A 57,671-nucleotide genomic window follows, 5' to 3' on the forward strand; every position below is an offset into this window, starting at 1 on the left:
GGTGCCGTCCTCCACCAGGACATCGGTGATCACGACGCTCGCTCCCGCCGCGACGCAGCGGCGGGCCGTCGCGGCCCCCATGCCCCTGGCGCCGCCGGTGATGAGCACTACCTTGCCGTCAAGCATGCGTGGCTCCTTCGCGGTAGGTGAACTGAATCACGCACCGGCGGCAACAATCAAGAGCTTGCTTGGTAGTGCGGAGCCCGCATGGCTACTCGCGGAGTCCGTGCCGCTACGCGAGGCCCGCCTGAGGAGCCCGCGTCGCTACGTGGAGCATGTTCGGAGAGCCTGCTCGGCCACGCACCCGCCCCGCGCTCGCACTATCCTCTAGGAAACGGCCGATCAGCAGGAGGTGGCGAGGGCGATGATGGAGGTCATTCTCATCATCCTGGCGATCCTGGCCTTCCTCGGCCTGGTGGCCGGCGTCGGCATCTACTTCCTGGTCAAGCTGGGCCAGAAGGCGGCGATCAAGGCCAAGCAGGCGGCGACCCAGCTGACCACGCACGTCAACGCCATGGGCGCCGGCGACGCAGGGGAGGTCGAACGCCTCCGTCTCGACCTGCGCCGTGAGGTCTCGATCACCCGCCAGGCCGTCGAACAGGCCCAACGCCAGGGCTGGGGCCTCGGCGACCTCCCCCGGCTCCTGGCCGACCTGTCCGCGCAGGCCGACGTACATGACGGGCAACTCGCCATGTACGCCCAGCAACGCCGCGCCTCGCCGTACGTCGACCACGTCACGCTCGATCGCCTACGCGAGCACCAGGCAAAGCTGACCGCCATGTGCGCCCGCATCCGCGCCGACCTCCTCGGCGACCAGCTTCAGCACGCCTCGGCCGGAATCGACGACCTCCACTCCCGCACGGAGCTGGAGATCGAGGCCCGCCGCCGTCCCCCGGACCCGCTCGACGAGATCGACGAGCTCTATCGCAAGAGCACTCAGGAACGCCGAGACCTCACCTGACGGTTACCTGACGTGGCATAATGGCTTCGTTAAGTGAGCTTCTTTGAGGAGACGTGTGATGACCGCGGCATTTCCTGAGTGGTTCTATCCCGGCCCTCCCGGCGGATGGACCGCCGACATGCTCGATCACCTTCCCCCCGACGCGCCCAAGCACGTCGAGCTGATCGATGGGTCACTCATCTTGATGTCGCCACAGGCGGGCTTCCACATGCTCGCCGTCAACTTGCTCATCGACCGCACCCTCGGGATTAAAACCCCTCCCGGTCTCATGACCGCCCGTGAGATGACCATAACTCTGGGCATGCGGCAGCGGCCGGAACCGGATGTTCTCGTGGTCAACAGTTCCGCGTTCGCCAGCCGAGTCACCTCCTTCGCTCCCGACGACGTCCATCTGGTCGTTGAAGTGGTCTCCACAGAGTCGAGGGAAAGAGATAGGACCACCAAGCCAATCAAGTACTCGGACGCGGGCATCAAGCACTTCTGGCGGGTGGAGGAAGAAGAAGAACTGGTTCCCGTCGTCTACACGTTCGAGCTCGAGCCAACGGTCCGCGCCTATGTGCCCACCGGCATCCATCGCAAGCGTCTACAGGCCGACATCGGTTTCCCCGTGGACATCGACCTCGATCTGGGCAAGTTCATCAGCTGACGTCGCGCCCCCAGACTCGGTGGATGAACGCGTCATACTCCTCCGCGCTGGCACCGTTGTTGAGCATGGCGCGTGCCGCCTGTGCCTGCCGCGTCGTGGGCAGCCGCCCTTCGAGCAGGATCGGCAGCGAGAGCCGCCGCGCCAGCAGTTCAACGGCCGAGATCCCATAGGGCCTGCGCACCACGGCCACGTTGACGCGCAACGCGTGCTCGTTCCCAGGCGCGACTCCCGGCCGATCGATCTCGATCGCGACATAACGGAAGCCATTGGCCACGTCACACGGCCCACACCCGGCCGGGCCCCGGCTCAGCCGACCACCGCATTCGGGGCAGGTGAGGCGGTCGTAGGCCGCATCGACCACCCGCCATGGGTGCCTGTCGGGCTCGTCGACCACCATCTCGGCGATGGCCCGCTCGTCCGGCTGCTCGGCCGTACCGAACTCCTGCTCCAGGAACGCCCGCCAACCCTCCTCGACGATCAGGTCCACCAGCCGGGCGCATCGAACACACTCCGACGCCCCGGCCGGTTCCCAATGGAAGCACTCCTCGCATCGTCGCACTCCAGCACCATACGAGCGACGGCGAACGGCCTCACCTGATTATTCAGTCATGGCCCGAGAGCCTGCCGGAGCGAAGGACGGCAGGGCATGTGGTGAGTGATGCGGCTGCTGTGCGGCTGCTGTGCGGCAGATCCGCCTGTGTGACGACGCGTGTAGCTGCCAGCGCCTTACCGAATGGCAGGACTGCCCATGATGGTCCCGCCAGGCTCCGGCCGCCTGATCTCGACTGATGTGAGGGTCCCGCCGCCGGACGGCTCCGATCAGCGGGTCGGCGTCAGGTCCCACAGATGGACGGCGCTGTCCGACCTCGAAGTGACGGCGGCCGGCGTGCCCGCGACCTCGGTGGCCGACTCGAGGGAGTGGCCGGTGAGCGGCTCGCCGATCTGCTCTCCGCGCGCCAGGTCCCACACGAGGGTCTCGCGGTCGCCCCCGTCAGGGCGATTGCGCGGCCGCCCACGGTCGTGGTGACCACGCGCTCGATGTCGCCGGTGTGCCCGGTCAGCGGCGCCCCGATCGGCTCCTGGGCCGCGAGGTCCCAGGCGCGCAGGCGGGGGCCGTCGGCGGCCAGTACCACTGTGCGGCCCGCCACCTCGGTGATCGCGATGCCGCCGACGGGAGACTCCAGCCCCGGCAAGTCCGCGCCGAGCTGCTCGCCGCTCAGAACGTCCCAGGCCTGGAGGAACGGGTCATCCCCGCCGGTCACGGCGACAGGGTGGCCGTCGACCACGGCGGCGGCCATCTCCCCGTTGTAGGCGCCCTGCCGCTCGATCACCTTCACACCGGTGGTCAGCTCCCAGGCCAGCAGCAGGCCCGTCTCGCAGCTACTGACAGCGAGGAGGCCGCGCTCGGACCGGACGGTCGTGAGCGAGCAGACCGCGAGCACGTGACCGATCATGACCGAGCCGATCCGCCGCCCGGTACGCAGGTCCCAGGCCCGCACGATCCCGCCGCTGACGTCGTCGCCGTCCTCGTAGCGGAAGTCGAACCGGCCACCGCCGGTGACGACCACGGGCCGCCCGTCGACCTCCGCCACGGCCACGCGTGTGGCGATGAGGGAGGGCTCGGTGACGAGCCTTCTCCGCTCGTCCTCAGGATCGTCGTCGTCCCAGTGCCCGTTCTCGATATACCAGTTGTCATCGGGCCCGGCCGCGTCGAGGTCCAGCGGGCGGCTGACGCATCTGCCGCCTCGGAGATCACACGTCCACAGCACCCCCTCCTCATCGACGCTGACCGTGACGGGGGAGCCGTCCAGTTCGATCACCGGCGTACCGGAATAGGTGGCACGGCCATGCGAATGGCCCACATAACCGCGCATCATGCGCTCATCGGACATACACCGAACCCTAATGATCTGCACTGACGAGACCCCCAGATAACATCGTTCAGCAGACGGGCGGCCGCAATGATGGCCTGGGTCCGCCGGCGCGCCGACGCGATCTCACCCCTCGCCTAGGGCGCGTTTTAGAACGCTGTCGCGTTGATCGCGCCACGCCGGGATGATCTCGGTGTGGCGCGTGGGGATCTCACCGATGAACAGTGGGCTGTGTTGAACTTCTGCTACCGGTATCGACGGCGGGGCGGCCAGCAGCCTCACGACGGCGCTGGACTTTCCCGTAGGGCTGTCACAGCGCGGACCTATGCTCGTCGCCATGTCGCTATCCGCCACCCCCGCATCCCTGTCCTATGCCGACGCCGACGCCCGTCTGAGCGGCGCGTTGTCCGCCGCGTTCGAGAGTGAAGGAGAGTCGTCCGACTATGACAGCGTGCTGTTCTTCGACGGCGATCTCGCGGTCGACGGGGACTTCCTGGACGCCGTCAATGCCCTGCGAAGCGGGGACGACGAGGACGACGTCGAGCTGATCGTGATCACCGGCAATCTGACGGTCAACGGCCCGATCGCGCTCTATGAGGACCAGCCCGGACTCTACGTCGGCGGTCGCACCGAGGCCGAGACCCTGGAGGCCGGCGACTGCGAGATCTACATCCACGACGGCGCCTTCACGCACCTCGTCTACGGCTATTACAACCACGGCTGGCTACGGACCGGGACCGTCGAGACCCCTTGGGTGATCGACTTCGAACACGCCATGGACGTGGACGCCGTCGGCGGGCGCTGGGTGGACAACTTCGGCGACGCCAAGGACGCCGACTACGCCAAGCCGGGCATCATCGAGGCGTTCGTGCCCGAGGTCGTCGACGCGGAGGACCGCTGTCTGGACATCGATGCGTTCCTGGACCGGCTGCGGGCCGGGCTGCCGGTCCTGCGGCCCGGAGCCCGGACGGCGGCCGAGTCGGCCGACGCCGACGTGTCCCGGTCCCGGGCCGACCGGGTGGAAAACCTCGACCTGACCGGTCGCAACCTCAAGGAGTTTCCCGCCGAGGTGCTCCAGATGCCGTGGCTTCGTACCCTGATCCTGGACGGCAACCCGATCGGCGAGCTGCCCGAGGCGCTCGGGACGCTCACCCGGCTGGAGCACCTGTCGGTGCGCAACTGCGAGCTGACCGCCCTGCCGGAATCGATCGGCGACCTGGCCGCGCTCCGGGTGCTGTGCGTCGCCAGCAACCGGGACACGGACCGGGACACGGTCGAGTTCACCCTGCCGGCCGCCATCGGCCGGCTCACCGCCCTGGAGGAACTCGACATCTCCTACCTGTCCGTCTCCGTCGACACGGAGTCGGAGTCGGAGTGGAACCTGCCGGAGGTGACGCGGTTCGTCCTGCCGGACGCCTTCGGCGACCTGGTCGCGCTGCGCAAGCTGGTCGCCGACGGGACCGACGTCGTGTTCCCCGACTCCGCGCACGGGCTGGCCGCCGTCGAGGAGGTGTCCATAACCGGCGGGAGCCACTACTTCCTGCGGACCTTCCCCGAGGCCGTCACTACCTTCCCGAACCTGCGCCGGCTCGACCTGAGCGGCAACTACTTCGACACCGTCCCCGACAGCCTGCTGCGGTTGACCCGCCTCGAAGAGCTCGACCTCGGCGACAGCCTCGGTCTGCTGCGCGACCCGCTGCCCGACCTCGGCCGCCTGCCCGCGCTGCGGGTCCTCGGCTTCGGCGGACACAGCCGCCGCGCTAGCACGCCCCTGCCGTCGCATGATTTCCTGCGGGAGCTGTTCGCCATGGAGCTGCCCGGACTGGAGGAGCTCCGGATCAGCCAGTGGCAGCGGAACACCAAGCGCCTCAAGCTCAAGCCCGAGCACTTCGCCGGGATCGGGACGTTTCGTCGACTGCGGATCGTCGACCTGAGGTTCAATCAGCTCAACGACCTGCCGGCGGATTTCGACACGCTCCCCGATCTGGCGGTGGCCAACTTGTACGGCAACCTGTTCCCAGAGGCGGTCCGCGACCGGATCACCGCCGCACACCCGACCGCCCAGATCGACTTCGAGTAGGCGTTCGAGGTCGGCGTGGCCGGCATGACAGTGGAGCCGGTCACCGGGGATCACAGCCACTCACCAATCGCCGCGATCTGTACGGTGGCCAAGTAGCGGACGGCGAGCTTGTCGTATCGGGTGGCCACGGCCCGGTGCCGCTTGAGCCGGTTGATCCCGCACTCCACGGCGTGCCGCAGCTTGTAGTCCTCCCGGTCGAATACCGGCGGTCGACCGCCGGCGCTGCCGCGGCGTTTCCGCCCGGCAATCTGGTCGCGGCGCTCCGGGATCGTGGCCCGGATGCCCCGACGTCGCAGGTAGACGCGGTTGGCCTTCGAGCAGTACGCCTTGTCGGCCCGCACCCGATCCGGGCGGCAGCGGGGACGGCCAGCACCCAGGCGGGGCACCCGAATCGCCTCCAACACGGGCACGAACTGTGGACTGTCGCCCCGCTGCCCAGCGGTGACGACCAGGGACAACAGGCGCTGTCCGTGTTCGCAGGCCAGATGAATCTTGCTGGTCAGGCCGCCGCGGGAGCGGCCCAGGCCGTGGTCGGCCGGTTCGATGTCCACCCCGCCCGGCGGCTCCTTCTGGGCTGCGCCGTCGCGGCGGGCGCCGGCGGCGTGCTGATGGGCCCGGCTGATCGTGGAGTCCACCGACACGTCCCAGATAATCCGCCCGGCAGCATCGGCCCTGGTCTGCAGCTTGATGAGCAGCATGGCCCACACGCTCGCTGTGACCGGGCGAGATGTGCGGCAGGATCTCATCCGGCACGTCTCGATCCTGGTACCGCAGCTCCAGCACCGCTCTGGTGGGTCGGCGTGCGGGAGGAGGCCGAAAATTCAGTTGCCGTGGCCAGGCCCCGCTCGGCATACTCAGCCAGGCTGACCACAGCGCGTTACGCAACCGTGTAATCAGTGCATTTCACAGCGCGTATCGCAGCCTGTGCATGGAGGGCGAAGGGAGGTTGAGACCGTGATGACGACTGTTCGCGTGCCGTTTTCCGCGTCCTCTGACCTCCCCACCGGGATCTCGCCAAGCTGATCGCTGCGCCGGTGGGCCTCATTTCTGGAGAAATCCCGCCGTGCCTAAGCACTCCTCGCCCCGCCGCCGGGGCAAGTACGCCCTCGACGCCGACGATCTCGAATGGCTCGACAGCGCCCCCATCGACGACGGACCACCCACTGGCGACCGCTGGTCGACCTGGGATCAGAGCACGCCCACCGAGCGCGGCCCGAAGCCGCACCCGGACTGGCTCATCACCGAGCTCGCCGCCGTGGACACCGAGCTGGGCATCCTCAAAACCGGCAAGGAAGCCGACGTCCACCTGCTCTCCCGCGGTGTGCCGGACACCGACCGCGTCTGCCTGCTGGCCGCCAAGCGCTACCGCTCAGCGGAGCACCGGTTGTTCCACCGGGACGCCGGCTACCTGGAAGGCCGCAGCACCCGCGAAAGCCGCATGAATCGGGCCATGGCCAACCGGACCGCCTTCGGCAAACAGCTCATCGCCGGCCAGTGGGCCGCGGCCGAATTCGGCGCTTTGTGTCGCTTGACCGAACTCGGCCTGCCAGTCCCCTATCCGGTCCAGATCGTCGGCACCGAGATCCTCCAAGAGTTTGTCGGTACCCCGGACGGCTACGCGGCACCCCGTCTCGCCAACGTCTCGGATGATCTGGACGATCTATGGGCGCAGCTGGTGGAGGCGCTGGTGGTCCTGGCCAGAGAGGGTCTGGCCCACGGCGACCTGTCGGCGTACAACCTGCTGGTCCACGAAGGCAGGCTGGTCATCATCGACCTTCCCCAGATCGTCGACGTGATCTCCCACCCCACGGGCCCGCACTTCCTCGACCGGGACGCCCGCAACGTGGCCACCTGGTTCGCCTCGAAGGGCGTCGCGTCGGCAGACCCCGACGCCCTCTCCGTCCTGCTCCAGTCGGAGGCCGGGATGCTCTGACGCCCGCCAAAAGGCGAGGGCCGGAGACGGCAGCGTAGCGACGCTAAAGAGATGCTACAGAAAGATCAGCGGACGAGGCGTCGCCGGCAAATGATCGCGTCAGCAAGCGTCATGTATGCCCAGCGAATGTCGTAACGGACCGTCCAGCGGATACGCAGGCGACCAGGCTCGGCCCGATTATGGGCCGCCCTTGAGCGCCCGGACGCGGGAGCTGTCGATCACGCTTGGGACCAGTCGAGCTGGACTCTGACGGATCGGGAGCCAAGCACTTGCACTACCACTTCGCCCGGTAACAAGCACGTGTCCACCAGAACCGCTACCAGGCGAGATATGCCCTCACCGTTTGATCGCTCCGGTCGCAGAGGCGAGCAACACCTTTACCATTTGGGGCTTTGGTCACGAGGACGGAGACATTCGGCGGTTGCCGAAAAAGTGGAACATATGACTATATGATCTAGTCGCTTGGGATGCTGAGCGATCAGCATGCCGAAGAGCCGAGAGGGAGGTGCTTCATGACCCGCAAGGACACCGTCTGGGATTGATCCAAGATGAGCTGACAGCGGCCGGCACACAGCCTTCGGCGGTGAGCCGGCCCTCTTCATGAGCGCATTGCGGAGAATGGATGAGGCGTCCAGCGACGGATGAGGAACGGCCGGCGGGCTATCGGGATCTGTTCGTTCTGGTGGAGTACCGTGCAGTCTTCACCGCGAGCGTGCTCTCCTGGATCGGGGACTATCTGTGCAAGGCCGCGGTAGCGCTGCTGGTCTTCGATCGCACCGGCTCGGTGCTGGCCTCGGCAGCGGCCTTCGCCGTGGGGTATCTGCCATGGCTCACCGCAGGGCCCTTACTCGCGGCAGTGGCCGAACGGTATCCCTCGCGCTCAGTGATGATCTTCTGCGATCTGGTCAGAGCGGCGCTCATCGGGCTGATCGCGATCCCCGGCGTGCCTGTGGCGGTCCTGCTGGTGCTGCTGTTCGCCAGTGGGTTGTTCGCCCCACCGTTCGAGGCCGCCCGTTCCTCTCAGCTCCCGCACATCCTGACCGGCGACCTGTACCCGCTCGGCATCGCCTTCAACAACGCCATCTTCCACCTGGCCCAGGTCTTCGGGTACGCCTCCGGCGGAATGATCGCCGGCTACAACCCGCATGCCGCGCTACTGCTGAACGCCGGTACCTTCGTCGGCTCGGCGTTCCTGCTGCGCCGTTACGTCAAGCTCCGGCCGGCGACACTCGGGGCCACCCACCGCCCTGGCCTGTGGCGGGAGACTGGACAAGGGTACGCCGTCGTCTTCGGCGACCCAGTGATGCGGGCCATCGCGCTCATAACCTTCGCAACGGTCACCTTCGTCATCGTTCCGGAGGGCCTGGCGGCGGCCTGGGCGTCCGAAATCGACGGCGGCGGCGCGGCACAGGGGTTCATCATGGCCGCGAACCCTCTTGGTGTCGCCATCGGCGGCCTGATACTGACCCGGCTGCTGCGCTCGCGTACCAAGACCCGGCTGATCCGCCCCCTAGCGGTCCTGGCCCCCCTCACGCTGGTCCCCGCGCTGCTCGACCCGCCGCTCGCCGGCGTACTGCTCCTGGCCGCCGCTTCCGGCGTGGTCATGTCGCTGCTGCTGCCCGCCGCTCAGGCGCTGTTCAAGAGCGTGCTTCCCACCGAATACCGGGCCCGGGCGTTCGGCGTCATGAACAGCGGCATCCAGATCGCCCAGGGCACCGCGATCCTGGCCACCGGCGCCCTCAGCGAACGCTTTTCCACCTCTACTGTCATCGGGGCATGGTGTGGCGCCGGGGTTGTCCTGATGATCTTCGTCACATTCCGGCCGCTCGTGCGCCCCGAACCATCGGCTCCTTCACCCGATCCAGCAGAGAGAACACGATGAACGCTCCCACCGTCCGCGCCCTCGGCGACGTCGCAGATGAGGCCGGCGACAAGGCAACGGAAGAAGGCCAGCAGGCAGAACGGACGGCATTTGGTCCCCGTAAGGGGGACGCGATCGGGGACATGCTGCGCGATGCCTACCAGGCATCGCTGGAGTCGGCTGCCACCCCGGTCTTCCATATCGCGGAACGCAGCGACGGGCTGGTGAAGCCCGTGCCCGTCGAACCATGGATCGCCCCGGTCGACCAATGGCCGGACAGTGAGCGCCAAGCGCTGGACTTGCTCAAGGGCAGAGTTCTGGACGTCGGCGCCGGCGGAGGACGGGCCGCACGCGCGTTGCTCGATCGGGGCCACGCCGTTACAGCGATCGACATCTCACCGGGCGCGCTCGAAGTGTGCCGGCGGCAAGGGGTACGTTCCGCCGTTCTTGGCACGGTCCACGAGCATGCCGCGACGGGAGAGCGATACGACAGCTTCCTGCTCCTGGGCGCCAACCTCGGTTTGCTGGAGAGCCGGGAAAGGGCGCCGGAATTCCTGCGGGCGCTAGCAGCGATGGCCGCGCCCGGCGCCATCATCGTCGGCCAAGCCCGGAACCTGACGGACTCCGCCGATCCTCTGCACCTGCCCTACAACGAACAGAACCTACGGGCGGGCCGCATAGCCGGACATCGCACCATGCGGGTCCGCTACCGCGACGTCGCGACGCCCTGGTTCGACTACCTCAGCCTGGCACCACGCGAACTCGCCGAACTCGCCAACGGAACCGGCTGGGAACTCGCCGACATCGTCTCCTTCGAGAGCTCAACGGCCGTATACCTCGCGACCCTCCGCCAACGGAAATGACCGGGCGACGGAAGCACGAGCGTTGACCCCTGACAGCCCGCGCCTACCCCGGTGCGCCGGACCAGACGGCTGAACTTGTCATGGTCGTCGTACAGGCACTCGAGTCGCTTGCGGGGCCGCCCTACTCGGCCCCGCGCTGGCGGGATCGCTTGGATCAGGGACACGACCCTAGATCATTTAGTTGGGCCCCTATAACCCACTTTCCGGCCCCTGTCACAGCGGCCGGTAAGCCCGCTCTCCGGCCGCTGTGACAGCTGCGGCCGTGGGCTCGGGGCCGGAGCGGTGGAGAGTATGTGCAGGTCTCGATGGTGGTGCCGCCAAGGAAGCTCGCTCCGGCCAGCTGGCCCGGCGAAGCGTGCTTGGGAAGGCGTCCGAGCGCAGCGAGGCCCCTCAGGGGGCGGGCGTCAGCCCGCCTGGGAGGACGTCCGGAGCGAAGCGGAGGCCCATTGTGGGCGGGCGGGCATCAGACGGCCAACCACCGAATCGGGTGGGGAGAAAGAACGCCCGCAGCGAAGCGGACGCCCTTTCTCCGGTCGGCTACTGGACGCCTGCCTCCCGCATGTCGCGCAGCTCCCGCTTGAGCTCCTTGATCTCGTCGCGCAGTCGGGCGGCCACCTCGAACTGCAGGTCGGCCGCCGACTGGTGCATCTGCTCGGTCAGCGACTCGATCAACGACTCCATCTGTGCCCGGGGCATCTCCCCCGCGATGGTCTTGGCGTGCTGCCCGGCCTGGCGGGCGGCGAACCCGGGCACGGGTGCCTTGCCGCGCGACTGCTGGCGGCCGCCGCCGAGGAGGCGGTCGGTGTCGGCGTCCTCGCGCTGCAGCGAGTCGAGGATGTCGGCGATCTTCTTGCGGAGTGGCTGCGGGTCGATGCCGTTGGCCTGGTTGTAGGCGATCTGCTTGGCCCGCCGCCGGTTGGTCTCGTCGATGGCCCGCTCCATCGACGGGGTGACCTTGTCGGCGTACATGTGGACCTGTCCTGAGACGTTTCGGGCGGCCCGGCCGATGGTCTGGATCAGGGAGGTCTCCGAGCGGAGGAAGCCTTCCTTGTCGGCGTCGAGGATGGCCACCAGCGACACCTCGGGCAGGTCGAGGCCCTCGCGCAGGAGGTTGATGCCGACCAGCACGTCGTATTCGCCGGAGCGGAGCTCGCGCAGCAGCTCGATGCGGCGCAGCGTGTCGACCTCGCTGTGCAGGTAGCGGACCCGGATGCCCAGCTCGAGCAGGTAGTCGGTGAGGTCTTCCGACATCTTCTTGGTCAGCGTGGTGACCAGGACCCGCTCGTCGCGGTCGGCGCGCTCGCGGATCTCGTGGACCAGGTCGTCGATCTGCCCCTTGGTGGGCTTGACGATCACTTCGGGGTCGACCAGCCCGGTCGGCCGGATGACCTGCTCGACCACGTCGCCCTTGACCCGGCCCAGCTCGTAGGAGCCGGGCGTGGCCGACAGGTAGACGGTCTGGCCGATGCGCTCCAGGAACTCCTCCCACTTCAGCGGCCGGTTGTCGAGCGCCGACGGCAGGCGGAAGCCGTGGTCGACCAGGGTGCGCTTGCGGGAGGCGTCGCCCTCGTACATGGCGCCGATCTGCGGCACGGTCTGGTGGGACTCGTCGAGGACCAGCAGGAAGTCTTCCGGGAAGTAGTCGAGCAGCGTGTTGGGCGCGCTGCCCGCCTCGCGGCCGTCCATGTGGCGCGAGTAGTTTTCGATGCCCGAGCAGGTGCCGATCTGGCGCATCATCTCGATGTCGTAGGTGGTGCGCATGCGCAGCCGCTGCGCCTCCAGCAGTTTGCCCTGCCGCTCCAGCTCCGACAGCCGCTCGGCCAGCTCCGCCTCGATGCCGTTGACGGCCATCGCCATCCGCGCCTCGCCGGCGACGTAGTGGGAGGCGGGGAAGATGTAGAGCTCCTCGTCCTCGGTGATGACCTCGCCGGTCAGCGGGTGCATGGTGGACAGCTTCTCGATCTCGTCGCCGAACATCTCGATGCGTACGGCCAGCTCTTCGTACTTCGGGATGATCTCGATCGTGTCGCCGCGCACCCGGAAGGTGCCCCGCGTGAAGGCGAGGTCGTTGCGGGTGTACTGCATGTCGACCAGGCGGCGCAGCAGCTGGTCGCGGTCGACGTCCATGCCGACCCGGAGCCTGGCCATGCGGTCGACGTATTCCTGCGGCGTGCCCAGGCCGTAGATGCAGGACACGGAGGCCACCACGATCGTGTCGCGGCGGGTCAGCAGCGAGTTGGTCGCCGAGTGGCGCAACCGCTCGACCTCGTCGTTGATCGAGGAGTCCTTCTCGATGTACGTGTCGCTCTGCGGGACATACGCCTCAGGCTGGTAGTAATCGTAGTAAGAGACGAAATATTCAACCGCGTTGTTGGGCAGCATCTCCCGCAGCTCGTTGGCGAACTGCGCGGCGAGTGTCTTGTTGGGCTGCATGACCAGCGCGGGCCGCTGCAGCCGCTCGATCAGCCAGGCGATCGAGGCCGTCTTGCCGGTGCCCGTGGCGCCCAGCAGGACGTTGTCCTTCTCCCCGGCCTTGACGCGGCGCTCCAGCTCGGCGATGGCCGTCGGCTGGTCGCCGGAGGGAGTCATCTCGGTGACGACCTCGAAGGGCGCCACCTTCCGCTGCAAATCAGTGACCGGTCGCATGATGCCACTGTAGGCGGCGCCACTGACAGAAACCGTCACCTGGTCAGGGGGGCCCTTCAGAAGGCTGCGGGTGACACCGCGTTCGGCGCGCAGCGACGCGATGCGGTTGGGGACGATCTCACTCATCGCCGCCGTCTTCTCAGCCGATGCGCTGCCGTGTTCGGTCACGGCGCAGGCACTGTACGTGAAAACGCTTCCTCACTATGGTGATCCCCTAATGAGGGGAATCATTGCGATATTTGCGGTCCTGCTGTTGACGGGGTGTCCGACGGAGGAGCCGAAGGACTGGCTGCTCAAGGATCCGAGCCGCTGGCCACTGGCCGCGTTGCTGGGTTCGGCATCCAGGTCGGGGATACCGGACGGGGCGGAGAGGGTGCTGGCACGGATCCAGGTCGCGAAGTACGACCTGGTCCCCTGGATCCACAGCAAGGGCGTGTGCGGGCTCGCCGATCAGGGGTCCTCCGGCTACACCTTCAACATGAGCCAAGACCTGACGAAGTCCGAGGGGAACGTCACCACAACGGAGGAGGGTTTCGCGGGGCCCAAGGAACTCATGACCGGAAGCAACATGGAGAGCAGCGTGACGCTGTGGTGCTCCCCCACCCGGATGTTCGTCATCGTCGAGGCCAAGGACCTCGGAAAGGTGCGGATTTACGGGAACGCGGCGGCCAAGACGACCAAAGGGAAGCTGACGGTCGTGGTGGGCACGCCGGAGGCGGTCAAGCAGTCACTCCCCGACGCGACCATGATCGGTCGCTAGCCCCGTTTCCGCATGTGAGCGCCAAGCACCTCACCCTGGAGCAGCTCCACCTTGCAAGCGAACCGAAAGCGACACCCGATACGGTCGAATCCGCCCGTAGCGGAAGAGGAAGGTGCAATGTCACGACCCAGAGAGGCGTTGATCCAGGCAGGTCAGGGCATAGCCCAGGCGGTCGTACAAGGCGGTGATGTCCGTCAAGCCGTCGGCCAGGCGGTGGACCAGGCGGGCCAGCTGGCCGGTCAGGTCCAGGTTCAGGGCTTCGCGCTGAACCCGTACGACTTCGCGGCGGCCCGTGACGGCGGCGTGTCGGTGGGCACGCTGATCGAGGCCCGGTCCGCGTCGCTGAACGAGGCCGGCGAGATCATCAACCGCAGCTTCGCCGAGAACGGCATGCACGTGATCTCGCCGGTGGTGATCCCCAAGGGGACCACCGCGAAGGTGGTCGTGCCGCTGGGCATCCTGGTGGTGCTCGGCCTGATCGGCGCGCTCGGCAACGTCATCCCCCGAACCGATGTGTTCTTCGGCCCGCACTACTGGATCGTCCTGGTCCTGGCGGCCGCCTTCCTGTGGTGGCGCCGCAGCGTGGTGATGGTGCCCGAGGGCTGCAAGGCGCTGATCACCAAGTTCGGCAAGCTGGTGCAGATCGCCGACCCCGGCCGGGTGACGCTGTTCAACCCGTGGAAGCGGGTCAGCTACATCGTCAACACCACCCGTGAATACCCGTTCAACGCCCCCATCAGCGAGGCCCCCACGCAACAGGGCGTCAAGGCGAGCGTCGACCTGTTCCTGCAGTTCAGGATCGAGAACCCGGCGGAGTTCATCTTCGTGCTCGGCTCGGTCAGCGGCTTCCAGTCCAAGCTGCAGAACGCCATCAGCGAGGTCACGCGCTCCCTCATCTACGCCCAGCGGGCCGAGGACATCTACGACCTCGTGGGCGAGAGCACGCTGGGCATGCTGGACAACCTCAACCAGCAGTTCCTGCCCGCCGTACGCCTCACCGACGTGAACATCACGCACGCCGAGCCGTCCAGCCAGGAGTACCGGATGGACCTGGCCGCCCCCGAGATGGTGCGCGTCGCCAAGGAGGCCTACACCTACGAGTACGAGCTGCAGCTGCGCAAGGAGCAGAACGAGGGCGACCTGATCAAGGAGCTGGCCGGACTGCAGGAGACGCTGAGCGCGATCCAGGCGGAGATCGCCGGCTACCAGGCGCGCATGGACACGGCGCTGGAGCGGGCCTCCCACCAGGCCAAGGCGCAGGCCAGGCAGCGCCTGGTCGAGGCGGAGTCCTCCGCCAACGCCAACTCGGCGCTGCTGGAGGCGCAGGCGCTCGACATCAGGGCGCTCAGCGCGGCCGAGGCGCCGGAGATCCTCGACTACCGCTTCCAGCAGGACCTGCTGGACAAGCTGGAGTCGGTCGCGACCCGGCTGCCGCAGGTGGTGCAGGTGGGCGAGCACACTGACATCGACTTCCTGGCGCTGGCCCAGCAACTGGTCGGCGGCAAGGGGGCGGCGCTGTTCTCGGCCGAGGACATGGCCGCGATCCGGGGCCGGCTGGCCGAGATCGGCGAGCGCGTGGCGGGCAGGGAGGCGGAGATCACCGCACTGCTCAAGAAGGTCGCCGAAGAGGTGAGCGAGGCGCCCGAGCCCGCGCTCGCCGCCACGCTGCCGACCATCGAGGGTGAGGTCCGATGAGCCGCGAGTTCTCGAAGATCAAGGAGTCGCTGGCCTCCTGGTCCGACATCCGCCAGCTGCTGCGCGGCGGTGAGCAGGGCCAGCTCGTGCCGGTCGTGATCCCCAAGGACAGGCGCGGCTTCGCCTGGATGGCTCTGGTCTTCATCGCCGTCTACTTCGCCGGGATGGCGGTGATGGGCAACCTCGTCGTGACGGCCTCGCTGGGCGCGTTGTTCTTCCTCGCCGTCGCGCTGGTGTGGATGTGGCGCCGGGCGATCATCGAGATCGAGGAGGGCACCACCGGCGTACGCAGCCGCTGGGGCGCCATCACCGGCACGCTCCCGCCGGGCCGCCACTACCTGTGGCTGCCGTGGGACCGGGTGGACGCGGTCGTCGACACCTCCACCGAGATCCCGTACTCGGCGCCGATCGTGGCCTGCCCGACGGCGGAGAACGTACCGCTGAAGTCGATCGAGTTCTTCCTCAAGTTCCGCATCGTGGACCCGGTCGCGTTCGTCCGCACGATCGGCGCGGGCAACTTCGACCTGGTGTTGTCGAGCGCCGTACAGGACGCGATCAGGCAGCGCAGCCGCAAGGTCAACACCGAGCGCGCGTACGACCTGCGCGGCTCCGACGTAGGCGACATGCAGGAGGCGCTCAACCGCCAGCTCGGCCGCTACGGGGTGCGCATCACCGGCGCGAACATCCCCGACGTGCAGCTGCCCGACCAGTACCAGCAGCACCTGGCCACCCGCGAGAAGGTGGCCAAGGAGCTGTCGGCCTACGAGCGCGAGTGGGAGCTGACCCGCAAGCGCCGCATCGACACCCTGCTCATGGAGATCGAGCGCTCCAAGAAGACCCGCGACGCCCGCGTGGTCGAGGTCAAGGCCGCGCACAACACCGCGCGCAAGGACGTGGCGCGCATGCTGGAAGAGCAGGAGACGGAGGCCCAGCGGGTGCGCTGGGAGATCGAGGCGCGCGGCCGCGCCGAGCTGACCGCGGCCGAGAACGAGGCCAAGGCCCTGCGCAGGCTGGCCGACTCCTACCGCGACAACCGGGCCGTGCTGCAGTACGAGCTGGCCCGCAGGCGCCTGGACGTGGGTGCCAAACTGGCGGAGAACGCCCCGCAACCCCTGGTGGTCCGCACCCAGCAGGGATCCGGCGACTCCGCGCTGTCGACCTTGCTCCTGGCCCAGTTGCTCCCCCGCTTCTCGGGCCATCACAACGGAGAGACCCCCGGGTCATAGGAGAACCCCATGGTGTTCCGCAAACTGATGGCCGCGTTCGGCGCGGGCGTCGAAGTAGACACGGTCCTGGCCGGCAGCGGTGTACGGCCCGGTGAGACGTTACGCGGAGTGGTGAACTTCCGCGGCGGCGGCGCCGACTACAAGGTCGAGGGCATCTACCTCGACCTGACCGCGGTGGTCGAGGTGGAGCGTGGCGACGAGGAGTACAAGACCACCTACGGCTTCCTTCGCCAGCAGGTCGCCGGGACCTTCCAGCTCAGCGCCGGCGCGCAGCACAGCCAGCCGTTCGAGATCGTCATCCCCTGGGAGACGCCGATCAGCGCCATCGGCGGTCATCCGCTGCACGGCATGCGGCTGGGCGTGCAGACGGAGCTGGCGCTGGCCGGCGCGATGGACAAGGGCGACCTCGACCCGCTGTTCGTCAACCCGCTGCCCGCGCAGGAGCACGTCATCGCCGCGCTCGACCGCCTGGGTTTCGGCTTCAAGAAGGCCGACCTCGAACGCGGCACGCTGCGCGGCTCGACGATGCCGTTCTTCCAGGAGATCGAGTACTACGCGGGCGGGGAGTGGCGGCGGCACTTCAACGAGCTGGAGCTGACGTTCATCGCCGGGCCGCGGCAGATGGACGTCATCCTGGAGGCCGACAAGCGCGGCGGCTTCCTGACCTCCAGCCACGACGCCTACAACCGGTTCACGGTCCGCTACGACGACCCGAGCGGGGCCGACCAGGCGCTCCGGCACGCTCTGGAGCAGATGGCGCGCCGGCGCGGCTGGCTCTAGGCCACGTAGCGGCCGACAGCCACCTCCGGACGCCGGGCGGCGTGGAGCGACAGCTCACGCCGCCCGGCGTCGGCGTCCTGGAGCCTGGACATCAGTGGCGATGGCTGTGGGTCGTGACCTTGTACATCCGGTCGTACCAGGCCCGGTAGTGCCAGCCGGACCTGGCCCGGTAGTCGTGGCGCCGGTAGACGCCGAAGATCTCCCGCTTGAGCTCCCGCCACCGCTGCGGCACGTTGGGCGCCCAGGTCGTCATCGGGTAGCCACGGTAGGCCACCAGGCGCACCCGCCGATCCGCGGCAGCGGCGGCGGCGAAGCGGGCCGAGGCCACGTGGTCGGGGTGGTCGCACAGGCGGCAGCGCGGCGGCGGGTCGGGGTCCAGGGTGCGGATGACGTTCGCCTGATATCTGGCGTAGACGGCACGCAGCATCGCCACCACGTTCTCCCGGCTCACGCACCGCCGCTCGGCGGGGTCGAAGACGCGTACGCAGCCACGCCCGGCCCACAGCCGGGTCAGCGCGTCACGGCCGCCGTCGGCCCGCGGGTCGCCGCCGTCCGGCAGCCCGGCATAGATCAGGATCACCTTCGGCCGCTCGACCAGGGAGTCCACCTTGACGGGCAGCCCCCCGGCGGTGATCACCGTGCTGCGCCATTCGTCGCGCACCCCCGCCAGGTGGGCGTACGCGGCGCGCAGGCCCTCGACGCGGTCGCGTGCGTACATGTACGGGTCATGATGGTCGTCCAGCCCCGCGGTGCCCTCGCCCGCGGTGAGGTAGACGGTCACGCTCGGCCGCTCCCCCAGCACCCCGCCGTAGAGGTCGGGGCTCATGAACAGCAGATCGTCGTCCGGATGGGCGACGACCTGCACGAACCGTTCCCCCAGGACCAGCTCGTCGGACACCGTGGCGGCGATGGCCGGCGGCACGGGACACACCGTGTAGACGACCAGCGCCATCGCCAAAGAACCCGAGCGCAAGCTCGGTATTAACCCCTTCATCCCCACCCCCCGTCCAGTAAGCGTAAAGATCTCGCGATCTCCACGCCCTACCTTTAAGGGGGATATGTCAGGTCATACTCAGGGAGGAGGCCTGCTCTTTCCGCGCACTTGGCGGGGTCGTTACCATGATTTCGGGAACTGACTGATCGTCGGATGCGGGGCAATGCGATGGCACGGTTCACGGCGGCGCTGAAGCGGATCGCCCCATGGGCGGCGCAGAACGCCGACGGCGCGATCGCACTCGGTCTGGCCATTGTAGTCGGCGTGCTCGGGATCATGCCGGACGGCATCTTCGGCAAGGAAGGCGACAAGGTCCAGGATCAGCTGGTCAGCGCCGCGACCCTGGTGATCCTGGCACTGGTGGCCACCGCGCTGCTGCGCGACCGGGTGCGTCAGGCGCCGTTGGAGGAGACCGTCACCTCCGGCGCGCTCGCCCAGCTGCCCGTGCGGCTGGCCCGGCTCGAGGCGATCGAGGACCTGGTCACCGGCACGCGGCGGGCTCTCGACTCGCTCCAGCTGGTCAGGGTGCTCGGCAGCAGGCAGGAGATCGCGCAGGCGCACGCCGACGCCCGCAAGGACACCACGCGGTGGAGCTTCAAGGGCGGCACCGGCACCTACCTGCGCGCGGTCACGCTGCCCGAGTGCGTGGCGGCGGCCAGGAAGGTCAAGCGCCACCTCACGGTCAGGGTCGAGATCATCGACCCGGCCAACGTCGAGGTGTGCGAGACCTACGCCCACTACCGCCGCTCCCTGTCCGACGCGCCCGACGGCACCGGCGAGACCTGGACGGCCGACCGGGTCAGGAAGGAGTCGTACGCCACGATCCTGGCCGCCTTCTGGCACCGCCAGCGCTACGGGCTGCTCGACATCGGCATCGGCCTGTCCTCCACGATGACGACCTTCCGCTGGGACCTGTCGGCCACCCGCCTGATCATGACGGTCGAGGACCCCAACCGGGCGATGACCGCGCTGGCCGACACCTTCTACTACGAGAACTGCGACACCGAACTGCGGCTCAGCTTCGAGCAGGCCCGGCTGGTGCCGCTGGAGATGTACAAGAAGGTGCCGCTGAGCGACGAGCCCACGGTCGAGGAGGTGCAGGAGCTGTTCACCCGGATCTCGATCCCGCTGCCCAGGTCCTACGACGACCGCGACGTCGTCGACATCGCCCGCAAGGCGCTGCGCGCCAGGAATCCGTACGACGCATGAGCCGTCGCGATATGAGCAGTCGTGATATGAGCAGTCGTGATATGAGCAGTCACGGTGCCTACCAGCAGCTCGCCCAAGGACAGGCGCGGCCGTGGGCGCTGGCGGCACTGTCGGGCACCGGCATCAGGGCCGTACGCCACCCGCTCGGTTTCGTCTGCCTGCCGCTGGAGCGTGACGGCGGCGAGGGGGTATGTCTCCATCTGTGGTCGGCCAGGTTCACGCACGCGCGGAGCACCACGTCGGGCATCCACTGCCACAGCTGGGACCTGCTCAGCCATGTGCTCTATGGGCAGGTGCGCAACGTGCACGCGGTGGTCACCGACGCGGTGCGCGACCCGACCCACCGGGTGTTCGAGGTGGTCAGCGGCGCCGACGGCGACCGCATCACGCCCACCCGCCGGACCGTACGTCAGGAGACAGGGCTGGTGGAGGAGTTCGGCCCCGGCGACACCTACACGCTGGCGGCCGGCCGGTTCCACAGCAGCGTCGTGCCGGCGGGCGGCGAGGCGGCCACGATCGCGCTCGGCCGCGGCCGGCCGGGCAGCCGCGACCTGTCGCTGGGCCCGCTCGGCACCGGCGACCACCATGTGTCCAGGCAACCGCTCGACGACGAGGAGACGGCACTCGCCGTCAGCCTGATAGCCGCCCACCTGAGTTGAGGGGCCCCGAATGGATCTGGATCACGCTCGCGCGGTCGCCGTCACCGCCGCCGAGGCCGCGGGCGAACTACTCGTGTCCGGCACCCGCGGCGTGCTCGGCGCCCGGCCGAAGGGCGGTTCGGGCGACGTCGTCACCGAGCTCGACCTGGCCTCGGAGAAACTGCTGGTCGAGCACATCCTCACCGCCTTCCCTGCGCACTCCGTCATCGCCGAGGAGTCGGGCCTGCTCGGCGCCGCCGACGGTGAGTGGACGTGGCTGATCGACCCGCTCGACGGCACCAACAACGTGGTGATCGGCCTGCCCGCCTACGTCGTCGGCCTGGCCCTGTGCCGCTCGGGACGCCCCATGCTGGGCGTGGTGCACGACCCGGTCTCGGCTCAGACCTGGTCGGCGATCCGCGACCGCGGCGCGATCACGTCCTCCGGGATGCGGCTGGCCCCGCCGCACAACCCCTCGCCGCACGGCCCGCTGCTGGCGTGGACCCAGGGCTACTCGGTGTCCAGGGGCGACGCGACCGTACGGGCCATCAAGTACGCCCTGGAGCTGAGCGCCCGTCGGATGCTGCAGCTGTGGGCCCCGCTGCTGGCCTGGGCGATGCTGGCCAGGGGCGACATCGACGGCATCGTCGGCTACCGGGCCGAGGCGGTGGATCTGCCCGCGGGCGCGCTGCTCGCGCGGGAGGCGGGCATCGAGATCCGGGCGCTCGACGGCGGGCCGTTCGAGGAGGGGATCGACGGCACGCCCGACGACCGCAGCTTCGTCGCCACCCACCCGAGCGCCATGCCCGGCCTCCTCGATGTGCTCCGCGGGAGTGGAGCGGTCAGCCGAACGTGACAAGGGCCCACACGCTGGCGAGCAGGCCGACGATCGCCAGCCCTGTGCCGGTGGCCAGGAAGCGGCGCATCGGTACGGACACGTCGTGACGGCGGCACGACTCGAACCAGAGCAGCGTCGCCAGTGACGCCCACGGCGTGACGACCGGCCCCACGTTGGTGCCGACCAGCAGGGCCAGCAACCGGTCCTGGTCGCTCGACGGGATGACCTCGGCGATGGCCTGGAAGGCGGGCAGGTTGTTGATCAGGTTGGACAGCCCGGCACCCACCGCCGCAGTCCGGTAGGGGTCACCCTCGGCGCCGATCATCCAGCGCATCAGGTCGGCCAGGCCGTAGCGGCTGAGGGTGGGCACCACCAGGAACAGGCCCGTCACGAAGATGAGCAGCTGCCAGGGGATCAGGCTCCAGGTCAGCCGGGCGCGGTCGCGTACCAAGAAGGCCACCACGATGACCAGCGCCGCCACCGAGGCGGCCACGCCGACCTGGACCTTGACCAGCAGCGCGCCGATGAACAGTAAGCAGCCCACGGCCGCGGCGGCGAACAGCACGCGGTCAGCGACCGGCTCCAGCAGCGGCGGCGTGTAGCGCAGATCGCGACGCTGGCCCCGGCGCCAGAAGAAGACCCACAGGAAGGCCATCGTCACGGCGATCGAGACGATCTGCGGCACCCACATCCGCCCGGCGAACTGCTGGGTGTCGAGCGCGATCTTGTTGATGCCGAGCAGGTTCGTCAGGTTGGAGACCGGGAGCAGCAGGCTGGCGGTATTGGCCAGCCAGATCGTGGTCATCGCCAGGGGCAGGGCGGCGATGCGCGCCCTGGGGGCCAGCGCCAGCATGACCGGGGTGAGCAGCACCGCGGTCGTATCGAGATTCAGAAATATCGTAATAAATGAGGCGAAGGCTGTGCACAGGAAGAAGAGCGCGACGTAGTTGCCCCGCCCCAAGACCGCCATCCGCGCCGCGATGGCGTCGAAGACCTGGGCCTCCTTGGTCAGCTCCGCCAGCACGATGATGCCCACCAGGAAGACGAGCAACGGCCCGATCTCATCCAGGCTGTCCACGGCTTCGCGCCACGGCAGCAGCCCGGTCGCCACGAAGACGAGGCCGAGCCCGAGCAGCCCAATCCTGATCCAGTCGAGCACACCAAGACGCACCTGTCGATGATCGCACAACCCTGTTTATGGCCTCACTCCGTGAGGCGGGCTCGGTCGCCCAATGCCGCCGTCTTCCCCCGTCGCTCTGGTCGCTACGCTCCCGGCGCTCCTCCTCCAGACGACGGCGCTCCCTCGCCTGAAAGCACGCCCCCACAGGGGATACTGAGGGAATGGCACGTGACGGCAAGCCGACAGAGATCTTCGTCAGCTACTCCCCCGCCGACACGGCTTGGGCGACCTGGATCGCCTGGGAGTTGGAGGCGGCTGGCTACCGGACCATGATCCAGGCGTGGGACTTCGTGCCCGGCACGAACTTCATCGACTTCATGGACCGCGGCGTCAGCGAGGCGCAGGTGGTGGTGGCCGTGCTCTCGCGCAACTACCTGACCTCGCGCTACGGCCGCATGGAGTGGCAGGCCGCGCTCCGCGCCGACCCCGACAACCCGTCCAACAAGCTGATCACGATCCGGCTCGAGGACGTACGCCTCGAAGGGCTGCTGTCCACGATCACCTGGGTGGACCTGCTCGGCGTCACCGATTCCGGCCAGGCCAGGGCGCTGCTGCTGGGCCGGGTCAGGGAGGCCATGTCGGGCCGGGCCAAGCCGGAGGCGGCGCCCGCCTTCCCGACGGGCGCGGGCCTGCCGCTGCCCGCGCCGACCCTGCCGCCGCCTGGCGAGCGCTCGCGGGCCCGGCGTACCCCGGTGTCGGCGCCGAAGTTCCCGCCGTCGGCCACCGCCGACCACGGCCGCGAGTCGCTGACCGTGCTGCACATCGGCGGCCCCCGGTTCGGCCGGGCGCTGCCCGATCCGGGCGAGCCGTTCACGCCCGAGGACATGCAGGCGCGGATCTGGGCGGATCTCACCGAGATGTACGACAGGGGCATGCCGCGCCCCGATCTCATGGTGGTCACTGGCGACCTGACCGAGTCGGGCAGCCTGGGGCAGTTCGGGCAGGCGACCCGCTTCATCACCGACCTGCGGCTGCTGGTCGGCCTGGAGCCGCACCGGCTGGTGATCGTGCCGGGCCCGCGTGACGTCACCAAGGCCGCGGCCAGCGCCTACTTCCTCACCTGCGAGGCCGACGACGTCTCCCCGCAGCCGCCCTACTGGCCGAAGTGGCGGCATTTCGCGGGCCTGTTCGGCGAGGTGTACCAAGGGCTGGACGATCGGGTGTTCGACGGCGGGCAGCCGTGGACGCTGTTCGAGGTGCCCGACCTGAAGGTGGTCGTCGCCGGGCTCAACTCGACGATGGCCATGAGCCACCTCGAACGCGACGCCTATCCCCTGCTCGGCGAGGGGCAGGCCGCCTGGTTCGCCGAGCGGCTGCGCCCCTACGAGGAGAGCGCCTGGCTGCGGCTCGGCGCGATCGGGCACCCGCCGTCGGCCCTGCGGGACGCGCCGACCTACGACCGGATCCTCGCCCGGCGGCTCAACCTGCTCTTCCAGGGCGCGGGAGAGGCCGGTGAGGCCGCCGTCGCCGCGCCGCGCTCCGGCCATCACCAGGTCGTCGAGATCACCGCCGGCGGCCTGCGCACCTGGCTGCCCGGCGCCGACCGACCCGAGCGCGTCTCCCACAGCTGGCGGGCCGCCCAGGCCACCTTCACCGGAGAGGCCCCTGCCGCCCGCGCCCCCGAACCCGCGCCGGTCGAGCGCGAGCCGGGCCCGGTGGACCTGCTGCTCGATCGGATCACCGAGGTCTGCGAGGCCCGGCACGAGCGGGCCAGGATCCGCCGGTTCACCACCCACCTGGTCGTCACGCATCCCGAGGACGGGTTCGTCCGGCAGACGATGATCGGCGCGCACGTGGGCGAGCTGACCGCTGCCGAAGCCGATGATTTCGTCCGGCGGGCGCACGCCGCCGACCTCGCCGCCGAGCTCGTCTACCAGGGGCCGCCCCCGGCCAGGTCGCTGCGCGACGAGCTCATGCGCAGAGGGGTGCGGCTGCGCAGCTTCACCGAATTCCAGGGCCTGCTGGACCTGTCGGGTTATGTCGCCGAGCAGACGGCCCGGCTCACCAACGACCGCCGCTACCCGCCCAGCCTGTACGTCCCCCAGCGCTACCGCGAGCTCGACCGCCCCGGACACCAGGTCAGAGAGGGCCTGACCGACGAGCTGATGCGGCTGCTGGCCGCCGACCACGGCCGGTTCCTGCTGCTGCTGGGCGATTTCGGCCACGGCAAGACGTTCGCGCTGCGCGAGCTGGCCAGGCGCATCCCCGCCGAGCTGCCGCACCTGACGCCGATCCTGATCGAGCTGCGGGCGCTGGACAAGGCGCACTCCGTGGACGCGCTGGTCGCCGCCCACCTGGCCGGCCACGGGGAGGAGTTCATCGACCTCAAGGCGTTCCGTTACCTGCTGCGGCAGGGGCGGATCGTGCTGCTGTTCGACGGGTTCGACGAGCTGGTCACCCGGCTCACCTATGACCGGGCGGCCGATCACCTGTCGACGTTACTCGCCGCGGCCGAGGACAAGGCGAAGATCGTGGTCGCCAGCCGTACCCAGCACTTCAAGTCGCACTCCCAGGTGCTCACCTCGCTCGGCGAGATGGTCGGCGTGCTGCCGCAGCGGCGGGTGCTCAGCGTCGAGGACTTCACGCACGACCAGATCCGCGCCTACCTGGCCAACCGCTTCGTCGACGGCGACGCGGCGGCGGCGCGCATGTCGCTGATGGAGAGCATCACGGACCTGCTCGACCTGGCCCAGAACCCTCGGATGCTGAGCTTCATCGCCGATCTCGACGCCGACCGCCTCCGTACGGTGGCCGGCGCCCGCCACACGATCAGCCCGGCGCTGCTGTATGAGGAGATCCTCGGCTCGTGGCTGGCCTTCGAGGAGCGGCGGGCCAGGGTGCCGGGGTCGCCGACCCCCCTGACCACCGAGGAGCTGTGGCAGGTCGTGACGGGGCTCGCGCTGCGGCTCTGGGACTCGGGCGAGTCGCTGCTGGGCGTCGACGAGCTGACCGAGTACGCCGAGACGCTGACCGGCCTGGCCGGCGGCCAGCTGTCCGCCGAGCACGCCGCCCACGCGGTGGGCTCAGGGAGCCTGCTGGTACGCACCGAGGAGGGCATGTTCGGATTCATCCACTCCTCGGTCATGGAGTGGCTGATCGCCCGGCACATCGCCGCCACGATCGAGGCGCCGGTGGGGCTGTCGCGCCGGCCGCTGTCGGCGCTGACCGTCGAGTTCCTGTGCGACCTGGCCGACGTACGGGCGTTGCGGGCGTGGGTGGCCGACCCGCCCGCCGACGACGTGTCCCGGGCGAACGCGGTCAAGATCTCGGCGCGGCTGCGTACCCCCGCCAGGGCCGACCTGCGGGGCGCGAACCTCAAGGGCGAGGACCTGTCGGCCAGGGACCTGCAGGAGGTCGACCTGACCGGGGCCGACCTGACCGACGCCACGCTCGTCGGCACGAACCTGTCCCGAGCCGTCCTGCGCGACGCCAAACTGGCCGGGGCCCGGCTCGACGGCGCCAAGCTCGCGGGCGCCGACCTGACCGGGGCCGACCTGTCGGGCGCGCGGCTGGCCCACACGGACCTGAGCGACGTCTCCGCCGAGGGCGCCCGGTGGCACCGGGCCACGCTGATCAACGTGACGGGCACGCTGCCGGACCTGCCGGGCGCCTCCGTGGTGCCGGGCCAGCCGGTGGAGATCCAGCTCGCGCCCGCCGCGATCGGCGTGCCGTACGGCTATCACTTCCAGACCAGCCGGCTCCCGGAGCCCATCGCGTACACCCCCGACGGGTCCACGCTCGCGGTCGGCCACGAGGACGGCGGCGTGCTGCTGTGCGTGGCCGGCGCGCCCGTGCGGACGCTGCAGGGGCACGCGGGCCGCGTGTACGCGGTCTCGTTCGCCGGGACTCTGCTGGCCACCGGCGCGAGCGACGGCCTGGTCGTGCTCTGGGACGCCCTCACCGGCGCGCACCTGCGCGAGCTGCGCGGCCACGCCGACGGGGTCTGGCCGGTACGCCTCAGCCCGTCGGGCGAGCTGGTCGCGGCGGGCGGCGGCGACGGCGTCATCCGTGTCTGGGACACCGCCACCGGCCGGCTCGTCCACGAGCTCGCGGGCCACCAGGCACCCGTCTACACGGTGTCGTTCGGCGACTCGGTGCTGGTCAGCGGCGACTCGGCGGGCGTGGTACGCCTCTGGGACCTGGCGTCCGGGCAGGTGACGGGCACGCTCGACGGCCACCGCGGCTCGGTCTACCGTGCGGTCCACAGCCCGGACCGGTCGCTGCTGGCCACCGGCGACGAGGCGGGGACGGTACGCCTGTGGGACGCGGCCTCCTGGGCCCTGCGGCACGAGCTGAAGGGCCATTCCGGCAGCGTCTACTGCCTGACCTTCACCCCCGACGGCTCCCTGCTGGCCAGCGGCGACACGGCCGGGGCCGTACGACTGTGGGACCCGGCCGGCCAGGCCCACGGCGTCCACACCAGCCACGCCGGGTCCGTCTACCAGGTGCTCTTCTCCCCCGACGGCCGCACGCTGGCCAGCGGCGACTCCAACGGCGTCGTCCGGCTGCAGGAGGTGGGCGGCGGCCGGCGGGTCGAGCTGACCGGGCATCGCAGCTCGGTCTGGCCGTTCGTGTTCCGGCCCGACGGCGAGCAGCTGGCCACCAGCAGCAACGACGGGACGGTACGCCTCTGGGATCCGGTCAGCGGCCAGTGCCAGCGGGTGCTGCGCGGCCACGGCAGGCGGATCTCCTCGGTCAGGTTCAGCGCCGACGGCTCGATGCTGGCCACCAGCGGCAACGACGGCGTCGTCCGCGTCTGGGAGCCGCGCACGGGCCGCCGACTGCGCGAGGTCGCCGGCACCGCCGACCGGCTCATCTCGGCCCTGTTCTCACCTGCCGGGCCGGTCCTGGCCACCTCCAGCAACGACGGCGGCGTACATTTCTGGAACGCCGTCACCGGCGACTACGAGCGCGAGCTCAACGCCGAGACCGACCACGTGTGGGCCGAGGCGTTCAGCCCCGACGGCACGCTGCTGGCCACGGCCAACGACGACGACAGCGTACGCATCTGGTATCGGCCGACCAGCCGCCTGGTGAGCAACCTGGCCGACCACCGGGGCCGCGTCCGCTCGATCGCCTTCAGCCCCGACGGCCGTTACGTGGCCACGGGCTGCGACGACCGGCTCGTACGCATCTGGCACGTCGAGTCCGGCGGCCGGATCGCTACCTTGGAAGGCCATACCGACCGGGTCTACTCGGTCGTGTTCTCGCCCTCGGGCAAGCACCTGGCCAGCGCCGGCAACGACGGGCTCGCCATGCTCTGGGAGCTGCGGCCCGGCCAGCCCTGGCAGCCACGCCTGCGGCACACGCTCGACCGGCACGCGGGGCGGCTGTGGAGCGTCGCGTTCGACGCCACGGGCGAGCGGCTGGCGACCGGCGGCGACGACCTCATGGTGCGGGTCTGGGACACCGCGACGGGGCGGCCGCTGCACACGCTGGCGGGGCACTCGCGGCGGGTGTGGTCGGTGGCGTTCAGCCCCTCGGCGGACCTGCTGGCCAGTGCCGGGGACGACGGGGTGGTGATCCTCTGGGCGGGGACGGAACGACGGGCCACCCTGCTGGGCCTGCCGGAGGGGTGGGCGGCGCTGTCCCCGGACGGCAGGTACAAGATTCAGGGGGAGGTTTCCGGGCAGTTCTGGCACGTCATCGGGATGTCGCGGTTCGAGCTGGGTGAGCTGGACCCGTATCTGCCCGGGGTCCGCCAGGTGCCGCTCGACTCCCCGTTCTGAGTTTTCCTCCCGACCCGCCGGAAACCTGGCCGGCGGGTGTCCGGGCGAAGGCCGTCAGCCGGTCAGCCGCGCCCGGCTCGGGTCAGCAGGTCGTCCCAGACCTGGGCGACCCTGGTCTCCAGGTCGTCCAGGTCGCCCTCGTTGTCGATCACGATGTCGGCGATCGCCAGCCGGTCCTGGCGGGTCGCCTGCGCCGCGATGCGGGCCTTGGCGTCGTGCTCCGGCATGCCCCGGTGCTCGGCCAGGCGGGCGATGCGCACCTCGTCGGCGGCGTCCACGACGATCACCACGTCGTACATCGGCGCCAGCCGGTTCTCCGCGAGCAGCGGCACGTCGTAGACCATGATCGCGTCGTCGGCCGTCCGGCTCTGCAGATCGGCGACCCGCTCCCCCACCAGCGGATGCACGATGCCGTTGAGCGTCGCCAGCTTGTCGGGGTCGGCGAAGACGATGGCGCCCAGCTTCTCCCGGTTGAGTGAGCCGTCAGGGTGGAGCACCTCGTCGCCGAACACGGCCACCACGCGAGCCAGGCCCGGAGTGCCGGGCTCCACCACCTCGCGGGCGATCTTGTCGGCGTCGATCACGACGGCGCCCCGCGCCGCGAGGCGCTTGGAGACCTCGCTCTTGCCCGATCCGATGCCGCCGGTGAGGCCGATTTTCAGCACGCGGAAAGCCTATCCGCGATCGTGGATCAGCGGCGCATGTGGACCAAGGTGAGATGGTCGTCCATGCGCTCCCTGTGGGTCTCGCGGTAGCCCAGGCTGCGGTAGAGGCGCAGGTTGCCGTCGGACAGGTGGCCGGTGAACAGGTCGAAGGCCGTCGCCTCCGGCATCCGCTGGTGCAGCGTCCGCATCAGCGCCCGGCCCAGGCCCTGACGCTGCCGGTCCGGGGCCACCACCAGGCGGCCGACCAGGCAGGTGGTGCCGGCCAGCTGGCCGCGTACGGCTCCCACGATCCGGCCGGCGTCGGTGGCCTTGAGCACGAGGCCGGTCTCGATGACCTTGCGGACCTGCTCCACGGACTCCAGGAGCGGCGGCAGGAAGGGGTCGCCGTACAGCTGGGCCTCGCTCACGTACGCGGCCCGCTGCAGGGTGAGGATCTCACCGGCGTCCTCCGGCAGCGCACGCTCGATTTCCACGCGAGCACCCTACTGCGCCTCACTCCGCACCGCAGCCTCACCCCACGCCCTTGCCGCACCCGCCCGGACCTCCTTCTCGTGCCCCAACCAGAAGCCCCACCCACGCCCCTTGAGAAAGCCAGCTCCTACCGCGCCCCTTCCAGAGCTCCTTCCGGCGTCCCTCCCACTCGCCCTTCCAGGGTTCCGAAGAACGTGCGGATGCTCCGTACCAGCGGCTCGGGCGAGTTCATCGCCACCATGTGACTGTCGCCGTGCTCGCCCGCCCAGTGGACCACCCGATTCCCGCGCTCGGCGATGCGCCGCAGCAGCGGAGAGCCGCCGTGCGACACCCCGCTCGGCACCACGGTCTGGTTGATCGGCATGCCCGCCGCACCCTCGTAGTACGTCCACGACGACGAGCCGCCCGTCGCGGTCAGCCAGTAGAGGCTCGCGTTCGTGAGCACCAGGTCACGGTCGATGGGCTCGGCGGCCTCCTCATCGGGCCAGCCGTCGAACTCCTTGAACCGCTCCACCAGGTAGGCCAGCTGCGCCACCGGCGAGTCGGTGAAGCCGAAGCTCAGCGTCTGCGGCCGCTTGGCGAGGTAGGGGCCGTAGCCGCTGCCTCCGGCGAAGCGCTGGGTCAGGTCCGCGAGCTCGGCCAGCTCCGCCTCGGTGGCGTCGGCGAGCTCTGCCGGGTCGCCGGTGGGGATGCCGAGCCCGGCGGTGATGTGCGAGCCGATCACGTGATCGCTGTCGATGGCCGCCAGTTGCGGGGTGACCAGGGCCCCGGCGTCGTTGCCGTGCGCGCCGTACCGCTCGTACCCGAGCCGTCCCATCAGCTCGGCCCAGGTCCGCGCCACTCGTACGATGCTCCAGGGCCGCTCGTCGGCGGGCTCGGGGAACGGTGAGAAGCCGAAGCCGGGCAGCGAGGGGGCCACCACGTGGAAGGCCGTGGCCGGGTCGAGGCCGTGGGCGCGCGGGTCGGTGAGCGGGCCGATGACGTTCAGGAATTCGGCGACGGTGTTCGGCCAGCTGTGCGTGAGGATCAGCGGCAGCGCGCCGGGTTCCGGGGAGCGTACGTGCATAAAATGCACACTCTGCCCGTCGATGTCCGTGGTGAACTGCGGGAAGGCGTTGAGCTTGGCCTCCTGCGCCCGCCAGTCGAACCCCTCGGCCCAGTACGCGGCCAGCTCACGCAGGTAGCCGACCGGGACGCCCCGGCTCCAGCCGCCGCCGGGCAGTGTCCGCGGCCAGCGGGTACGCGTGAGCCGGTCTTTCAGGTCGTCGAGGTCGGCTTGCGGAATGGTGATGCGGAAGGGTTCGATCATGTGGCAACCCTAGGAAGCATCGCGGAAAGGGACGTTCCGCATTAACCAAAAAGAAAAACCCCGCACCGGATGGTGCGGGGTCTTTCTCTGTCAGCTAGTCAACCAGGTCAGCTCTGGCCGCCCGCGAGCTTCTCGCGCAGAGCCGCGAGAGCCTCGTCGGAGGCGAGGGCGCCGGCCGCCGGAGCGGACGAGCCCGAGCTGCTGGCCGGAGCCGCGGTCTCACCGGTGTAGGACGAGGGAGCGGCTTCGCCCGCCTCGGCCTCCGCCTTGCGAGCCTCTTCGATCTGCTTCTTGTGCGCCTCGAAGCGGGTCTGGGCCTCGGCGTACTGCCGCTCCCACTCCTCGCGCTGCTTGTCGAAGCCCTCGAGCCACTCACCGGTCTCCGAGTCGAAGCCCTCGGGATAGATGTAGTTGCCCTGGTCGTCGTAGGTCGCCGCCATGCCGTAGAGCGTCGGGTCGAACTCGACCTCGGCGCCGCTGACACCCTCGTTGGCCTGCTTCAGCGAGAGGCTGATGCGACGCCGGTCGAGGTCGATGTCGATGATCTTGACGAAGATCTCGTCGCCGACCTGGACGACCTGCTCCGGGATCTCCACGTGGCGCTCGGCCAGCTCGGAGATGTGGACCAGGCCCTCGATGCCCTCCTCGACCCGGACGAACGCGCCGAACGGCACCAGCTTGGTGACGCGACCCGGCACGACCTGGCCGATCTGGTGGGTGCGGGCGAACTGCTGCCACGGGTCTTCCTGAGTGGCCTTGAGCGACAGGGAGACGCGCTCGCGCTCCATGTCGACATCGAGGACCTCGACCGTGACCTCCTGGCCGACCTCGACAACCTCGGAGGGGTGGTCGATGTGCTTCCAGGACAGCTCGGACACGTGGACCAGGCCGTCGACGCCGCCGAGATCCACGAACGCACCGAAGTTGACGATCGAGGAGACGACGCCCTTGCGGACCTGCCCCTTCTGGAGGGTGTTGAGGAACGTCTGGCGAACCTCGGACTGCGTCTGCTCGAGCCAGGCGCGGCGGGACAGGACCACGTTGTTGCGGTTCTTGTCCAGCTCGATGATCTTCGCCTCGAGCTCGCGGCCGACGTACGGCTGCAGGTCGCGGACACGGCGCATCTCGACCAGGGACGCCGGCAGGAAGCCACGGAGGCCGATGTCGAGGATGAGTCCACCCTTGACGACCTCGATGACGGTGCCGGTGACGATGCCGTCCTCGTCCTTGATCTTTTCGATCGTGCCCCAGGCGCGCTCGTACTGAGCGCGCTTCTTGGACAGGATCAGGCGGCCCTCTTTGTCCTCCTTCTGGAGAACGAGGGCTTCGACGTGTTCGCCGACCTCCACGACGTCCGCTGGGTCGACATCGTGCTTGATCGAAAGCTCACGCGAGGGGATGACACCCTCGGTCTTGTAGCCGATATCGAGAAGGACCTCGTCTCGATCGACCTTGACGACGGTGCCCTCGACGATGTCGCCGTCGTTGAAGTACTTGATGGTCTCGTCGATCGCTGCGAGGAAGGCTTCCTCGGACCCGATGTCGTTGACCGCTACCTGCGGGGTGCTCGAGGTGGCCTCAGTGCTGGACGTCATGTGTGGAATTGCTCCGAACGCGGACAGGATGTCGATGTGGCGGACGCGCGGCAGGCCCTCTTCCGCATCAAGCCGAGAAATAACGACATCGACGTGACCGAGCGCGAGCCCGCTCCGTCTGAGGCGCGCGCGAGCCCACAGCGCAGCGATCAGCATATGAGACGTTGAGCGTGGGGTCAATCCAACCGGCCCCGCACTGGTCAGTAAACGATCAGCTGATCTTTCCGCTTCGGGGCGATATTACCCTGAAGACGCTGCGGGATGGAGATCTTCGTGGGATCGCCGTCGGACACGTAGCGCTCGCCTGGGTGCTTGTTCAGCCACTCCAGCCAGTACTGCGAGCACCATTTGCGGCATTCGCCCTTTTTGCCGTTGCTCTGGATGCGCTGGATGGCCACGGGGTCAAATTTTTTCGCAAAGGGCGAAAGCGACGGCTCGGCCCCGGCCAGGAAGACCCCGGCGAAGTCGTAGGACGTGCCGTCCCACTCACCGTGCCGGGCGATCTTCTTCGGGTGCGGCATCGCCCCGAACGGCAGGGCCATGGTGACGGCGGGCCCGGCGCCGAGCTTCTTCAGCAGCCGTTCGAGCCGGACGATCTGCTCCTTGACCTTCTTCTTCCGCATGGCGGCCAGATTGGGGTGGGACCAGGTGTGGTTGGCCACCTCGAACCCGTGCTCGACCAGCCACCGCACGGCCGCCGCCTGCTGGTCGGGCTGCCGCAGCCCGAACGGGTAGTGGTTGATCCACAGCGTGGCGACCGGGCGGAACTCGGGATAGCGCCGGGCCACGTCGAGGAGCACCCCGACCGCGGTGTCCGGCGCGGGGTTGCCGCTCGCGTCGAGCCTGAAGTGACTCTCGTGCCCGTCGTCGAAGGTCAGCACCACGGGGAAGCGGCCGGCGGGCACCCGGATGTCACCGGTGGCGAACTCCTTGGCGGTGATCGGCGCGTAGCCCTGCTTGGCCAGCTTCTCCAGCTCTTTGCGCAGCTGGTCGGGCGTGCGGTCGATGGAGGCGATCCGCTTCTTGAGTATCCGGTGGTACATCAGCACCGGCACCAGCCCGAGCTCGTTGGCCTTGACCTGCTTGGCGAACTCCGGCGTGGACACCACCCCGGGCGGCTCGGCGAACGTCGGCACGGGCTCGGCGGGGGTGGGCTGCGCGGACTGCTCGATCTTGGCCACCGCCGGCGGCCCGGGCACGGACCGGCCGGAGGAGGACTGCAGCATCAGCCCGATGACCGCCACTGACACGACCATGACGTTCGCGAGGGCGATTAACCGGGGGAAGGACGCTGACGATCGCACAAGGCTCCCGTGCCACTCGGGGGAAATTACCCTCAGGGTAGTCCAGAACCCCGTATTGGCCGCCGTTCGCGACCCGCCGGACCACCCTGCTTCACGGTGTGGGACCGCCGCCGCTCAGCGCCGGACGGTCCCACCGGACAAAGATCGACTTGCCCCACCGTACGGGGATAAACGTCCAGTACGACGAGACCGGGCACGCGGCCCCTCACGCTCACCCTCACGAACGCAGGGGCCCGGTCAGCCGGATCGGCCGCGCGAGCCCCCACGCTCGTCGTCACGAGCATCGGGGGCCGGTTCGCCGGGATCGGCCGCGCGGCCCCTCACACTCATCGTCACGAGCGTCAGCGGCCGGTCAGCCGGATCGGCCGCGCGGACCGTCACGAGCGTCGGCGGGCGGTCAGTGGCCCGCGTCCTCCCAGGTGCGGCCTACGCCCACGGAGACCTCCAGCGGGACCCGCAGGTGGTAGGCGGCGTTCATCTGGTCGCACACGAGGGCGCGGAGCCGGTCGAGCTCGCCGGGGGCCACCTCGAACACCAGCTCGTCGTGGACCTGCAGCAGCATCCGCGAGCCCAGCCCTTCCTCCCTCATCGCCTGGGAGACGTTGAGCATGGCCACCTTGATGATGTCGGCCGCCGAGCCTTGGATGGGCGCGTTGAGCGCCATGCGCTCGGCCATCTCGCGGCGCTGCCGGTTGTCGCTGGTCAGGTCGGGCAGGTAACGGCGGCGGCCCATGATGGTCTCGGTGTAGCCGTCGGTGCGCGCCTGCTGGACGATGGCCTGCAGGAAGTCGCGGACGCCGCCGAACTCCTGGAAGTATTCCTCCTTGAGCGCCCGCGCCTCGGCCACCGGGATGTTGAGCTGCCCGGACAGCCCGAAGTCGGACAGCCCGTAGGCGAGGCCGTAGTTCATCGCCTTGATGCGCGCCCGCAGCTCGCCGTCGATCTGCTCGGGCGGCAGGTCGAACACCCGGGCGGCGGTCGCCTGGTGGAAGTCGTGGCCCGACTCGAAGGAGGCGATCAGCGCCTCGTCGCCCGACAGGTGGGCCATGATGCGCAGCTCGATCTGGCTGTAGTCGGCCGTGAGCAGCGTCTCGTAGCCCGCGCCGACCACGAAGCCCTGCCGGATGCGGCGGCCTTCGGAGGTGCGGATCGGGATGTTCTGGAGATTGGGTTTCTCCGACGACAGGCGGCCCGTGGCCGCGATGATCTGGTTGAACGTGGTGTGGATGCGCCCGTCGTCGGAGACCTCCTTGATCAGGCCCTCAACGGTGGTGCGCAGCTTGGTCTGGTCGCGGTGGCGCAGCATGATGACCGGCAGCTCGTGCTCGGTCTGCGTGGCGAGCCAGGCGAGCTGGTCGGCGTCGGTGCTGTAGCCGGTCTTGATCTTCTTCGTCTTGGGCAGGTTGAGCTTGGTGAACAGGATCTCCTGCAGCTGCTTGGGCGAGCCCAGGTTGAACTGCTCGCCGACGGCCGCGTGCGCCTCCTCGACCGCGTGCTTGACCGCGGCGCCGAACTCGGCCTCCAGAGCGGCGAAGTATTCGCTGTCGACGGCGATGCCCGCGCGCTCGATCTCCGCCAGCACGCTCAGCAGCGGGAGCTCCACGTCGGTCAGCAGCTGGGTGCCGCCGCGGCCGGTCAGGAAGGTCTCCAGCGCCTCGGCCAGCTCGCGCACGGCGTGGGCACGCAGCGCCAGGTCCTTGGCGGGGGCGTCCTCGTCGTCGCCGAACAGCGCGGCCTGCCCGCTGGACTCCTCCTCGGCGCGCAGGTCGCGGTTGAGGTAGCGCCGGGCCAGGTCTTCGAGGGCGAAGGTGCGCTGGCCGGGCATCGCCAGGTAGGCCGCCAGGGCCGTGTCGCAGGTCAAGCCCTTGAGGCTCATGCCCTGCGCCCAGAGCGCCAGGATCGGGCCCTTGGCGTCGTGGACGGCCTTGGGCCGGTCGGCGTCGGCCAGCCAGGCCCGCAGCGCGACCTCGTCGGACTCAGTGAGCTTGACCGGGTCGATGAAGGCGGCCGTGCCATCGGGCGAGGCGATCGCGAGGGCGTCGATGCGCCCGGTGCCGCTGCCGTAGGCGCCCTTGAAGGCCAGGCCGGCCCGGCCGGCGGGCAGCGCGGACAGCCAGCCAGCGACCCGGTCGGGGCCGAGGATGATGGTCTCCACCTCGAAGCCCTGGTCGGGCTCCTGCTCGCCGGTGCCGAGCACCTTGAAGACGCGCTCGCGCAGCTCGCCGCGGATCTGCAGGGTGTCGAAGAGCTTGTTGACCTCTTCGCGCTCCCAGACGCCCTGCTTGAGCTCGCCCAGGTCGACCTCCATCGGGACGTCGCGCAGCAGCTCGGTGAGCCGGCGGTTCATCAGCACCTGGGCGACGTGCTCGCGCAGCTTGTCGCCGACCTTGCCCTTGACCTCGTCGACCCGGTCGACCAGCGCGGTCAGCGAGCCGAACTCGCGAACCCATTTGGCGGCGGTCTTCTCGCCGACGCTGGGGATGCTGAGCAGGTTGTCGCTGGGGTCGCCGCGCAGCGCCGCGAAGTCGGGATATTGGACGGGGGTCAGGCCGTATTTCTCCTCGACGGCCGCGGGCGTGAACCTGGTCATGTCGCTGATGCCACGGCGCGTCATCAGGACCGTGACGTGCTCGTCGACCAGCTGGAGCGCGTCGCGATCGCCGGTGACGATCAGCACGTTCATGCCCTCGGCGCTGGCCCGGGTGGCGAGCGTGGCGATGAGGTCGTCGGCCTCGAACCCGGCCTTGGACAAGTGCGGGACGCGCAGCGTGTCGAGGAGCTCGTAGATGAGCTGCATCTGACCCCGGAAGTCTTCGGGGGTCTCGCTCCTGTTGGCCTTGTAGTCGGCGTACTCCTCGTGCCGGAACGTCGGCTCCGACCGGTCGAACGCGACGGCCACGTGCGACGGCTGCTCGTCGCGCAGGATGTTGGTCAGCATCGAGGTGAACCCGTAGACCGCCTCGGTGTGCTGACCGTCGGTGGTCATGAGGTTGGCGTCCTTGAGCGCGTAGAACGCGCGATAGGCCAGGGAATGCCCGTCGAGCAGCAACAGGCACGGGCGGCTGGGGGTCACTTCACTCTTCGGCACACAAGCAGCCTAGTCTCCATCTCCGACAGAAAACCTGAGCTCGGAAGACTGGAGGACTCCCCTTGACGCGGATCGACCCGGTGGATTTCCAGACGTTGAACGCCGTCCACGAAGGCACGCTCCCCGACCGGATGGGCATCGAGTTCGTCGAGGCCAGCGCGGAGCGGGTCGTGGGCCGGATGCCGGTCGCGGGCAACACCCAGCCGTACGGCCTGCTGCACGGCGGCGCGTCCGTCGTGCTCGCCGAGACGCTGGGCTCGACCGGCGCGGCCATCCACGCCGGCGCGGACCGCATCGCCGTCGGCATCGAGATCAACGCCACCCACCACCGCTCGGCCACCTCCGGCTTCGTCACCGGCGTGGCGACCCGGCTGCACGGCGGCCGCTCGCTGGCCACGTACGAGATCGAGATCACCGACGAGCAGGGGCGGCGCGTGTGCACCTCCCGGCTGACCTGCATGCTGCGCGATCGCTGACGTCACGACTGAACGCCACGCGACTTTCCGGCTCTCTTTGCACACGAGCCCCGTGGGTCGCTACGGTTGTCCAAGCGGAGCCCGCGGGGAGGCCGAGTAGATAACGTGTGAGGCCGGGGAAGCCCTACATGGTCCCAAAGGTCCTCTTCCGCGGGCTCGTTCACGTTCTGCAGCGATGGTTATGCATTAGCGCCCCTGAAGCGCCAGGCGTCTAGCGGCATTTAGCCCCTGACCTGGCGTCTTGGTTCCTCACGCGAGCGACACGCACGTGTCACTAATTGGTGACGAACGATACTGAACCGGGCGCGACCAGAATAAGCTCCCGCCACAGCATCCAGTTTTGTTGTGCCTGCGATGCCCACGTGTCGAGATGGAGGGGCACAACCCCGCCTTGACCTATTTGAGGGAGCACCATTGCGCAGAGCCGTGATCGCGTTCACGGCCTTCCTGGGTGGACTCATCTTCCTGCTCGCGGTCCCCGCCCAGGCGGCGGCCCCCGATCAGGGTTTGAAGGGAACACTCAAACTCCAAGGCCAACCAGTGAACGGCGTGAAAATCGTCGTGACCACCGAAGGCGGACAACCCGTCAAGGAGGTCACAAGCAACGCCCAGGGCGCGTGGGAAGTCCCGGTCGACAAACCGGGCAAGTACAAGGTCACGCTGGATGTCAAGACGCTCCCTGCCAACGCGGCGATCCGGGGCGGCAACGCCGTCCGCACCCCGACCGTCTTTTCCGGCAACATGTCCACCGTCTTGTTCGCCTTGCAGCCGAAGGGCGCGGCGGGTCAACCGGCCCCGGACGAGGGGGCCGAGACCAGCCCCTTCTTGGACCAGGCGGCACAGCTCACCTTCGAGGGCCTGAACCTCGGCCTGATCATCGCGCTGGCCGCGCTCGGCCTCTCGCTGATCTACGGCACCACGGGCCTGACCAACTTCGCCCACGGTGAGCTCGTCACGATGGGCGCGCTGCTCGCCTACATGTTCAACGTGGGCTTCGGCCTGCATCTGATCCCCGCGGCCGTGATCGCGGTGATCGCGGGAGGCGCGCTCGGTTACCTTCAGGACCGCTTCTTCTGGGGGCAGCTGCGCAGGCGTGGCACCGGCACCATCGCCATGATGATCATCTCGATCGGTGTGGCGCTCTTCCTGCGCTATGTCTTCCTGATCCTGTTCGGCGGGCAGAACGAGTCGTTCGCCCAATACACCGCCCAGCCGGGCATCGAGATCGGCCCGATCTCCGCGGCTCCGAAGAACTTCGTCGCCATGGGCATCGAGCTGGTGGTCCTCATCATCGTCGGCATGGCGCTGCTGCGCACCCGCACCGGCAAGGCGGCCCGCGCGGTCGCCGACAACCCGGCGCTGGCCGCCTCGTCGGGCATCAACGTCGACCGGGTCATCCGCATCATCTGGACCACGGGCGGCGCCATCGCCGCGCTGGCCGGCATCATGCTCGGCCTGTCGCAAAACCTGAAATACACCATGGGCCAAGACATCCTGCTGCTCATCTTCGCCGGTGTGACGCTCGGCGGGCTCGGCACCGCGTTCGGCGCCCTGGTGGGCTCGCTCGTGGTCGGCCTGTTCATCCAGGTCTCCACGCTGTGGGTGCCGCCGGAGCTCAAGAGCGTCGGCGCGCTGGCCGTACTCATCATCGTGCTCCTCTTCCGGCCACAGGGCATCCTGGGCCGCCGAGAGCGGATCGGCTGACGGGGGGAGTCACATGGACTGGATCACGATCATCAGCACCACCGTCAAGTCCGCCATCGGCGTCGAGACGGTGCTCTACGCGCTAGCCGCGATCGGCATCAACATCCATTTCGGCTACACGGGCCTGCTCAACTTCGGGCAGGCGGCGTTCATGGGCGTCGCCGGCTACGGCCTGGCCGTCACGGTCACCGTCCTGGGCCTGCCCTTCTGGATCGGCATCGCGGTCGGCCTCATCGCCGCGGTGCTCCTGGCGTTGCTCCTGGGCGCGCCGACACTGCGCCTGCGGGCCGACTACCTGGCCATCGTCACCATCGCGGCGGCCGAGATCGTCAGGCTCATCTTCCGTTCGGTGGCGTTCAAGAGCGTGTTCGGCGGCTCCGACGGGCAGCGCGGCTTCTCCGACGGCTTCTACGCGCTCAACCCCTTTCCCGAGGGCGAGTACGGCATCGGCTGGTTCACCTTCAACCACCGGATCCTGTGGATCATGCTCGTCGGCTGGGTGCTGGTCGCCCTCTCCTGCGGCATCGTCTACCTGCTCATGCGCAGCCCGTGGGGCCGTGTGCTCAAGGCCATCCGCGAGGACGAGGACGCCGTACGCAGCCTCGGCAAGAACGTCTTCTCCTACAAGATGCAGTCGCTCATCCTCGGCGGCGTCATCGGCAGCCTGGGCGGCTTCGTGTACGGCCTGGCGTACGCCTCGGTGCAGCCCGACGTCTTCGGCACCGAGACCACCTTCTTCGCCTACACGATCGTGATCCTCGGTGGCGCGGCCCGCGTGCTCGGCCCCGTCGTCGGATCCATGATCTTCTGGGTGCTGCTGGTCCTGGTCAACGGTGTGCTCAGTGAAGCGGTTCAGGCGGGGTACATCCCGTTCATGACCTCGATCCAGGTCGGCCCGGTGCGCTACATCCTGGTTGGTCTCGGGTTGATCCTGTTGCTCATCTTCCGGCCACAGGGCATCTTCGGTGACAAGAGGGAGATAGCTTTCGATGTCCGCTAACCCGTCGTCCGCTGAAACAACCGCCGCCACCACGATCTCCGAGCGCAAGGCCGCGGCTCTGGCCGCTTTCAAGGACCTGGCTCGCGATCCCGGCGTGCCCAAGCCCGACCCGATCCTCGTGGTCGACGGCGTCGTACGCCGCTTCGGCGGTCTGACCGCCGTCGAGGTGGACCACGTCGAGATCCAGCGCGGCTCCATCACCGCCCTGATCGGCCCCAACGGCGCCGGCAAGACGACGTTCTTCAACCAGCTCACCGGCTTCGACACCGCCGACGCCGGCAAGTGGACGTTCAACGGCAACAACATGAGCGGAGTGCCCGCCCATCGGGTGGCCCGCGCCGGCATGGTCCGTACCTTCCAGCTCACCAAGGCCCTGTCCAGGCTGACGGTGATGGAGAACATGCGGCTCGGCGCCCAGCAGCAGCGCGGCGAGAACTTCTGGAGGGCGCTGGTGCCCGGCTCCTGGCGGGCCCAGGAGGAGGCGATCACCGAGCAGGCCGAGGATCTGCTGGCCAGGTTCAAGCTCGACGCCAAGCGTGAGGACTTCGCCGGGTCGCTGTCCGGCGGCCAGCGCAAGCTGCTGGAGATGGCCCGCGCGCTCATGGTCAAGCCCGAGCTGGTCATGCTCGACGAGCCGATGGCGGGCGTCAACCCGGCGCTTACCCAGTCACTGCTCGGTCACGTCAAGGACCTGCGCGATCAGGGCATGACCGTGCTGTTCGTCGAACACGACATGGACATGGTCCGCGACATCAGCGACTGGGTGATCGTCATGGCCCAGGGCGCCATCATCGCCGAGGGGCCACCGGACACGATCATGTCCGACTCCCGCGTCATCGACGCCTACCTGGGCGCCCACCACGACGCGCCGCTGTCGGACAGCGAGCTCGAAGAGCAGCTGCACCAGGCGGAGGCGGCGCTGGAGGCCGAGATCGAAGAGGAGACGCAGAAGTGAACGCCGTCCCCGAGTCCGCATCGGGCTCCGAGCCCGAGTCGAAGGCGGCCATCACCGACCGCGGCGCCCACCTGGCGGGTGCCGCGAACGCCGTGCTGCGGTGCGACGAGCTCATCGCCGGCTACCTGCCGGGCGTCAACATCCTCAACGGCTCCGACCTGTACGTTGGCGAGGGTGAGCTGATCGGCATCATCGGCCCCAACGGCGCCGGTAAGTCGACGCTGCTCAAGGCCATGTTCGGACTCGTCAACATCCGCAGCGGCACCGTGGTGCTCAAGGGTGAGGACATCACGAACATGAAGGCGCACTCGCTGGTCTCCCGCGGGGTCGGCTACGTCCCGCAGACCAACAACGTCTTCCCCAGCCTCACCATCGAGGAGAACCTCGAGATGGGCGCCTTCCAGGTGCCCGGCAAGTTCAAGGAGCGCTTCGAGTTCGTCGCCGAGCTGTTCCCGGCGCTCAAGGAGCGGCGCAAGCAGCGGGCCGGCTCGCTGTCGGGCGGCGAGCGGCAGATGGTGGCGATGGCCAGGGCGCTCATGACCGAGCCGTCGGTGCTGCTGCTGGACGAGCCGTCGGCGGGCCTGTCGCCCATGCTGCAGGACCTGGTGTTCATCCAGGCCCAGCAGATCAACAAGGCGGGCGTGACGGTCATCATGGTCGAGCAGAACGCCCGGCGCTGCCTGCAGATCTGCCACCGCGGCTACGTGCTGGACCAGGGCCGCAACGCCTACACCGGTACCGGCCGCCAGCTGGCCAACGACCCCAAGGTGATCGAGCTCTACCTCGGCACCCTGGCCAAGGCCTAGAAGATCTCAAAACGGCGAAGGGGCTCCCCAGGGGCCCCTTCGCCGTTTTTAATGAGCGCTGTGAGACGAATTGCGACAATCGCGCTCCTGCTGCCCATCCTCGTCGCGTGTCAGAACGGCGCCGCCTCGGCCGGCAAGTACAGCACCGGCGGCGACCCCACCGACGACCCCTGCGCGCGCGTGGTCTCCGCGATCGGCTACGTCGGCCTCATGCTGAAGCCGAAGGGCCAGGAGAACACCCAGAACTTCGAGGACGCGCTGCTCGGCCGCCTCGCTGAGGCGCGCGGCATCACGCTGCAGTTCGGCCCGCGCCTGCCCGAGTCGCTGGGTACGGCCGTGCGCACGGTCGAGTCCACGACGGCGGGCCTGTCCAGGGCCGACGTTCCGCGTGAGCGGCAGGTGGCGCTGCTCGCCCAGTACCGGATCGCCGCCGACGAGATCGTGGCGGGCTGCGGCCAATAGGCCGATAGCCGGGGAACGGTTCGCGGCGAACAGTCGTGGAACAGCCGAAAGGCCCGATCCAGTGGACCGGGCCTTCCAGGGTGTGCGGCGTACGGACTAGCCGGCGATGTTGCCGGTGCGGTACTCGAGCGCCTTGGTCGGGTACTTGTTGTCGGCGCCGTACTCGTAGATGCCGATGGTGGCGACCGCCGGGTCGCCGGCCTCGTTGAACTCGACCGGACCGCTCACGCCGTCGTAGTCGATGTCCTTGCCGGCCTTGAGCAGGTCGACGCACGACTTGAAGTTGTTGCACTTCTCGCCGCCCTTGCTGACCTCGGCCAGCTTGGCGCCGATGTCGACACCCGCGTCGCTCTTGGCGGCCTCGGCGGCCAGCGCGATCAGGTTCATGGCGTCGTAGGACTCAGGCGCGTAGCTGAAGTCCTCCAGCTTGGGGTTGACCGCCATGAGCTTGGCCTTGAAGTCATCCGGAGCGGCGGCACCCGGGATCGTGCCCTTGACACCCTTGAGGGTGTTCTTAGGCATCTTGGCGTAGTTGGTGTTGGAGGTGTTGCCGTCCACCATGTACCACTTGTGCTTGCTGGCCGGCAGACCCTGCTTGACCAGCTCCTGGATGACCTTGGCGGTCTCCTCGAAGCCGATCAGCACGATGGCCTTGGGGGCCTTCGCCTTGATCTTCGCGACGTCGGCGGAGAAGTCGGCGGCCTTCGGGTCGTAGTCCACGCGCTCGACGACCTCGGCGCCACCGTCGGTGACGGTCTTGGCCACCTGGTCGGCCAGGCCGGTGCCGTAGGAGTCCTGCATGGCCAGGATGCCGACCGTGTCGCTGCCGTCGGCGATGATCAGGTCGCCCAGCACGCGGCCCTGCAGCTTGTCCGGCGGCGCCGTACGGAAGTAGAGGCCGTTGTCCTTGATCGTGGTGAACTTGTCAGAGGTGTTGGCGGGCGAGAAGTGAACCACGCCGGCACCCGTGATCTTGTCGACCACCGACTCCGACACCGAGGAGGACGCGGCGCCGATGATGGCGTCGGCCTTCTGCGCGAGCAGCTTGTCCACCGACTGCGAAGCGATGTTCGTGGTGGTGTCACCGGAGTCGGTGTCATATTTGGTCACCGGCTTGCCAAGCACGCCACCGGCTTCGTTGATTTCCTTGATCGCGGCGTCCACACCGGCGAACTCGGGCGGGCCGAGGAAGGCAAGCGAACCGGTCTGCGGCAGCAGCGTGCCAACAGTCAAGGTCCCGTCGCCCTTGGCAGCCGGGGCAGCCGCACTGGATGGCGCGGCCGAGGACGAGGCCGGCGCAGCGGTGTTACCGCCACCACCGCAGGCTGTCAGGGCCAGGCTCGTGGCAGCCACGACAGCCAGCGCCCGTCCCGCGGGAGCAATGCGGATCATGAAGTGTCTCCTTCATCTCCAGGCCGGGTGAGGTCAGCACCGCCGACGTTCCCGAATCGAATGACGGAAAGCTATAGAACGTAAGGCCAGTTCAACAGATGCAAGGGAGAACTGTCGGTACTTGGATGCGGAGTCGTAATCACTCCTCAACTTACGGGAGCCTGAGGATCACGCCTAATGTTCGACTGGTGAAGCGCACAGCGGCCTTCCTCGCTATGGCGATCCTGCCCATTGCTCTTCTGGCGGGCTGTGGTGCCCCTGAGGCTCCCGCCGCGCCCCCTGCCGACCCTCCCAAGGGGGTGTCGGTCTCGCTGGCCCAGTGGCGCTCTGACGAGCCTGTGCACGCCCTCGAAGTGGCGGTCACCAATGCGACGGACACGCCGGTCTATTTCTCCGACGTTCAGCTTGTCACACCGTCGTTCAAGACACTGCCTCCCGAACGCGCCGACGCGCTCCTGAAGCGGACGCCCCGCACCGACCTGCGCATCCCGTACGGCGCGGCCAACTGCTCGCCCAAGGGCCTGCCGTCGCTGCAGCCGGCCACGGTCGTGGCCCACCTGCGCACCGGGTCCGAGCCGCTGCGCAGGGTGGTCTTCAAGGTGCCGCACCCGGACCCGCTGCTGACCCGGCTGCTGCGCGACGAGTGCTCCGCGTTCCTGATCACGGAGGCGGCCGACATCGAGTTCGGCGACGACTGGACGCAGGTCGGCAAGGTGATGCGCGGCAGCCTCGTCCTGACCCGCCGCAGCGCGGGCGTGGTGGCCGTACACGACGTGGGCGGCACCACCCACTACATCGCCACCCCCGTCAAGAAGAGCAGGCCACTGGCGACCCTGGACGCCGGAGCGCAGCGGGCGCGACTCGCCCTCGAGCTCACCCCCGGCCGCTGCGACCCGCACGCGTTCGCCGAGGGCAAGAAGGCGTTCCTGTTCCCCGTGCGGGCCACCATCGACGGCGGCGATGAACGCGTGGTCATCGTCGTGCCGCCCAAACCGCTCCAGGAGCGGCTGACCGCCTACGCGCTCAAGACGTGCGGGCTGGGCGGCTGAGACTCAGCCGCCCAGCCCGCTGAGACTCAGCCCGCGATCTTGCCGGTGCGATATTCCAGCGCCTTCGTGGCGTCGTACTCGTTGTTCTCGCCGTATTGGTAGACGCCGATCGTCGCGACCGACGGGTCACCGGCGGCGTTGAACTCGACCGGGCCGCTCACGCCGTCGTAGTCGATGTCCTTGCCGGTCTTGAGTAGTTCGTCGCAGGACTTGAAGGTCTTGCACTTCTCGCCGCCCTCGCTCACCTCGGGCAGCTTGGCGGCGATCGACCGGCCGCTGTCGTCCTTGGCCGCCTCGGCGGCCAGCGCGATGAGGATCGTGGCGTCGTACGACTCCGCGGCGTAGGTGTAGCTGGTCAGCTTGGGATTGATCGCCAGCAGTTTCTTCCGGAAGTCGGTGGGCGCCGCGGCGCCGGGAATGGTGCCCTTGACGCCCGCCAGCGTGCCCTTGGGCATCTTCACGTAGTTGCTGTTGGACATGTTTCCGTCGACCATGTACCACTTGACCTTGTCGGCCGTCACGCCCTGCTTGACGAGCTCCGCCACCACCTTGGCGCTCTCCTCGAAGCCGATCAGCACGACCGCCTTCGGGTTCGCCGCCTTGATCTTGGCCACGTCGGCGGAGAAGTCGGCGGCCTTCGGGTCGTAGTCCACCCGCTGCACCACCGAGGCCCCGGCATCCTGCGCGGTCTTCGTGACCTGGTCGGCCAGGCCCGAGCCGTAGGAGTCCTGCATGGCCAGGATGCCGATCGTGTCGTTGCCGTCGGCCACGATCAGATCGCCCAGCACCCGGCCCTGCAGTTTGTCCGGCGGCGCCGTACGGAAGTACAGGCCGTTGTCCTTGATCGTGGTGAACTTGTCGGAGGTGTTGGCCGGCGAGAACTGGACCACCCCGGCACCCGTGATCTTGTCGATCACCGACTCCGACACCGAGCTCGACGCGGCGCCGATGATGGCGTCCGCCTTCTGCGCGAGCAGTTTGTCCACCGACTGCGAGGCGATGTTCGTCGTCGTGTCGCCCGAGTCCGTATCGATCTTGACAACCGGCTTGCCGAGCACCCCGCCCGCGTCGTTGATCTCCTTCACGGCCGCGTCGACCCCCGCGAACTCAGGCGGCCCGAGGAAGGCCAGCGAACCCGTCTGCGGCAGCAGGGTGCCGATCGTCAACGTGCCGTCGCCCTTGGCCTCGGCGGTGGCCGAGGGCGGAGCGGCCGACGTCGCGCCCTTGGCTCCTGTGTCACCGCCGCCACCGCCACAGGCCGTCAATGCCAGGCTCGAGACCGCCGCGGCCGTCAGCAGGCGTTTGCGCATCATGTGACTCCCCCTCTGTGTCAGCGAAGGGAACGATCTACCTCGCCGCGTTTCCCAAGCTCAGCATGCACGTCTGGGGAGGGGGCGTGGAGTTCTGACAGCCTTTTTATACCCATTTGTAATGTCTCAGTCAGTGGCGATGGTCCGCGATCCTCGATTCGGGGCTGTCCGCTGCGGAGGGCGTTCGTAAGGTCTCTGTCAGTCGCCGCGAGGCCGTCGTCGCGGGGGGCGTTCGCAACGTCTCCGCCAGTCACGGACGGCCCCGATCCTCGGATCGGGGCCGTCGCTGCTGGGGCTTCAGCCAGAGATGTCGCCCTTGCGATATTCGAGCGCCTTGGCGGCGTTGTACTTGTTGTCGGCGCCGTACTGGTAGACGCCGATCGTCGCGACCGACGGATCGCCCGCGTCGTTGAAGTCGACCGGCCCGCTCACGCCGTCGTAGTCGATGTCCTTGCCGGCCTTGAGCAGCTCGTCGCAGGACTTGAAGTCCTTGCACTTCTCGCCGCCCTTGCTGACGTCCACGAGCTTGGCCGCGATCGCCGCGCCCGCGTCGTCCTTGGCCGCCTCGGCGGCCAGCGCGATGAGGTTCGCCGCGTCGTACGACTCCGCGGCGTAGGTGTAGTTGGTCAGCTTCGGGTTGACGCCCAGGAGCCGCTTCTGGAAAGCCTCGGGTGCCGCCGCGCCGGGGATGGTGCCCTTGACGCCCTTCAGCGTGCCCTTGGGCATCTTCAGGAAGTTGGTGTTCGACATGTTGCCGTCGACCATGTACCACTTGTACTTGTCCGTCGTCAGGCCCTGCTTGACGAGCTCCGCCACGACCTTGGCGCTCTCCTCGAAGCCGATGAGCACGATGCCCTTCGGGTTCGCCGCCTTGATCTTCGCCACGTCGGCGGAGAACTCGGGCGCCTTGGGGTCGTAGTCCACCCGCTCGACCACCTTGGCGCCGCCCGCCTCGGCGGTCTGCGTGACCTGATCGGCCAGGCCGGTGCCATAGGAGTCCTGCATGGCCAGGATGCCGACGGTGTCGTTGCCGTCGGACACCACCAGGTCGCCCAGGACCCGCCCCTGAAGTTTGTCCGGCGGGGCCGTACGGAAGTAGAGGCCGTCGTCCTTGATCGTGGTGAACTTGTCGGAGGTGTTGGCCGGCGAGAACTCCACGACGCCCGCCCGCGTGATCTTGTCGATGATCGACTCCGATACCGACGAGGACGCGGCGCCGATGATGGCGTCGGCCTTCTGCGCGAGCAGTTTGTCGACCGACTGCGAGGCGATGTTCGTGGTGGTGTCGCCCGAGTCGGTATGGATTTTGGTGACCGGCTTGCCGAGCACCCCGCCGGCGTCGTTGATCTCCTTGATGGCCAGGTCGACGCCGGCGTACTCGGGCGGGCCGAGATAGGCCAGCGACCCCGTCTGCGGCAGCACCGAGCCGATGGTCAGGGTGCCGTCGCCCTTGGCCGCGCTCCCAGTCGCCGTCGCCTGAGCGGTGGCCGTATTCGCGGAGGTCGGCGCGGTGGTGGTGCCTCCCGTGGAACAGGCCGCCAGTGCCATGGCCGCCGCGGTGGCGACGGCCATGGCCCGGGAAATGCGGATCATCGAAGCGTCTCCGTCCAGGTGAGCGGATCTTCAGTCCGCCCATCAGCATGCGACCGGGACGCCTCAGGCGAAGGAAACCGAGGCCGGTTGGATGCCCACTCGTAATCGCGCCACAACCCGAGGGGACAAATCCGGTGATATACGGCCCCTCAGGCGCGCTCCGCCGTGTCATCTATAACGATCTGGGCAACCTCGCGCATGCTCAGCCGGCGATCCATCGACGCCTTCTGGATCCACCGGAACGCCTGCGGCTCGCTCCAGCCGTGCGCGGACATCAGCTGCCCCTTCGCCCGCTCCACCAGCTTCCTGGTCTCCAGCCTGTCGGACAGGCTCGACACCTCGGCGGCCAGCGCCACCATCTCCTCGTGCCTGCTGACCGCCATCTCGATCGCGGGCACCAGGTCGGCCTTGGTGAAGGGCTTGACCAGATAGGCCATGGCCCCCGCGTCCCTGGCGCGTTCGACCAGGTCGCGCTGGGAGAAGGCGGTCAGGATGAGGCACGGAGCGATCCGCTCCGCCACGATCCGCTCGGCCGCCGAGATGCCGTCGAGGACGGGCATCTTGACGTCGAGAATCACCAGATCCGGCCTCAGCTCGGTGGCCAGCTGGATCGCCCGCTCGCCGTCACCGGCCTCGCCCGCGACGATGTAGCCGTCTTCCTCGAGCATCTCCTTGAGATCGAGGCGGATCAGGGCCTCGTCTTCCGCGATCACCACTCGCCGCTGCGTACTCACGAGCAAGAGAGTACCGATGTCCGCTAGATTAGAGCGACGCCGGTGGTGGGTGGCTGCGAATTTCGGCTACCCTTTCGCCGTGCGATAAGGACGGATCCGGATATTTCCGGATCCTCGCCTCGGTATCCCAATTGGCAGAGGAAGCGGATTCAAAACCCGCACAGTGTGGGTTCGAGTCCCACCCGGGGCACTTCGATCAGTCGCCCGGCCACTTCGGCCGGGCGCTGTTCCTTGTCTGGGCGCCGTTTCCAGGACGGACGCTATCTCCGGGACAGGTGGCGTCTCCGGGACGGGCCCCTGTTCTCGGGACGGCCCGGCCAGCCGCTTCGCCCCCCACTAGGTCGGCGAGCCGCTTCGCCCGCCGACCAGCCCGGCCTACCGCTTCAGCTCGCCGACCAGCCCGGCCTACCGCTTCAGCTCGCCGACCAGCCCGGCGAGCGGCCGAGTAGCGCCACCACCCGGTCCAGAGCCGGGGCGTCGTCCGCCGCCGGCACCCCCGCCACGAACGCCCTGCCCTCCCCGCGCGTCTCCGGTGTGTCGGGCACCTTGGCGGCCACCGGCAGCGCGGCCTCGGCCAGATCCTCCTCCACGTTCGCGGGAACGCCCAGCGCCTTGGCGAAATCCCAGTCGTGGACCACGCAGTCGACGAAGTGGAACCCGATCGCCATCCGCGCGGGGAAGGGACCTCCGTCGCGGATCTCCGGCAGATAGAACCCCCGATCAAGTACGCCGTCCGCGGCGAAGGCGTCCATCACCGCCCGCGCCGACGCCGCGTACTCCTCCACTGGATCGTCACCCACCGGACTCGGCTCCCACCTGTCCAGATCGGACCGCGCACCGGAGGCGGCGAAGGCGAAGCCATGGTTCTGCACGATCTGGTGGGCGAGCAGGTCGCGCACCGCCCAGCCGGCGCACGGTGTCGGCCGGTCCAGGTCGCCCGGCTTGATGGTCGCCACCAGGTCGACGGTCGCCTGCACAGACCGGCGGTTGAGCTCAATGATGTCTACCAAGGCACTGTCCCGTCATCGTCGAAGAATCCGCCCGTCGGCCCGTCGGGGCCGAGGGTGGCCAATCTGACGATAACGGCCGCTCCGTCGGCCGCTGTGCGGGTGATGGGCAACCCGAGGTCCTTGGTGAAGTCCGTGGCACAGGCTCCGGGCGCTGCGGCGTTGACCAGGATGCCGTCCTCACGCAGCTCCTTGGCGTACTGGACCGTCAGCGCGTTGAGCGCCGTCTTGGACGGCGGATACACCGCCGACGCCGGAAGTCCTGACAGGTGGTGATCCGGGTTCGTGTGATGGCCCAGGGAGCCCACCCCGCTGGAGACGTTCACGATGCGGGCGGCGGGCGCGCGCCTGAGCAGGGGCAGGAACGCGTTCGTCACCATGAGCACGCCGACGACGTTCGTCTCGAACACCTGTCGCACCAGCTCGGGCCGGGTGGTGCTGGGTGCCTCGCCTGCGTGGTGGCCGGAGATGCCGGCGTTGTTCACGAGTACGTCCAGACGGCCGTAGCGGTCTGACAGGTGGGCGGCGGCCGCCTGAATGGTGACGGGGTCGGTGACGTCTAGGACGATCGGATGGATGTCGACGCCAGCGGCTCTGTACGTTCCGCCGGGACTGGCACTGTACGTTCCGCCGGACCGGGGTCTGTACGTTCCGCCGGATCCTGGCCCGTTCGCTCCCCCGGAAGCTGGCCCGTCCATGGTGGCGGAGTCCGACTCGTCCATAGTGGCGAAGCCAGGCCGGTCCATGGTGGCGGAGTCAGGCGCGGCCGCGTCTGTGGCGCTCGCGCGTAGCCTGGCGGCTGCCGCCTCACCTCTGCGTGCGTCGCGGGCGGCGAGCAGCACCGTCATGCCCCTGGCGGCCAGCTGCGCGGCGACCTCGAAACCTATGCCCTTGTTCGCCCCGGTCACCAGGGCGATCGTCGATGTGGTCATTCCCCGAGCACACCACCGGCGATCGTGAACGGGCCAACACCAGCTGGGTCAGGATCGATACCCTGCGGGTATGGAGACGCGTGAGCTGGCCTACTTCGCCGCCGTCGCCGAGGAGCTGCACTTCGGCCGGGCGGCCGCGCGACTGGGAATCGCGCAGCCGCCGCTGTCGAGGGCGATCCAGAAGCTCGAACGACGGCTCGGGGTGACCCTCTTCGACCGCTCGGGCCGCCGGGTGGCGCTCACTCCGGCGGGCGAGGTACTGGCCAGGGAGGCCGCCAAGGCCCTGGACGCGGTGGCGGCGGCCGAACACCGTACGCGCAGGGCGGGGCGGACCGAGCCGCGGCTCGTGGTGGCCCTGAAGCCGGGCGGCGACGGCGCGCTGCTCCCGGACATCCTGGCCGCCTACCAGTCGCGCCCGGACGCCCTGCCGGTGGAGGTGCTGCTGTGCGGGGTGGCGGAGCGGACCCGGCTGTTGCGTGACGGTACGGCGGACGTGGCGTTCCTGCACCACCCTCGGGAGGACATGACGGGGTTCGACACGGAGCCGCTGCTGGTGGAGGGCAGTGTGGCCGTCGTACCTGCCCGGCACCCGCTGGCCGGACGGCCGTTCGTCCACCTCGCCGACCTGGACGCCGACCCGACCTCGCGCTGGCCTGATCCCCGCACCCCCGATCCTGGCGCCTCCGAGCCGCACGTCTCTGGGCCGCACGTCTCTGGGCCGCACGTCTCCGGGCCGCACGTCTCCGGGCCGCACGTCTCCGGGCCGCACGTCTCCGGGCCGCACGTCTCCGGGCCGCAGGTTTCTGGACGGCAGGTCGCGTCCAAGCCGCTGGGCGGGTCCGAGCCACATGTCGCGGCCGGGCTGCGGGCGGGCGATGCCGCTCAGATCATGCAGTTAATCGCCCTCGGCAGGCTGATCGCCGTCGTCCCCGAATCGGCCAAGGAGCAGGTACGGCGCGACCTGGTCTGCATACCGGTCGTGGACGCCGCCCCCACCACGGTCGTCCTGGCCTGGCCCGAGCAGACTCGCTCCCCCGCCCTTGCCGCCTTCGTCCGCACCGCCGCAGACATCGTCGCGAACACCGCGCCTGCGGGTGTCGCGGCTGGAGACGTGGCACGCTGGCTCGCGGCTGAGCCAGGCGACCAGGTGATCGACCATGGGCTCGCGTGACCTGTGGAATGCGGTCCGGTGGACCGGCGAGGTGATGACACGGACGACTCCCAGCTCTGGGGTCGGAGCGGAAGACGATAGTTTGTGCCAGTGACAGCTATCGATCCCACCGTGACCGGCGCTTACGCCATCGGGCTCGCGACCATCGCCGCCGACGGCACCGTACTTGACACCTGGTTCCCCGCTCCGCAGCTGGGCGACCCGCCCGTTACGGGCACCGAGCGGCTCTCCGCCGAGGAGGCCGGCGAGCTGGCCTCGCTGGTGGGTCCCGACCCGGCCAGGGGCGTCGAGGTGGTGGCCGTGCGCACCGGCATCGCCAAGCTCTCCGAGCCGCCGGCGGACACCCACGACGCCTACCTCAGGCTGCACCTGCTCTCCAGCCGCCTGGTCCAGCCGCATGGACTGAGTCTCGACAACCTGTTCTCCTTGCTGGCGAACGTCGTGTGGACCAACTTCGGGCCGTGTCCGGTGGAGGGGTTCGAGCAGACCCGGCTGCGGTTGCGGGCCCGGGGGGCGGTGTCGGTGTATGGGGTGGACAAGTTCCCGCGGATGGTCGACTACGTGCTGCCGGCGGGTGTCCGGATCGCCGACGCCGACCGGGTACGCCTCGGCGCGCACCTGGCCACCGGCACCACGGTGATGCACGAGGGCTTCGTGAACTTCAACGCGGGCACGCTGGGCGCCTCGATGGTCGAGGGCCGCGTCTCGGCGGGCGTGATCGTCGGCGACGGCTCCGATGTGGGCGGCGGCTCCTCGATCATGGGTACGCTCTCGGGCGGCGGCAAGGAGGTCATCTCCATCGGCGAACGCTGCCTGCTGGGCGCGAACGCCGGCATCGGCATCTCGCTGGGCGACGACTGCGTGGTGGAGGCGGGCCTCTACGTGACGGCCGGCACCAAGGTCGCCCTCCCGGACGGCCGCGTCGTCAAGGCCAAGTCACTGTCCGGTACGAACGGCCTCCTGTTCCGCCGCAACTCCCAAACCGGCGCCGTGGAAGCCGCCCCCCGCGCCGGCGGCCCTGTCGAGCTCAACGCCTCGCTCCACGCCAACTGACCCTCCGAGATCCACAAGCCCAAGATCTGTTACGGCCGGCCCGGTGGGCGCCACCCGCCACACGGGGCCGGCGCCCGTCCAGGGACACGCTCCTGGGGTGGAGCCGGCTGAGCGCCGTGACGTGCGCATGGTGGGCCGTGGCTTCCGTGTGGCCGGACCGAGGCCGCGGTCCTGTCCACCACACAGCCAGGAGATCCCGTCCAGGCCCTCCGGCAGGCAGACCTAGGCGCCATAACGAAGACGCCAACAGACCTGGCCGTCATGGTGCGCAGGGCCACAGACCTGGGCATTATCGCGGGCACGCCCGCCCTTGGCAGCGTGGCGGACATGCCCACCGTGGCGGGCACACACCCTTGGCTGCGCTCCGCCCACCAACCGTGACCCACCACCCACCTGCGCCGCACTGCCCACGGAGACGGTCAAGAACGCGCACGTCACGGCGGCGAGCCGGGGAAGCGGAGGAGCGTTCCCCTGGAGGGCCGTCAGCGGGCCGTCCAGGGTGGGTCCTCCCGTGCTTGCCGTAAAAAAATCCTAAAGAAGGTTTTGCCGGAAATTAGCTGTGGGAGACCGCGGAGCCGATGGTGTGGACGCGGAGGGCGTTGGTGGAGCCCGGGGTGCCGGGAGGCGAGCCGGCCACGATGACCACCTTGTCGCCCTTCTCCAGGCGGCCCAGCGTCAGCAGTGACGCCTCCACCTGGCGCACCATGTCGTCCGTGTGGTGGACGAACGGCACGTGGAACGTCTCCACGCCCCACGTCAGCGACAGCTGCCCCCGCACGTGCGGGGCCGAGGTGAAGGCCAGCAGCGGGATCGGCGAGCGGTAGCGGGCCAGGCGGCGGGCCGTCTCGCCCGACATGGTGAACGCGATCAGCGCCTTCGCGCCGACGATCGCGCCGACCTCGGCGGCGGCGCGGGCGATGGCGCCGCCCGTCGTCTCCGGCAGGCGCTCCAGGGAGTGGGTGGCGTGCAGCGAGTGCTCCTCCGCGGCGCGCGCGATGCGGTCCATGGTGGAGACCGACTCGATGGGATAGTTGCCCACCGAGGTCTCGCCCGAGAGCATGACCGCGTCGGCGCCGTCCATGACCGCGTAGGCGACGTCGGACGCCTCGGCGCGGGTGGGGCGGGGCGCGCTCATCATCGAGTCGAGCATCTGGGTGGCGACGATGACCGGGCGGGCCTTCTCGCGGCAGAGCTCGATGATGCGCCGCTGAACGATCGGCACCTGCTCCAGGGGCAGCTCGACGCCGAGGTCACCACGGGCGACCATGATGCCGTCGAACGCCTCGACGATCTCGGGCAGGCGGTCGACCGCCTGCGGCTTCTCGATCTTGGCGAGCAGCGGGAGGCGGACGGCCTCCTGCTCCATGATGTTGCGCACCACGTCGGCGTCGGACGGGCGGCGGACGAAGGACAGGGCGATCATGTCGAAGCCGGTGCGCAGCGCCCAGCGCAGGTCGGCCTCGTCCTTGTCGGTGAGCGCGGGCGCGCTGACGTTGATGCCCGGCAGGTTGAGGCCCTTGTTGTCGGAGATCATGCCGCCGATGACGACGCGCGTGATGACGCGGTCGCCCTCGACGCTGGTCGCCTCCAGGACGAGGCGGCCGTCGTCGACCAGGATGGTGTCACCGGGGCGTACGTCGCCCGGCAGGCCCTTGTAGGTGGTGGAGACCTGCTCCCGGTCGCCCGGCACGTCCTCGGTGGTGATCGTGAAGACGTCGCCGAAGCCGAGCCGGACCGGGCCTTCCTCGAACCTGCCGACGCGGATCTTGGGGCCCTGCAGGTCGGCGAGCACGCCTACACCGCGGCCGAGGTCGGCCGCCACCTCTCTGACCCGGTCGTATACCTCACGGTGCATGTCATGGTCACCATGGCTGAGGTTGAACCTGGCCACGTCCATGCCGGCGGCGATCAGCTCGCGCAGGCGTTCAGGAGAGGACGTGGCGGGACCTAGAGTGCAGACTATTTTCGCGCGACGAGTCACGAGTCCTACCTTAATTGGTACAGACCACTTGGCTGTCATTGACGACGCAGAACGTACCCGGCGTAGGAGAACAACACGAGAATGGCGACCCCCAGACGGGCCAAGTTCGCGTATTCCTCGGGGTAGATCACGCCTTCGATGTAGTGGTCGATGAAGCCGGTGGGCGGGAGGCCCTGGAGTCCGGCGTTGCGGCGCCCCCAATCCTCCACCACCGTGAGCGGGCATTCGACGCCGGTGGCCAGCGAGATCAGGCCCCAGGTCGTGACCGCGAGATGGACCCAGATCGTGCGCCGCCAGCGCCATGCGACATACCCGCCCACGGCCATGTAGGCCAGGAAGGCGAAGTGCATCACCATCGCGGTGTCCGCGATGAGGCGATACATCATGCTCTGACGGTAGCGCCATTCCAGGACATCATGGTCTGGCGCCGCCGCTCATGCGTGATGGTCGCGGCCTTCCAGGGCGTGATGGTCGCGGCCTTCCAGGGCGTCATGGCCTGACGACTCGGGGCCTTCCGGGAGATCATCGTGCGATGGTCGCGGCCTTCCAGGCGTCGACGATGCCGCGGCCGTAGAAGCCGTTCTTGGACCTGCCGCCCTCGCAGGTCTGCTTGTCGCTCTCGTAGCTGTACGTCCGGGGCGACGGGCACGCCTTGCGATCGGCGGTCTTGTACAGGAGCTCCTCGACGGTGGCGGGAGACAGCGCCACCCCGCCCTTGCCGGGCTTGCCGAAGCGGCTGATCAGGATCGCGGCGACGCCGGTCGCGTGCGGGGCCGCCATCGAGGTGCCGTCCAGATACTGGTAGTAGGAGCAAGGGCTGCTGCTGCAGTCACGGACGACCGCGGAGGTCTTCGGCTTGCCCGACTTGTCCAGCAGGCCGGTACGACGGAGCACAGCCTCGGGGGCGGCCGCCAGGATCGACCTGGTGGTCGAGGCGCCCTTGCCCTCCGTCACGTCGCCGCCGGGCGCGGCCAGGTCGGCCTGCTCGATCCCGTAGTCGCTGTAGCCGGCCTTGCGGCCGGAGGGGCCCACCGAGGCGACCGAGATGACGCCCTTGGATTCGGCGGGCACGTTGATGCAGGAGTTGTCGACCTTGCGGGTCTTCTCGCTGCCGCGCGGGTAGCCGGGACTGGACGTGTCGACCTTGGGCTTGCCGAGGTCGCTGGAGCCGTTGCCGAGCGCGGAGATGAGCGTGACGCCCTTCTTGCGCGCGTAGTCGAGCGCCCGCTGCATACCGGTGATGATCGCGCGCTGCTGCAGCTGCTGCTTCTTGCTGTCGGCCTTGTTGTGGGCACAGTTGAACAGCCACGGGTCGACGTAGTAGCTCATGTTCACCACGTCCACGCCGATGTCGGCGGCGTAGGTGAGCGCGTCGAGGCTGGGCTTGAGGAAGAAGAACCCGGAGTCCTGCCCCGCCCTGATGTTGACGAGCTGCACGCCCGGCGCCACGCCCGCGATGCCGATGTGGTTCAGCGGCGAGCCGATCGTGCTGGCCACGTGGGTGCCGTGGCCCTCGTCGTCCTGGTCGACCGGGTCCTTGCAGCTCGACACCTCACAGGGGCCGTCGAGCGTGTCGCCGTTCTCGTCGTTCGGCTTGTCGGTGACGAAATTGCGGCTGAGGGCGCGGTTGAAGTTCGGGGCGATGTCGGGGTGCTTGCCGTCGATGCCGGTGTCGATGACGCCGACGAGCACCTTCTTGCTGCCGGGCACCTTCTTGTTGGCGCGGTCGGCGCCGATCATCCTCATGTCCCACTGACGGGGGGCGAGGGGCTCGCCCGCCCTGGTCGTGAGGGCCGACGCGTCAGGGAATGCCCGCGCCTCCAGCGCGGCCGTCGTGCCTTGGGCGAGAGGTGTGAGCCCGGCCGCGAAGCCGATTTCGCGGTCGGTCGTGACGCCGACGACGGCCTGGTCCGCGCCGAGGGTGTCGACGAACGCGTCACCGCCGCCCTTGGCCACGACGTAGCCGAGCTTGGTGTCGGTGCTGACGAGGCGGCCACCGGCGCGCTCGACGGCGGAGAGCGCCGCTCCTGCCCGGCCGTCGGCATAGAAGACGAGGTACTCCTGGTCCGGCCCCGCTTTGGGCGCCGCAGGGGTCGCGCAGGCCGCCAGCGAACCGGCCACAGCCAAGGCCATCAGGCCGGCGGCGAATCGCCTCATACTTCCCCCATCCACGGCGTCACACCAGAAACTGCATCTTCCCGACCCCAGTCTCTCGATGCAACTTTGTCGTAAAATTTCGGACTCTAGAGGGCAAAACGGGATCAGATTGCCGGCCCTGGTCAGGCGAAAGGGCAGCCCTGGCCAAGAGTACGCACGTCACGGCGGCCAGCCGGGGAACCGGAGGAGCGTGCCCCTGGACAGAGCCCAGCCCCGTACAGAGGGTGGGGCCGGCCACTGCCGGCCGTAAAGAAAAAACAAAACGCCCGCCCGGGGGACCGGGCGGGCGTTTCGAAACAGCAAGACCGTCAGACGAGTGAACCGTCAGACACACAGACGGTCAGCGCGTCTGACGAGCAGACGCGTCGCTGGCCTCAGACGAGCGGACACGTCGCAGGCGCCAAGCCAGCGAACACATCACGGACGTCAGACCAGCGAACACGTCGCAGACCGTCAGACCAGCGGACGTGCGGTGGGCAGGATCGGGTACGGCAGCGAGGTGTCGCCGGACAGGAACCGGTCCACGCCCGAGGCGGCCGCGCGGCCCTCGGCGATCGCCCAGACGATGAGCGACTGCCCGCGACCCATGTCGCCCGCCACGAAGACCCCGTCGACCTTGGACATGTACGACTTGTCGCGGGAGACGTTCCCACGCGCGTCGTAGAACCCGTCTCCACCGACATCAGCGAGGTCCTGAAGCAGGGCGCCCTTCTCCGGGCCGAGGAAGCCCATCGAGAGCGTGACCAGCTCGGCCGGGATCTCCCGCTCCGTGCCGGGGATCGCCTTGAAGCCATGCTGCGGGCCCTCGACCTCGACCAGCCGCAACGCGCGGATGTTTCCGGCGTCGTCGCCGACGAACTCCGTCGTCGAGACCGCGTACACCCGCTCGCCCCCGCCCTCCGCGAGCTCCTCGTGCGCGCTCTCCATCTTGAACAGGATGGGGAACGTCGGCCACGGCTGGCTGCCGGGCCGGGTGGCGGGTGGCTGCGGCATGATCTCCAGCTGGGTGACCGACTTGGCCCCCTGCCTGATCGCCGTGCCGATGCAGTCGGCCCCGGTGTCGCCGCCGCCGATGACCACGACGTGCTTGTCCTTGGCCGAGATGGGGGGCTCACTGAGGTCGCCCTCCTGCACCTTGTTCGACAGGGGCAGGTATTCCATCGCCTGGTGGACACCACCGAGCTCACGCCCGGTCACCGGCAGGTCGCGCCACAGGGTGGCACCGCCCGCCAGCACCACCGCGTCGAACTCCGCGCGCAGCTGGGCCGCCGTGACGTCGACACCGACGTTCACGCCGGTGCGGAACTCGGTGCCCTCGGCCCGCATCTGGTCCAGACGCCGCTCGATGTGGCGCTTTTCCATCTTGAACTCGGGGATGCCGTAACGCAGCAGGCCGCCGATACGGTCCGCGCGCTCGAACACCACCACATCGTGGCCCGCCCGGGTGAGCTGCTGGGCCGCGGCCAGCCCGGCGGGACCCGAGCCGACGACCGCGACCTTCTTGCCCGTCTTCACCGGCGAGGGCTGCGGGGTCACCCAGCCCTCGG

General features: G+C 68.9%; 45 protein-coding genes, 1 tRNA gene and 2 pseudogenes (2 of these 48 running past the window's edge). 25 read left to right on the plus strand and 23 right to left on the minus strand.

Annotation, left to right across the window (positions count from 1 at the left end; genetic code table 11):
• Nucleotides 1-126, minus strand: partial view of a glucose 1-dehydrogenase gene (locus AB0J16_RS12960; protein ID WP_358538020.1) — the start only. 633 nt of this gene lie to the left of the window's left edge; only the first 126 of its 759 coding nucleotides appear in the window; it begins with the start codon at nt 124-126; the stop codon falls past the left edge of the window.
• A 238-nt stretch (nt 127-364) separates the two neighbouring features.
• On the opposite strand from AB0J16_RS12960, the gene AB0J16_RS12965 reads away from it, so the two are divergent.
• Complete coding sequence (locus tag AB0J16_RS12965; protein WP_358538022.1) at nt 365-961, plus strand: hypothetical protein; 597 nt, start codon at nt 365-367, stop codon at nt 959-961.
• Between the two features lie 58 nt (nt 962-1,019).
• The gene (locus AB0J16_RS12970; protein ID WP_358538025.1) at nt 1,020-1,607 is read left to right on the plus strand and encodes a Uma2 family endonuclease; all 588 of its coding nucleotides are present in this window, start codon (nt 1,020-1,022) and stop codon (nt 1,605-1,607) included.
• On the opposite strand, the gene AB0J16_RS12975 is transcribed toward AB0J16_RS12970, so the two are convergent.
• Together AB0J16_RS12975 and AB0J16_RS12980 are read right to left on the minus strand one after the other, a co-directional pair.
• Nucleotides 1,600-2,166 carry a hypothetical protein gene (locus AB0J16_RS12975; protein ID WP_358538027.1) on the minus strand — a complete coding sequence of 189 codons (567 nt, stop codon included), beginning with the start codon at nt 2,164-2,166 and terminating at the stop codon, nt 1,600-1,602. The two genes, AB0J16_RS12970 and AB0J16_RS12975, sit on opposite strands and share 8 nt — an antisense overlap.
• 274 nt (nt 2,167-2,440) lie before the next feature.
• The gene (locus AB0J16_RS12980; RefSeq protein ID WP_358538030.1) at nt 2,441-3,499 is read right to left on the minus strand and encodes a WD40 repeat domain-containing protein; all 1,059 of its coding nucleotides are present in this window, start codon (nt 3,497-3,499) and stop codon (nt 2,441-2,443) included.
• 316 nt (nt 3,500-3,815) lie between these two features.
• On the opposite strand from AB0J16_RS12980, the gene AB0J16_RS12985 reads away from it, so the two are divergent.
• Complete coding sequence (locus tag AB0J16_RS12985) at nt 3,816-5,558, plus strand: leucine-rich repeat domain-containing protein (protein WP_358538033.1); 1,743 nt, start codon at nt 3,816-3,818, stop codon at nt 5,556-5,558.
• 50 nt (nt 5,559-5,608) lie between these two features.
• Here AB0J16_RS12985 and AB0J16_RS12990 read toward each other — a convergent pair whose 3' ends face one another.
• On the minus strand, nt 5,609-6,304 hold the full coding sequence (locus AB0J16_RS12990; RefSeq protein WP_358538035.1) for an IS5 family transposase: 696 nt from the start codon (nt 6,302-6,304) through the stop codon (nt 5,609-5,611).
• A gap of 317 nt (nt 6,305-6,621) precedes the next feature.
• Here AB0J16_RS12990 and AB0J16_RS12995 point away from each other — a divergent pair, with 317 nt between their 5' ends.
• The 3 genes from AB0J16_RS12995 (at nt 6,622) to AB0J16_RS13005 (ending at nt 10,215) form a co-directional block, all read left to right on the plus strand.
• Nucleotides 6,622-7,491, plus strand: coding sequence for an RIO1 family regulatory kinase/ATPase (locus AB0J16_RS12995; RefSeq protein ID WP_358538037.1), 870 nt, complete (start codon nt 6,622-6,624; stop codon nt 7,489-7,491).
• A gap of 682 nt (nt 7,492-8,173) precedes the next feature.
• Nucleotides 8,174-9,373, plus strand: a complete 1,200-nt coding sequence (locus AB0J16_RS13000; protein WP_358538039.1) for an MFS transporter — start codon at nt 8,174-8,176, stop codon at nt 9,371-9,373.
• The gene (locus tag AB0J16_RS13005) at nt 9,370-10,215 is read left to right on the plus strand and encodes a methyltransferase domain-containing protein (protein WP_358538041.1); all 846 of its coding nucleotides are present in this window, start codon (nt 9,370-9,372) and stop codon (nt 10,213-10,215) included. Before AB0J16_RS13000 ends, AB0J16_RS13005 begins: the two co-directional genes overlap by 4 nt.
• A 537-nt stretch (nt 10,216-10,752) precedes the next feature.
• Here AB0J16_RS13005 and uvrB read toward each other — a convergent pair.
• Nucleotides 10,753-12,861, minus strand: coding sequence for an excinuclease ABC subunit UvrB (gene uvrB / locus AB0J16_RS13010; RefSeq protein WP_357946355.1), 2,109 nt, complete (start codon nt 12,859-12,861; stop codon nt 10,753-10,755).
• A gap of 217 nt (nt 12,862-13,078) precedes the next feature.
• On the opposite strand from uvrB, the gene AB0J16_RS13015 reads away from it, so the two are divergent.
• The 4 genes from AB0J16_RS13015 (at nt 13,079) to AB0J16_RS13030 (ending at nt 17,322) form a co-directional block, all read left to right on the plus strand.
• Complete coding sequence (locus tag AB0J16_RS13015; RefSeq protein ID WP_358538043.1) at nt 13,079-13,621, plus strand: hypothetical protein; 543 nt, start codon at nt 13,079-13,081, stop codon at nt 13,619-13,621.
• A 117-nt stretch (nt 13,622-13,738) separates the two neighbouring features.
• Nucleotides 13,739-15,316: an SPFH domain-containing protein gene (locus AB0J16_RS13020; protein ID WP_358538045.1), complete on the plus strand. Its 1,578-nt coding sequence runs from the start codon at nt 13,739-13,741 to the stop codon at nt 15,314-15,316.
• Entirely contained in the window at nt 15,313-16,542 is a 1,230-nt protein-coding gene (locus tag AB0J16_RS13025) for an SPFH domain-containing protein (RefSeq protein ID WP_357945627.1), read from the plus strand. The genes AB0J16_RS13020 and AB0J16_RS13025 overlap by 4 nt, the downstream gene beginning before the upstream one ends.
• 9 nt (nt 16,543-16,551) lie before the next feature.
• Nucleotides 16,552-17,322 carry a sporulation protein gene (locus AB0J16_RS13030; protein ID WP_358538047.1) on the plus strand — a complete coding sequence of 257 codons (771 nt, stop codon included), beginning with the start codon at nt 16,552-16,554 and terminating at the stop codon, nt 17,320-17,322.
• A gap of 91 nt (nt 17,323-17,413) precedes the next feature.
• Here the strand turns inward: AB0J16_RS13030 and AB0J16_RS13035 are convergent, their stop codons facing one another.
• Nucleotides 17,414-18,274 (minus strand): PIG-L family deacetylase, encoded by an 861-nt coding sequence (locus AB0J16_RS13035; protein ID WP_358538049.1) that lies wholly within the window; start codon nt 18,272-18,274, stop codon nt 17,414-17,416.
• Nucleotides 18,275-18,484: 210 nt separating this feature from the next.
• On the opposite strand from AB0J16_RS13035, the gene AB0J16_RS13040 reads away from it, so the two are divergent.
• Genes AB0J16_RS13040 through AB0J16_RS13050 form a run of 3 tightly spaced genes read left to right on the plus strand, consistent with a single transcriptional unit; the run spans nt 18,485 to nt 21,019 of the window.
• On the plus strand, nt 18,485-19,525 hold the full coding sequence (locus AB0J16_RS13040) for a hypothetical protein (protein ID WP_358538051.1): 1,041 nt from the start codon (nt 18,485-18,487) through the stop codon (nt 19,523-19,525).
• A gap of 41 nt (nt 19,526-19,566) precedes the next feature.
• A complete protein-coding gene (locus AB0J16_RS13045) occupies nt 19,567-20,184 on the plus strand; it encodes a hypothetical protein (RefSeq protein WP_358538053.1) in 618 nt (205 codons plus the stop codon).
• Nucleotides 20,185-20,194: 10 nt separating this feature from the next.
• Complete coding sequence (locus AB0J16_RS13050) at nt 20,195-21,019, plus strand: inositol monophosphatase family protein (RefSeq protein ID WP_358538056.1); 825 nt, start codon at nt 20,195-20,197, stop codon at nt 21,017-21,019.
• Here the strand turns inward: AB0J16_RS13050 and AB0J16_RS13055 are convergent.
• The gene (locus tag AB0J16_RS13055; protein ID WP_358538059.1) at nt 21,006-22,172 is read right to left on the minus strand and encodes an SLC13 family permease; all 1,167 of its coding nucleotides are present in this window, start codon (nt 22,170-22,172) and stop codon (nt 21,006-21,008) included. The two genes, AB0J16_RS13050 and AB0J16_RS13055, sit on opposite strands and share 14 nt — an antisense overlap.
• Before the next feature lie 170 nt (nt 22,173-22,342).
• Here AB0J16_RS13055 and AB0J16_RS13060 point away from each other — a divergent pair, with 170 nt between their 5' ends.
• The gene (locus AB0J16_RS13060; protein WP_358538061.1) at nt 22,343-27,910 is read left to right on the plus strand and encodes a TIR domain-containing protein; all 5,568 of its coding nucleotides are present in this window, start codon (nt 22,343-22,345) and stop codon (nt 27,908-27,910) included.
• Nucleotides 27,911-27,972: 62 nt separating this feature from the next.
• Here the strand turns inward: AB0J16_RS13060 and coaE are convergent, their stop codons facing one another.
• The 6 genes from coaE to polA form a co-directional block, all read right to left on the minus strand.
• Nucleotides 27,973-28,575, minus strand: coding sequence for a dephospho-CoA kinase (coaE, locus tag AB0J16_RS13065; RefSeq protein WP_358538063.1), 603 nt, complete (start codon nt 28,573-28,575; stop codon nt 27,973-27,975).
• A 26-nt stretch (nt 28,576-28,601) separates the two neighbouring features.
• Nucleotides 28,602-29,048 (minus strand): GNAT family N-acetyltransferase, encoded by a 447-nt coding sequence (locus AB0J16_RS13070; protein WP_358538065.1) that lies wholly within the window; start codon nt 29,046-29,048, stop codon nt 28,602-28,604.
• A gap of 125 nt (nt 29,049-29,173) precedes the next feature.
• Nucleotides 29,174-30,355: an epoxide hydrolase family protein gene (locus tag AB0J16_RS13075; RefSeq protein ID WP_358538067.1), complete on the minus strand. Its 1,182-nt coding sequence runs from the start codon at nt 30,353-30,355 to the stop codon at nt 29,174-29,176.
• 107 nt (nt 30,356-30,462) lie between these two features.
• Nucleotides 30,463-31,950 carry a 30S ribosomal protein S1 gene (gene rpsA, locus AB0J16_RS13080; protein WP_225291707.1) on the minus strand — a complete coding sequence of 496 codons (1,488 nt, stop codon included), beginning with the start codon at nt 31,948-31,950 and terminating at the stop codon, nt 30,463-30,465.
• Between the two features lie 200 nt (nt 31,951-32,150).
• On the minus strand, nt 32,151-33,206 hold the full coding sequence (locus AB0J16_RS13085; protein WP_358538070.1) for a polysaccharide deacetylase family protein: 1,056 nt from the start codon (nt 33,204-33,206) through the stop codon (nt 32,151-32,153).
• Between the two features lie 445 nt (nt 33,207-33,651).
• Nucleotides 33,652-36,342 carry a DNA polymerase I gene (polA, locus tag AB0J16_RS13090; protein WP_358538072.1) on the minus strand — a complete coding sequence of 897 codons (2,691 nt, stop codon included), beginning with the start codon at nt 36,340-36,342 and terminating at the stop codon, nt 33,652-33,654.
• A 131-nt stretch (nt 36,343-36,473) separates the two neighbouring features.
• Between polA and AB0J16_RS13095 the strand changes: the two genes are divergently transcribed.
• The 6 genes from AB0J16_RS13095 to AB0J16_RS13120 all read left to right on the plus strand — a co-directional run bounded on the left by AB0J16_RS13095 (nt 36,474) and on the right by AB0J16_RS13120 (nt 41,745).
• Nucleotides 36,474-36,818, plus strand: coding sequence for a hotdog fold thioesterase (locus tag AB0J16_RS13095; protein WP_225291836.1), 345 nt, complete (start codon nt 36,474-36,476; stop codon nt 36,816-36,818).
• A gap of 414 nt (nt 36,819-37,232) precedes the next feature.
• Entirely contained in the window at nt 37,233-38,522 is a 1,290-nt protein-coding gene (locus AB0J16_RS13100) for a branched-chain amino acid ABC transporter permease (protein ID WP_358538074.1), read from the plus strand.
• A 13-nt stretch (nt 38,523-38,535) separates the two neighbouring features.
• Nucleotides 38,536-39,522 (plus strand): branched-chain amino acid ABC transporter permease, encoded by a 987-nt coding sequence (locus AB0J16_RS13105; RefSeq protein ID WP_358538076.1) that lies wholly within the window; start codon nt 38,536-38,538, stop codon nt 39,520-39,522.
• On the plus strand, nt 39,512-40,477 hold the full coding sequence (locus AB0J16_RS13110) for an ABC transporter ATP-binding protein (RefSeq protein WP_358538078.1): 966 nt from the start codon (nt 39,512-39,514) through the stop codon (nt 40,475-40,477). Before AB0J16_RS13105 ends, AB0J16_RS13110 begins: the two co-directional genes overlap by 11 nt.
• A 50-nt stretch (nt 40,478-40,527) precedes the next feature.
• Nucleotides 40,528-41,283 (plus strand): ABC transporter ATP-binding protein, encoded by a 756-nt coding sequence (locus AB0J16_RS13115; RefSeq protein ID WP_358538836.1) that lies wholly within the window; start codon nt 40,528-40,530, stop codon nt 41,281-41,283.
• A 60-nt stretch (nt 41,284-41,343) separates the two neighbouring features.
• Complete coding sequence (locus AB0J16_RS13120; RefSeq protein WP_357945579.1) at nt 41,344-41,745, plus strand: hypothetical protein; 402 nt, start codon at nt 41,344-41,346, stop codon at nt 41,743-41,745.
• Nucleotides 41,746-41,841: 96 nt separating this feature from the next.
• Here AB0J16_RS13120 and AB0J16_RS13125 read toward each other — a convergent pair whose 3' ends face one another.
• On the minus strand, nt 41,842-42,978 hold the full coding sequence (locus AB0J16_RS13125) for an ABC transporter substrate-binding protein (protein WP_358538080.1): 1,137 nt from the start codon (nt 42,976-42,978) through the stop codon (nt 41,842-41,844).
• A gap of 347 nt (nt 42,979-43,325) precedes the next feature.
• Here AB0J16_RS13125 and AB0J16_RS13130 point away from each other — a divergent pair, with 347 nt between their 5' ends.
• Nucleotides 43,326-44,186, plus strand: a complete 861-nt coding sequence (locus tag AB0J16_RS13130) for a hypothetical protein (RefSeq protein WP_358538082.1) — start codon at nt 43,326-43,328, stop codon at nt 44,184-44,186.
• Between the two features lie 26 nt (nt 44,187-44,212).
• Here AB0J16_RS13130 and AB0J16_RS13135 read toward each other — a convergent pair whose 3' ends face one another.
• From AB0J16_RS13135 to AB0J16_RS13145, 3 genes are all read right to left on the minus strand, one after another.
• Nucleotides 44,213-45,499 (minus strand): ABC transporter substrate-binding protein, encoded by a 1,287-nt coding sequence (locus tag AB0J16_RS13135; protein WP_358538085.1) that lies wholly within the window; start codon nt 45,497-45,499, stop codon nt 44,213-44,215.
• 294 nt (nt 45,500-45,793) lie between these two features.
• Entirely contained in the window at nt 45,794-47,089 is a 1,296-nt protein-coding gene (locus AB0J16_RS13140; protein ID WP_358538087.1) for an ABC transporter substrate-binding protein, read from the minus strand.
• Nucleotides 47,090-47,238: 149 nt separating this feature from the next.
• Entirely contained in the window at nt 47,239-47,823 is a 585-nt protein-coding gene (locus AB0J16_RS13145) for a response regulator (RefSeq protein WP_357945566.1), read from the minus strand.
• A 116-nt stretch (nt 47,824-47,939) separates the two neighbouring features.
• Between AB0J16_RS13145 and AB0J16_RS13150 the strand changes: the two genes are divergently transcribed.
• Nucleotides 47,940-48,013, plus strand: a tRNA-Leu gene (locus AB0J16_RS13150).
• Between the two features lie 223 nt (nt 48,014-48,236).
• Here AB0J16_RS13150 and AB0J16_RS13155 read toward each other — a convergent pair.
• Nucleotides 48,237-48,833 carry a TIGR03086 family metal-binding protein gene (locus AB0J16_RS13155; RefSeq protein ID WP_358538089.1) on the minus strand — a complete coding sequence of 199 codons (597 nt, stop codon included), beginning with the start codon at nt 48,831-48,833 and terminating at the stop codon, nt 48,237-48,239.
• Entirely contained in the window at nt 48,827-49,762 is a 936-nt protein-coding gene (locus tag AB0J16_RS13160) for an SDR family NAD(P)-dependent oxidoreductase (protein ID WP_358538091.1), read from the minus strand. Before AB0J16_RS13160 ends, AB0J16_RS13155 begins: the two co-directional genes overlap by 7 nt.
• A 70-nt stretch (nt 49,763-49,832) precedes the next feature.
• Between AB0J16_RS13160 and AB0J16_RS13165 the strand changes: the two are divergent.
• The 3 genes and pseudogenes from AB0J16_RS13165 to dapD form a co-directional block, all read left to right on the plus strand.
• Nucleotides 49,833-50,402 (plus strand): annotated as a pseudogene (locus tag AB0J16_RS13165) (LysR family transcriptional regulator); the annotation flags it as partial.
• Nucleotides 50,403-50,585: 183 nt separating this feature from the next.
• Nucleotides 50,586-50,933 (plus strand): annotated as a pseudogene (locus AB0J16_RS13170) (LysR substrate-binding domain-containing protein); the annotation flags it as partial.
• A gap of 90 nt (nt 50,934-51,023) precedes the next feature.
• The gene (dapD, locus tag AB0J16_RS13175; RefSeq protein ID WP_358438795.1) at nt 51,024-51,986 is read left to right on the plus strand and encodes a 2,3,4,5-tetrahydropyridine-2,6-dicarboxylate N-succinyltransferase; all 963 of its coding nucleotides are present in this window, start codon (nt 51,024-51,026) and stop codon (nt 51,984-51,986) included.
• Between the two features lie 553 nt (nt 51,987-52,539).
• Here the strand turns inward: dapD and pyk are convergent.
• The 4 genes from pyk to AB0J16_RS13195 all read right to left on the minus strand — a co-directional run.
• The gene (pyk, locus tag AB0J16_RS13180; RefSeq protein WP_225291721.1) at nt 52,540-53,967 is read right to left on the minus strand and encodes a pyruvate kinase; all 1,428 of its coding nucleotides are present in this window, start codon (nt 53,965-53,967) and stop codon (nt 52,540-52,542) included.
• A 35-nt stretch (nt 53,968-54,002) separates the two neighbouring features.
• Nucleotides 54,003-54,353 (minus strand): DUF2784 domain-containing protein, encoded by a 351-nt coding sequence (locus AB0J16_RS13185; protein ID WP_358538094.1) that lies wholly within the window; start codon nt 54,351-54,353, stop codon nt 54,003-54,005.
• A gap of 136 nt (nt 54,354-54,489) precedes the next feature.
• Entirely contained in the window at nt 54,490-56,124 is a 1,635-nt protein-coding gene (locus AB0J16_RS13190) for a S8 family serine peptidase (RefSeq protein ID WP_358538097.1), read from the minus strand.
• A gap of 453 nt (nt 56,125-56,577) precedes the next feature.
• A protein-coding gene (locus AB0J16_RS13195) for a glutamate synthase subunit beta (RefSeq protein WP_358538100.1) crosses the window boundary here: on the minus strand, nt 56,578-57,671 show its 3' portion. Its footprint extends 385 nt past the window's final position; only the last 1,094 of its 1,479 coding nucleotides appear in the window; its start codon lies beyond the right edge, outside the window; its stop codon occupies nt 56,578-56,580.

The organism is Nonomuraea sp. NPDC049750 (assembly GCF_040659625.1).
Lineage (GTDB): Bacteria > Actinomycetota > Actinomycetes > Streptosporangiales > Streptosporangiaceae > Nonomuraea.

Bases quoted from the DNA above. Each gene is read 5' to 3' on its own strand.
- AB0J16_RS12965 (WP_358538022.1), top strand. From the start codon at position 365: ATGATGGAGGTCATTCTCATCATCCTGGCGATCCTGGCCTTCCTCGGC.
- AB0J16_RS12970 (WP_358538025.1), top strand. From the start codon at position 1,020: ATGACCGCGGCATTTCCTGAGTGGTTCTATCCCGGCCCTCCCGGCGGA.
- AB0J16_RS12980 (WP_358538030.1), bottom strand. From the start codon at position 3,499: ATGTCCGATGAGCGCATGATGCGCGGTTATGTGGGCCATTCGCATGGC.
- AB0J16_RS12985 (WP_358538033.1), top strand. From the start codon at position 3,816: ATGTCGCTATCCGCCACCCCCGCATCCCTGTCCTATGCCGACGCCGAC.
- AB0J16_RS12990 (WP_358538035.1), bottom strand. From the start codon at position 6,304: ATGAGATCCTGCCGCACATCTCGCCCGGTCACAGCGAGCGTGTGGGCC.
- AB0J16_RS13005 (WP_358538041.1), top strand. From the start codon at position 9,370: ATGAACGCTCCCACCGTCCGCGCCCTCGGCGACGTCGCAGATGAGGCC.
- uvrB (WP_357946355.1), bottom strand. From the start codon at position 12,861: ATGCGACCGGTCACTGATTTGCAGCGGAAGGTGGCGCCCTTCGAGGTC.
- AB0J16_RS13015 (WP_358538043.1), top strand. From the start codon at position 13,079: ATGAGGGGAATCATTGCGATATTTGCGGTCCTGCTGTTGACGGGGTGT.
- AB0J16_RS13020 (WP_358538045.1), top strand. From the start codon at position 13,739: ATGTCACGACCCAGAGAGGCGTTGATCCAGGCAGGTCAGGGCATAGCC.
- AB0J16_RS13025 (WP_357945627.1), top strand. From the start codon at position 15,313: ATGAGCCGCGAGTTCTCGAAGATCAAGGAGTCGCTGGCCTCCTGGTCC.
- AB0J16_RS13030 (WP_358538047.1), top strand. From the start codon at position 16,552: ATGGTGTTCCGCAAACTGATGGCCGCGTTCGGCGCGGGCGTCGAAGTA.
- AB0J16_RS13035 (WP_358538049.1), bottom strand. From the start codon at position 18,274: ATGGCGCTGGTCGTCTACACGGTGTGTCCCGTGCCGCCGGCCATCGCC.
- AB0J16_RS13040 (WP_358538051.1), top strand. From the start codon at position 18,485: ATGGCACGGTTCACGGCGGCGCTGAAGCGGATCGCCCCATGGGCGGCG.
- AB0J16_RS13045 (WP_358538053.1), top strand. From the start codon at position 19,567: ATGAGCAGTCACGGTGCCTACCAGCAGCTCGCCCAAGGACAGGCGCGG.
- AB0J16_RS13050 (WP_358538056.1), top strand. From the start codon at position 20,195: ATGGATCTGGATCACGCTCGCGCGGTCGCCGTCACCGCCGCCGAGGCC.
- AB0J16_RS13060 (WP_358538061.1), top strand. From the start codon at position 22,343: ATGGCACGTGACGGCAAGCCGACAGAGATCTTCGTCAGCTACTCCCCC.
- AB0J16_RS13075 (WP_358538067.1), bottom strand. From the start codon at position 30,355: ATGATCGAACCCTTCCGCATCACCATTCCGCAAGCCGACCTCGACGAC.
- rpsA (WP_225291707.1), bottom strand. From the start codon at position 31,950: ATGACGTCCAGCACTGAGGCCACCTCGAGCACCCCGCAGGTAGCGGTC.
- AB0J16_RS13085 (WP_358538070.1), bottom strand. From the start codon at position 33,206: ATGGTCGTGTCAGTGGCGGTCATCGGGCTGATGCTGCAGTCCTCCTCC.
- AB0J16_RS13095 (WP_225291836.1), top strand. From the start codon at position 36,474: ATGGGCATCGAGTTCGTCGAGGCCAGCGCGGAGCGGGTCGTGGGCCGG.
- AB0J16_RS13105 (WP_358538076.1), top strand. From the start codon at position 38,536: ATGGACTGGATCACGATCATCAGCACCACCGTCAAGTCCGCCATCGGC.
- AB0J16_RS13110 (WP_358538078.1), top strand. From the start codon at position 39,512: ATGTCCGCTAACCCGTCGTCCGCTGAAACAACCGCCGCCACCACGATC.
- AB0J16_RS13135 (WP_358538085.1), bottom strand. From the start codon at position 45,499: ATGATGCGCAAACGCCTGCTGACGGCCGCGGCGGTCTCGAGCCTGGCA.
- AB0J16_RS13140 (WP_358538087.1), bottom strand. From the start codon at position 47,089: ATGATCCGCATTTCCCGGGCCATGGCCGTCGCCACCGCGGCGGCCATG.
- AB0J16_RS13160 (WP_358538091.1), bottom strand. From the start codon at position 49,762: ATGACCACATCGACGATCGCCCTGGTGACCGGGGCGAACAAGGGCATA.
- AB0J16_RS13185 (WP_358538094.1), bottom strand. From the start codon at position 54,353: ATGATGTATCGCCTCATCGCGGACACCGCGATGGTGATGCACTTCGCC.
- AB0J16_RS13190 (WP_358538097.1), bottom strand. From the start codon at position 56,124: ATGAGGCGATTCGCCGCCGGCCTGATGGCCTTGGCTGTGGCCGGTTCG.